Annotated in this window: 57 protein-coding genes, 1 rRNA gene and 2 pseudogenes; 31 read left to right on the top strand and 29 right to left on the bottom strand. The window is 45.0% G+C overall.

Annotated elements, in window-relative coordinates:
* Positions 1 to 81: 81 nt before the first annotated feature.
* Together QUB63_RS33115 and QUB63_RS35255 are read left to right on the top strand one after the other, a co-directional pair.
* Complete coding sequence (locus QUB63_RS33115; protein WP_332949627.1) at positions 82 to 1,338, top strand: reverse transcriptase domain-containing protein; 1,257 nt, start codon at positions 82 to 84, stop codon at positions 1,336 to 1,338.
* Between the two features lie 1,225 nt (positions 1,339 to 2,563).
* Complete coding sequence (locus QUB63_RS35255) at positions 2,564 to 2,845, top strand: transposase (RefSeq protein WP_442921885.1); 282 nt, start codon at positions 2,564 to 2,566, stop codon at positions 2,843 to 2,845.
* Positions 2,846 to 3,065: 220 nt separating this feature from the next.
* On the opposite strand, the gene QUB63_RS33105 is transcribed toward QUB63_RS35255, so the two are convergent.
* The 7 genes and pseudogenes from QUB63_RS33105 to QUB63_RS35250 all read right to left on the bottom strand — a co-directional run.
* Positions 3,066 to 3,224 (bottom strand): hypothetical protein, encoded by a 159-nt coding sequence (locus QUB63_RS33105; RefSeq protein ID WP_332949628.1) that lies wholly within the window; start codon positions 3,222 to 3,224, stop codon positions 3,066 to 3,068.
* A 450-nt stretch (positions 3,225 to 3,674) separates the two neighbouring features.
* A complete protein-coding gene (locus QUB63_RS33100) occupies positions 3,675 to 3,824 on the bottom strand; it encodes a hypothetical protein (protein ID WP_332949626.1) in 150 nt (49 codons plus the stop codon).
* Positions 3,825 to 4,323: 499 nt separating this feature from the next.
* Positions 4,324 to 4,686 (bottom strand): transposase, encoded by a 363-nt coding sequence (locus QUB63_RS33095; protein ID WP_442922323.1) that lies wholly within the window; start codon positions 4,684 to 4,686, stop codon positions 4,324 to 4,326.
* A gap of 14 nt (positions 4,687 to 4,700) precedes the next feature.
* The gene (locus QUB63_RS33090; RefSeq protein ID WP_332949624.1) at positions 4,701 to 4,871 is read right to left on the bottom strand and encodes a hypothetical protein; all 171 of its coding nucleotides are present in this window, start codon (positions 4,869 to 4,871) and stop codon (positions 4,701 to 4,703) included.
* 211 nt (positions 4,872 to 5,082) lie between these two features.
* Entirely contained in the window at positions 5,083 to 5,370 is a 288-nt protein-coding gene (locus QUB63_RS33085; RefSeq protein ID WP_332949623.1) for a hypothetical protein, read from the bottom strand.
* 200 nt (positions 5,371 to 5,570) lie between these two features.
* The gene (locus QUB63_RS33080) at positions 5,571 to 5,837 is read right to left on the bottom strand and encodes a hypothetical protein (RefSeq protein ID WP_332949622.1); all 267 of its coding nucleotides are present in this window, start codon (positions 5,835 to 5,837) and stop codon (positions 5,571 to 5,573) included.
* A 567-nt stretch (positions 5,838 to 6,404) separates the two neighbouring features.
* A pseudogene (locus QUB63_RS35250) lies at positions 6,405 to 7,617 on the bottom strand (IS4 family transposase); the annotation flags it as partial.
* Positions 7,618 to 7,926: 309 nt separating this feature from the next.
* Between QUB63_RS35250 and QUB63_RS33065 the strand changes: the two are divergent.
* Together QUB63_RS33065 and QUB63_RS33060 are read left to right on the top strand one after the other, a co-directional pair.
* Positions 7,927 to 8,115 (top strand): hypothetical protein, encoded by a 189-nt coding sequence (locus QUB63_RS33065; RefSeq protein ID WP_332949621.1) that lies wholly within the window; start codon positions 7,927 to 7,929, stop codon positions 8,113 to 8,115.
* Between the two features lie 10 nt (positions 8,116 to 8,125).
* Entirely contained in the window at positions 8,126 to 8,491 is a 366-nt protein-coding gene (locus QUB63_RS33060; protein ID WP_332949620.1) for a transposase, read from the top strand.
* A 108-nt stretch (positions 8,492 to 8,599) separates the two neighbouring features.
* On the opposite strand, the gene QUB63_RS33055 is transcribed toward QUB63_RS33060, so the two are convergent.
* From QUB63_RS33055 to QUB63_RS33035, 5 genes are all read right to left on the bottom strand, one after another.
* On the bottom strand, positions 8,600 to 9,427 hold the full coding sequence (locus QUB63_RS33055; RefSeq protein WP_332949619.1) for an ATP-grasp domain-containing protein: 828 nt from the start codon (positions 9,425 to 9,427) through the stop codon (positions 8,600 to 8,602).
* 341 nt (positions 9,428 to 9,768) lie between these two features.
* Complete coding sequence (locus QUB63_RS33050; protein ID WP_332949618.1) at positions 9,769 to 10,209, bottom strand: DUF4279 domain-containing protein; 441 nt, start codon at positions 10,207 to 10,209, stop codon at positions 9,769 to 9,771.
* A 23-nt stretch (positions 10,210 to 10,232) separates the two neighbouring features.
* On the bottom strand, positions 10,233 to 10,472 hold the full coding sequence (locus QUB63_RS33045) for a polymorphic toxin type 33 domain-containing protein (RefSeq protein WP_332949617.1): 240 nt from the start codon (positions 10,470 to 10,472) through the stop codon (positions 10,233 to 10,235).
* 62 nt (positions 10,473 to 10,534) lie between these two features.
* A complete protein-coding gene (locus tag QUB63_RS33040) occupies positions 10,535 to 11,224 on the bottom strand; it encodes an ImmA/IrrE family metallo-endopeptidase (protein ID WP_332949616.1) in 690 nt (229 codons plus the stop codon).
* A 15-nt stretch (positions 11,225 to 11,239) separates the two neighbouring features.
* The gene (locus QUB63_RS33035; RefSeq protein WP_332949615.1) at positions 11,240 to 11,563 is read right to left on the bottom strand and encodes a helix-turn-helix domain-containing protein; all 324 of its coding nucleotides are present in this window, start codon (positions 11,561 to 11,563) and stop codon (positions 11,240 to 11,242) included.
* 253 nt (positions 11,564 to 11,816) lie between these two features.
* Here QUB63_RS33035 and QUB63_RS33030 point away from each other — a divergent pair, with 253 nt between their 5' ends.
* The 6 genes from QUB63_RS33030 (at position 11,817) to QUB63_RS33005 (ending at position 16,161) form a co-directional block, all read left to right on the top strand.
* Positions 11,817 to 12,083: a hypothetical protein gene (locus QUB63_RS33030; RefSeq protein WP_332949614.1), complete on the top strand. Its 267-nt coding sequence runs from the start codon at positions 11,817 to 11,819 to the stop codon at positions 12,081 to 12,083.
* Between the two features lie 159 nt (positions 12,084 to 12,242).
* Positions 12,243 to 12,944: a hypothetical protein gene (locus tag QUB63_RS33025; protein ID WP_332949613.1), complete on the top strand. Its 702-nt coding sequence runs from the start codon at positions 12,243 to 12,245 to the stop codon at positions 12,942 to 12,944.
* 64 nt (positions 12,945 to 13,008) lie between these two features.
* Positions 13,009 to 13,377, top strand: a complete 369-nt coding sequence (locus QUB63_RS33020) for a hypothetical protein (RefSeq protein WP_332949612.1) — start codon at positions 13,009 to 13,011, stop codon at positions 13,375 to 13,377.
* Between the two features lie 57 nt (positions 13,378 to 13,434).
* Positions 13,435 to 14,412, top strand: coding sequence for a hypothetical protein (locus tag QUB63_RS33015; protein ID WP_332949611.1), 978 nt, complete (start codon positions 13,435 to 13,437; stop codon positions 14,410 to 14,412).
* Positions 14,413 to 14,485: 73 nt separating this feature from the next.
* Complete coding sequence (locus QUB63_RS33010; protein ID WP_332949610.1) at positions 14,486 to 15,571, top strand: hypothetical protein; 1,086 nt, start codon at positions 14,486 to 14,488, stop codon at positions 15,569 to 15,571.
* A gap of 308 nt (positions 15,572 to 15,879) precedes the next feature.
* Positions 15,880 to 16,161, top strand: coding sequence for a YiaA/YiaB family inner membrane protein (locus tag QUB63_RS33005; RefSeq protein WP_332949608.1), 282 nt, complete (start codon positions 15,880 to 15,882; stop codon positions 16,159 to 16,161).
* Between the two features lie 77 nt (positions 16,162 to 16,238).
* On the opposite strand, the gene QUB63_RS33000 is transcribed toward QUB63_RS33005, so the two are convergent.
* The 4 genes from QUB63_RS33000 to QUB63_RS32985 all read right to left on the bottom strand — a co-directional run bounded on the left by QUB63_RS33000 (position 16,239) and on the right by QUB63_RS32985 (position 18,757).
* A complete protein-coding gene (locus QUB63_RS33000) occupies positions 16,239 to 16,706 on the bottom strand; it encodes a ferredoxin (RefSeq protein WP_332949607.1) in 468 nt (155 codons plus the stop codon).
* 78 nt (positions 16,707 to 16,784) lie between these two features.
* Entirely contained in the window at positions 16,785 to 17,171 is a 387-nt protein-coding gene (locus QUB63_RS32995) for a DUF1257 domain-containing protein (protein ID WP_332949606.1), read from the bottom strand.
* Between the two features lie 40 nt (positions 17,172 to 17,211).
* Positions 17,212 to 17,421, bottom strand: coding sequence for a DUF2997 domain-containing protein (locus tag QUB63_RS32990; RefSeq protein ID WP_332949605.1), 210 nt, complete (start codon positions 17,419 to 17,421; stop codon positions 17,212 to 17,214).
* 556 nt (positions 17,422 to 17,977) lie between these two features.
* The gene (locus QUB63_RS32985; RefSeq protein ID WP_332949604.1) at positions 17,978 to 18,757 is read right to left on the bottom strand and encodes a class I SAM-dependent methyltransferase; all 780 of its coding nucleotides are present in this window, start codon (positions 18,755 to 18,757) and stop codon (positions 17,978 to 17,980) included.
* 4 nt (positions 18,758 to 18,761) lie between these two features.
* Between QUB63_RS32985 and QUB63_RS32980 the strand changes: the two are divergent.
* Together QUB63_RS32980 and QUB63_RS32975 are read left to right on the top strand one after the other, a co-directional pair.
* Positions 18,762 to 19,034, top strand: a pseudogene (locus QUB63_RS32980) (DUF1348 family protein).
* Between the two features lie 319 nt (positions 19,035 to 19,353).
* The gene (locus QUB63_RS32975; protein ID WP_332949603.1) at positions 19,354 to 19,476 is read left to right on the top strand and encodes a hypothetical protein; all 123 of its coding nucleotides are present in this window, start codon (positions 19,354 to 19,356) and stop codon (positions 19,474 to 19,476) included.
* An 87-nt stretch (positions 19,477 to 19,563) separates the two neighbouring features.
* Here the strand turns inward: QUB63_RS32975 and QUB63_RS32970 are convergent, their stop codons facing one another.
* Positions 19,564 to 20,451, bottom strand: a complete 888-nt coding sequence (locus QUB63_RS32970; RefSeq protein WP_332949602.1) for an ABC transporter permease — start codon at positions 20,449 to 20,451, stop codon at positions 19,564 to 19,566.
* A 132-nt stretch (positions 20,452 to 20,583) separates the two neighbouring features.
* Here QUB63_RS32970 and QUB63_RS32965 point away from each other — a divergent pair, with 132 nt between their 5' ends.
* Together QUB63_RS32965 and QUB63_RS32960 are read left to right on the top strand one after the other, a co-directional pair.
* Positions 20,584 to 21,912 (top strand): M16 family metallopeptidase, encoded by a 1,329-nt coding sequence (locus tag QUB63_RS32965; RefSeq protein WP_332949601.1) that lies wholly within the window; start codon positions 20,584 to 20,586, stop codon positions 21,910 to 21,912.
* A gap of 245 nt (positions 21,913 to 22,157) precedes the next feature.
* Positions 22,158 to 23,186, top strand: coding sequence for a C39 family peptidase (locus QUB63_RS32960; RefSeq protein ID WP_332949599.1), 1,029 nt, complete (start codon positions 22,158 to 22,160; stop codon positions 23,184 to 23,186).
* Between the two features lie 301 nt (positions 23,187 to 23,487).
* Here QUB63_RS32960 and nadC read toward each other — a convergent pair whose 3' ends face one another.
* Positions 23,488 to 24,345, bottom strand: a complete 858-nt coding sequence (gene nadC / locus QUB63_RS32955) for a carboxylating nicotinate-nucleotide diphosphorylase (protein ID WP_332949598.1) — start codon at positions 24,343 to 24,345, stop codon at positions 23,488 to 23,490.
* A gap of 209 nt (positions 24,346 to 24,554) precedes the next feature.
* On the opposite strand from nadC, the gene vapB (QUB63_RS32950) reads away from it, so the two are divergent.
* The 6 genes from vapB (QUB63_RS32950) to QUB63_RS32925 all read left to right on the top strand — a co-directional run bounded on the left by vapB (QUB63_RS32950) (position 24,555) and on the right by QUB63_RS32925 (position 26,724).
* A complete protein-coding gene (vapB, locus tag QUB63_RS32950; RefSeq protein WP_332949597.1) occupies positions 24,555 to 24,782 on the top strand; it encodes a type II toxin-antitoxin system VapB family antitoxin in 228 nt (75 codons plus the stop codon).
* A gap of 64 nt (positions 24,783 to 24,846) precedes the next feature.
* Positions 24,847 to 25,068, top strand: coding sequence for a type II toxin-antitoxin system VapB family antitoxin (gene vapB / locus QUB63_RS32945; protein WP_332949596.1), 222 nt, complete (start codon positions 24,847 to 24,849; stop codon positions 25,066 to 25,068).
* Positions 25,069 to 25,070: 2 nt separating this feature from the next.
* Positions 25,071 to 25,352: a type II toxin-antitoxin system VapC family toxin gene (locus QUB63_RS32940; RefSeq protein ID WP_332949595.1), complete on the top strand. Its 282-nt coding sequence runs from the start codon at positions 25,071 to 25,073 to the stop codon at positions 25,350 to 25,352.
* 385 nt (positions 25,353 to 25,737) lie between these two features.
* Positions 25,738 to 25,953 carry a hypothetical protein gene (locus QUB63_RS32935; protein ID WP_332949594.1) on the top strand — a complete coding sequence of 72 codons (216 nt, stop codon included), beginning with the start codon at positions 25,738 to 25,740 and terminating at the stop codon, positions 25,951 to 25,953.
* 110 nt (positions 25,954 to 26,063) lie between these two features.
* A complete protein-coding gene (locus QUB63_RS32930; protein WP_332949593.1) occupies positions 26,064 to 26,312 on the top strand; it encodes a hypothetical protein in 249 nt (82 codons plus the stop codon).
* 1 nt (position 26,313) lies between these two features.
* Positions 26,314 to 26,724: a putative toxin-antitoxin system toxin component, PIN family gene (locus tag QUB63_RS32925; RefSeq protein ID WP_332949592.1), complete on the top strand. Its 411-nt coding sequence runs from the start codon at positions 26,314 to 26,316 to the stop codon at positions 26,722 to 26,724.
* 32 nt (positions 26,725 to 26,756) lie between these two features.
* Here the strand turns inward: QUB63_RS32925 and QUB63_RS32920 are convergent, their stop codons facing one another.
* From QUB63_RS32920 to sufR, 5 genes are all read right to left on the bottom strand, one after another.
* A complete protein-coding gene (locus QUB63_RS32920) occupies positions 26,757 to 27,155 on the bottom strand; it encodes a helix-turn-helix domain-containing protein (RefSeq protein ID WP_332949591.1) in 399 nt (132 codons plus the stop codon).
* Positions 27,156 to 27,172: 17 nt separating this feature from the next.
* Positions 27,173 to 27,439 (bottom strand): type II toxin-antitoxin system HigB family toxin, encoded by a 267-nt coding sequence (locus QUB63_RS32915; protein WP_332949590.1) that lies wholly within the window; start codon positions 27,437 to 27,439, stop codon positions 27,173 to 27,175.
* 135 nt (positions 27,440 to 27,574) lie between these two features.
* Positions 27,575 to 27,691, bottom strand: a 5S ribosomal RNA gene (gene rrf / locus QUB63_RS32910).
* Between the two features lie 208 nt (positions 27,692 to 27,899).
* A complete protein-coding gene (locus QUB63_RS32905; protein ID WP_332949589.1) occupies positions 27,900 to 28,307 on the bottom strand; it encodes a hypothetical protein in 408 nt (135 codons plus the stop codon).
* 116 nt (positions 28,308 to 28,423) lie between these two features.
* A complete protein-coding gene (gene sufR / locus QUB63_RS32900; RefSeq protein WP_332949588.1) occupies positions 28,424 to 29,122 on the bottom strand; it encodes an iron-sulfur cluster biosynthesis transcriptional regulator SufR in 699 nt (232 codons plus the stop codon).
* Between the two features lie 188 nt (positions 29,123 to 29,310).
* Here sufR and sufB point away from each other — a divergent pair, with 188 nt between their 5' ends.
* The 7 genes from sufB (at position 29,311) to QUB63_RS32865 (ending at position 36,754) form a co-directional block, all read left to right on the top strand.
* The gene (gene sufB, locus QUB63_RS32895) at positions 29,311 to 30,753 is read left to right on the top strand and encodes a Fe-S cluster assembly protein SufB (protein ID WP_332949587.1); all 1,443 of its coding nucleotides are present in this window, start codon (positions 29,311 to 29,313) and stop codon (positions 30,751 to 30,753) included.
* 268 nt (positions 30,754 to 31,021) lie between these two features.
* Positions 31,022 to 31,813: a Fe-S cluster assembly ATPase SufC gene (sufC, locus tag QUB63_RS32890; RefSeq protein WP_332949586.1), complete on the top strand. Its 792-nt coding sequence runs from the start codon at positions 31,022 to 31,024 to the stop codon at positions 31,811 to 31,813.
* The gene (sufD, locus tag QUB63_RS32885) at positions 31,810 to 33,153 is read left to right on the top strand and encodes a Fe-S cluster assembly protein SufD (RefSeq protein WP_332949585.1); all 1,344 of its coding nucleotides are present in this window, start codon (positions 31,810 to 31,812) and stop codon (positions 33,151 to 33,153) included. Before sufC ends, sufD begins: the two co-directional genes overlap by 4 nt.
* Positions 33,154 to 33,319: 166 nt before the next feature.
* A complete protein-coding gene (locus tag QUB63_RS32880; protein ID WP_332949584.1) occupies positions 33,320 to 34,582 on the top strand; it encodes a SufS family cysteine desulfurase in 1,263 nt (420 codons plus the stop codon).
* A gap of 64 nt (positions 34,583 to 34,646) precedes the next feature.
* A complete protein-coding gene (locus QUB63_RS32875; RefSeq protein ID WP_332949583.1) occupies positions 34,647 to 35,411 on the top strand; it encodes a DUF4184 family protein in 765 nt (254 codons plus the stop codon).
* A 98-nt stretch (positions 35,412 to 35,509) separates the two neighbouring features.
* Complete coding sequence (locus QUB63_RS32870; RefSeq protein WP_332949582.1) at positions 35,510 to 35,938, top strand: Imm1 family immunity protein; 429 nt, start codon at positions 35,510 to 35,512, stop codon at positions 35,936 to 35,938.
* 183 nt (positions 35,939 to 36,121) lie between these two features.
* Positions 36,122 to 36,754 carry a Uma2 family endonuclease gene (locus QUB63_RS32865; RefSeq protein ID WP_332949581.1) on the top strand — a complete coding sequence of 211 codons (633 nt, stop codon included), beginning with the start codon at positions 36,122 to 36,124 and terminating at the stop codon, positions 36,752 to 36,754.
* Between the two features lie 60 nt (positions 36,755 to 36,814).
* Here the strand turns inward: QUB63_RS32865 and QUB63_RS32860 are convergent, their stop codons facing one another.
* Positions 36,815 to 37,639, bottom strand: coding sequence for an NAD-dependent epimerase/dehydratase family protein (locus tag QUB63_RS32860; protein ID WP_332949580.1), 825 nt, complete (start codon positions 37,637 to 37,639; stop codon positions 36,815 to 36,817).
* A gap of 15 nt (positions 37,640 to 37,654) precedes the next feature.
* Here QUB63_RS32860 and QUB63_RS32855 point away from each other — a divergent pair, with 15 nt between their 5' ends.
* The gene (locus tag QUB63_RS32855) at positions 37,655 to 38,605 is read left to right on the top strand and encodes a YkvA family protein (RefSeq protein ID WP_332949579.1); all 951 of its coding nucleotides are present in this window, start codon (positions 37,655 to 37,657) and stop codon (positions 38,603 to 38,605) included.
* A 229-nt stretch (positions 38,606 to 38,834) separates the two neighbouring features.
* On the opposite strand, the gene QUB63_RS32850 is transcribed toward QUB63_RS32855, so the two are convergent.
* Positions 38,835 to 39,143 (bottom strand): zinc ribbon domain-containing protein, encoded by a 309-nt coding sequence (locus QUB63_RS32850; RefSeq protein WP_332949578.1) that lies wholly within the window; start codon positions 39,141 to 39,143, stop codon positions 38,835 to 38,837.
* Between the two features lie 353 nt (positions 39,144 to 39,496).
* On the opposite strand from QUB63_RS32850, the gene QUB63_RS32845 reads away from it, so the two are divergent.
* On the top strand, positions 39,497 to 40,078 hold the full coding sequence (locus QUB63_RS32845) for a hypothetical protein (protein WP_332949576.1): 582 nt from the start codon (positions 39,497 to 39,499) through the stop codon (positions 40,076 to 40,078).
* A 233-nt stretch (positions 40,079 to 40,311) separates the two neighbouring features.
* Positions 40,312 to 40,785 carry a TspO/MBR family protein gene (locus tag QUB63_RS32840; RefSeq protein ID WP_332949575.1) on the top strand — a complete coding sequence of 158 codons (474 nt, stop codon included), beginning with the start codon at positions 40,312 to 40,314 and terminating at the stop codon, positions 40,783 to 40,785.
* Positions 40,786 to 40,922: 137 nt separating this feature from the next.
* Here QUB63_RS32840 and QUB63_RS32835 read toward each other — a convergent pair whose 3' ends face one another.
* The 3 genes from QUB63_RS32835 to hslO all read right to left on the bottom strand — a co-directional run bounded on the left by QUB63_RS32835 (position 40,923) and on the right by hslO (position 44,800).
* Positions 40,923 to 41,333 (bottom strand): ester cyclase, encoded by a 411-nt coding sequence (locus QUB63_RS32835; RefSeq protein WP_332949574.1) that lies wholly within the window; start codon positions 41,331 to 41,333, stop codon positions 40,923 to 40,925.
* Positions 41,334 to 41,392: 59 nt separating this feature from the next.
* Positions 41,393 to 43,462 (bottom strand): hypothetical protein, encoded by a 2,070-nt coding sequence (locus QUB63_RS32830; RefSeq protein WP_332949573.1) that lies wholly within the window; start codon positions 43,460 to 43,462, stop codon positions 41,393 to 41,395.
* 438 nt (positions 43,463 to 43,900) lie between these two features.
* Complete coding sequence (gene hslO / locus QUB63_RS32825) at positions 43,901 to 44,800, bottom strand: Hsp33 family molecular chaperone HslO (RefSeq protein ID WP_332949572.1); 900 nt, start codon at positions 44,798 to 44,800, stop codon at positions 43,901 to 43,903.
* Here hslO and QUB63_RS32820 point away from each other — a divergent pair.
* Positions 44,799 to 45,020 (top strand): hypothetical protein, encoded by a 222-nt coding sequence (locus tag QUB63_RS32820; protein WP_332949571.1) that lies wholly within the window; start codon positions 44,799 to 44,801, stop codon positions 45,018 to 45,020. The two genes, hslO and QUB63_RS32820, sit on opposite strands and share 2 nt — an antisense overlap.
* Positions 45,021 to 45,022: 2 nt before the next feature.
* Here QUB63_RS32820 and QUB63_RS32815 read toward each other — a convergent pair.
* Positions 45,023 to 49,129: beta strand repeat-containing protein (locus QUB63_RS32815; protein ID WP_332949570.1), on the bottom strand; the 4,107-nt coding region annotated here is incomplete at its 5' end.

The following is a 49,129-nucleotide window of genomic DNA, read 5'->3' as shown; positions in this document are numbered from 1 at the left end:
TCGCAAGCACGGTTCGGAGGGGGCTAGTCGGAAAAGGAACCTTCTGGAAACCTCGCTGGCTAGCTACCCACTTTTGACCGTATCAATCACAACACTCTTATCAGCAAAATCGGAACATTTCCAACGCTCAGACGCCAGATAAAATCATGGCTCAAAGCAGGAACGCTGGATGGAGAAACCCTATTTTCAACCAATGAAGGTACACCTCAAGGAGGAGTAATCTCGCCACTATTGGCAAACATCGCCTTACATGGTTTGGAAAAGTTAATCACAAAAGCATTTCCGAGAAGGGTGCATTACAAATACGGTAGGGAAAACGGGGTAAAAACCCAAACCTACATGGGGTATACACCCCAAGCGTATGTAGTTAGGTATGCCGACGATTTCGTGGTAATGCACGAAAGTCTTGAGGTTATCCAAAAATGCAAAGACCTGATAAGTGAATGGTTGAAAGAAATGGGGTTAGAGCTAAAAGACACCAAAACAAGAATATGCCACACCTTGAACAAAGTCGATGCAAATAATCCAGGATTCGATTTTCTGGGATTTAACATCCGACAATATGAAGCTGGAAAATATAAGACAGCTCATGACAGGTACGGCAATAAGCTGGGGTTCAAAACTTTTATTACCCCTAGCAAAAAAAAGGTAAAAGAACACTACGATGACATCGCCAGAGTAATCGATACCCACAAAGCAGCATCTGCTGATAGTTTGATTCATCATCTGAATCCAATAATCACAGGATGGGCAAACTATTACTCAGGCGTGGTAAGTTCAAAAACCTTAAATAACCTCGATCATCTGGTGTTCTGGAAGCTAGTAGCATGGTCACATAGGAGACACTCTGATAAATCCAAATCATGGACAAAGAGTAAATACTGGCGGAGAATCGAAGGGACTAATAAATTCGCAAGTTCACAGGATGGAAAAATAAATGCGGTTCTCAAACTGCATAAAGAAACACCCATCGTTAGACACGTAAAAGTCAAAGGCGAAGCAAGTCCATTTGATGGAAACCTAAAATACTGGAGTTCAAGATTAGGCGGAGTACCAGGCGTTCCAAAAGTCATAGCAACATTGCTAAAACAACAAAGGAACAAATGCCCAGAATGTGGGTACTACTTCTGGGAAAGCGACGTATTAGAAGTGCATCACAAAGACAGAAACAGAAGCAACAATAGGTATTCCAATTTGGAATTACTTCACGGACACTGCCACGACAAAACTCATGCAACCAGTACCAATGACAATGGCTGTTTCACTGAGGAGCCGTGTGATGGGAAACTATCACGCACGGTTCTGGAGACGAGTAATCTCGGTGACGGGATTGCTTAGTTTAATCTTGAGTTCGGGACTATGAGCTGGTTGACACAGAGCAATCAAGTTGTCGGGCCCGGAGCAGAGCGCTGGTCACATGAGCTCGGGCCAGGGGAGAGTTGAATCAGCGCGATGTCATCTTGCCTGTTGAGCTGAGAGGGCATCAATAAACTGCTGAAATTTTTCAGTATTCAGTCGATCGTATTCTTGACAAAAATGCCAGCCGCTCAATGGTTCGACCACACCGGGTAGTCCTGCATAGTAAGTGTAATCAAGAGTTTTAGTTAAGAGATGCAACTGGCGTTATACTCATGAATAAAATACGAAATAGCCCCCATATGATTGGATAGTTTTTTAGATAATGAAAGAGTTTTTATTACCGCTAAATATATTTTTCATGGTATTATTAAATATTTCTAGAGAGTTACTTTTGCCAGTATCGTTTCCTACTGCTTTGTGTGTTTTGAAAGGAAAAAATGTTCCACAAGCATTCCCTAAGTCTGTATAACTCACAGCACATTGGCGATAAACTGGTCGCACAAGAATCCCATAATCCGAGCGCACCAGCTTTATCTCTTTTGCCAATATATAGCCTTTCTCAAAAAGATGAGGTATCATATTACTGACTAAACGAGTGAGGGTAAAACATAGAACACAATATAAAATGAACTATAATTACATTGCTGAGTAAAGCCTCACCGGCTTGGACACGCCTCATAGCCTTTGCTTTGACTCATAGCACGCGAGGCTTGACTCAGAACACGTTTACTTGTACAAAATATCATACATTGTTAACAATGAAAACTTATTCTCTTGATTTTCGGCCCAAAATTATTGATAGTTATCATACTGAACCCATCTCACAAAAAGCAATAGCTAAGCATTTTTGTGTAGCTCTGAGATTTGTACAAAAATTGCTTAAACAGTATCGTGAAACCCTTGCATATTGCTCCTCGAACTTACCGATGCGGAGTAAAATGCAAACTGAATGCGGAGCAACTACTCATATTAGCGGAATTGATTGAAGCTTCGGATGATGCAACTCTTGAAGAACTCCGTTATTTACTTTATGGAAAAATTGGCATTTCCCTCAGAGCCGAGCAACAATGGGAAAAATGACAAAACTCTTAAACATGACTTTCCCAAAAAAACTCTCTTCCCTTGAGGCAAAGGCACTAACAGAGTTCAAAACCTGCAATATGAGTTGGGGAAAACAATCCAAAAAATTAGTTTTAAAGACTTAATGTTTATTGATGAATCAGGAGTAAACTTGGCAATGGTTAGGTTATATGCTCGGTATTTAAAAGGTGAAAGAGCTAGGGGCGAGCCACCCACTCAAAGTCGAAAAAATCTCTCAATAATTGGAGCAATGTCAGTCCCTAAAATCTTGATATCGGTTAATTATTTAATAGGGGGAAGAGATGCAATTACATTTGAAGCTTTTATTATCATAAAACTCGTACCCAAACTCTGGAAATGTTATCGTATATTGATGGACACTTGTCCCATTCACCTGGGAGAATAAGTAAAAAAACCAATCGAAAATAAAGGGCAAAATTACTATACTTATCACCTTATTTACGGAATTTTCACCCATTTAAAATCTCCGCTCACAACTTAAATTTATTCTCCGTTCTATCAAGACCACTAATTATCAAAAATTAGGAAAAACCCTAGAGTTGGCGTTCGGCTTCGTTACATCGTCAAATATTTTCAACTGGTTTACACACTGCTGTTATTGTAGCTCATCTGTCGCTGGAAAGGCTATATACTCCTACAATTTCTTTTGTTAATACATCAATGGCTAATCCCTTCCACTGCTTGTTATCCTTGTTGCCAACAAATGACCACATTTCATCACATTGAATTGTTAGCTTCCCTTTCTTTTTTGACTTCACTTCCATTTCTTTTTTTACGGTACCTAACTTTTTATTAAGATAATATTGTTACCACCGTTCCGAAACCCCCGTCGCCGTCGCAATTCCAGCCCGAGATATCTTTTCTTTCTAAAGCCGATCGACTCTCTTGTTGCTTCATCTATCGGCTGGTGTCGGGGAGCCATGACAAATTGTCTTCCACAATCCCCACATTTAAATTTTGGGAGAGCCGGAATGAGTGTGACGATTTTTTAAAATGTATTGAGAGTTGCACTGGGGATAGTTCATGAGTTAAAATTTAAGATAAATTGAACAAGTAAAATTATAACAAATTTTCCTGACTGTGCAGGACTACCCAAACGCCATAATTACTTTCCCTGTTTCGGTTTTGAGTCAAGAGCCGGTCTCGTCTTGACACAAATAACGCAACCTTTGTCCCTTACCTTTCCAAGCGTTGATAGGTCAATAGGGCTCTTGCTATGTTTTTTTAAAACGCCGATCGGCATTGGGTTCTTGCTTGGCGCTCGCTCGGGGTACTTTCAATTTAGCTTTGAGCCGATAGTGTACCCAATTATACACTGTGGGATATGTCAGGTTGAGTTGATAAGTCTGATTCAGCCACTCCACAATCTCCCCATAACTTTTGAATCAGGCGTGGCTGTTGCAATCTTGCTGGCAATCCGGCGAGAGCTTCTGAACTCAAGTGAGGCGATTTTCACTCTTGCACTTTTGACTGCCAACAATTCGGACAATCCTCAAGGAGGATACTTTTGCAGCCACGCCCGTTACCGTTGAACCATCGCATCCGAGACGTTCGGCGAGGGTTTTATGCGCTCGTGATTTGTCCTGTTTCGCAGCCCCCACAACATTTGCAACCGTTCTTTCTGACTGGCGGTGCGGCTATTTTTTAGTTGTTGCTCGCCTTCTTTCTGCACTTTCTGCGATCGCCAGAATCAGTTGGCGTGCCATAACTAATGACCTCTCAACAGTATCTTTATTCTATGCAACTTCATGTAAAATTGGTATAAAGTAGTTAATAAAATTGAGGAGGCGAGTTTTCAAATCACCCTGACTGGTGAAACTTCCTCTTATTAGTAAATTGCGCACCAAAATGCTGAACCAAATCTCAAGCCAGATTAAGCCACGAAGAATGTTTTGGTGTGTAATGGAAAACAATTTGATGTGTTGGGTCACTTAAAAAAGCAGCGCGGGATTTCATGGATTTGAGTAGGCCGCTTGGACCCTTAATACCGAGGTCGATATCCAAGCCTTCTTTTTCTGCGACCAAACTCACCAGTGATTCAGATTGGTGAGTATTCAGACAATCCATAATCGGATGCCATTTTTGGGCAGGGGGGTTAGTTTCAATGATTTGACGAATATTGAGAACGAAATCGGATTCTGTTCGATAATTTCCACAATTTGGCTCGATAATCTTACCCCTAGCAATATCGAAATTGGCTATCAACGTCTGGGGACCATGACGAATATATTCAAACTCTCTTATTTCAACTTTACTACGGTAAGCATTGGTAGATATTTTTCGAGACGCTCAGTAGCTTGAATCCCTGTCATTTCATCCACCGATATTGTGCGATCTCCGTTTTGAACGCGTTCAATCGCAGTAAGATATAAGCCTGTAATATCTTTAACTTTTGCAAATTCTTCATCCACAGGGGGGGGTTAACCAGTAGCGCGAGGCGTGTGGTTTAAGTTCTGCTTCTTCTAATAATCTTCCAACATGGCGGACGGATATACTTTCAATAATGCCTTGTTTCATGATTTCCGAAGCCAGTTCTCGCTTAGGTTCAGTGACTTATTGGTCGTCCGTAGTCGGACGGTGGGGAACACAAAGAGTGCAAACAACTCGGTTACTTGTTCCATGCTAAATTTTACTGGTGCGCCCACACGCTGTCGATATTGTAATCTTTGAAAAATCGATAAATCTTTTGGGTCGCTCTCCAACCATCGGTTTCGCCCCTTCACGAGCCATCTGCCGATCGATCTCTAAGCTTCGGGCTATTTCACGATGGTTTTGACCATCAGATGCCATGAGAATTATTTTGGCTCGTAGCACGATCTGTTGTGGCGTGTTGTGTCTCTCGATCAATTGCTGAAGTTGATGACGCTGGCCATCACTTAAATTTAATATTTTAGGAATTAATCTAGCCACATCTGACTCGTTGATACCCCGCCGAAACGGGCTTAACTATATTATACCACTAATATAGTCTGTTTATTTGCGCCGACCTATACTAGGGGGTCGGTTCAGTAAAAAGAGTTGACAAAAAAGGAGAGTGTATGTAGTTAGCTTGTCAACAAATTCTACTCTGCACCGAGTTCAGGAGAGCAGAACCTTACCCATTCGAGCAATTACATGAAGGTGATGGACAACAGCCACTGGGCCCAGAGAAAAGAGATTTTTACGCAGTCCAATATAACGGGCACGGTTCCCCTCTGCCAATGACCAATATGAGCCAGAGCCTGTTCAACTGTAGTGCGTTGTCTGAGTCGATCGCGACCAATAGCAGTGGATTGACGTGCGCGTAACTCTTGGATTAACGATTCATAGCAGATGAATCGATAAACTCCGTCGTTTTTGACTGTTAGTGCAGCTTTCTCTCTTTGGACAAATTGCACATTCATTCTGAGGAAAATGAACAACTTTTCCTGGTTCAAAGGGGATACTTACCTGCGGACGGGCAGCTAATTAAATGATTATCCCAATCAAAAACAAAAGCATTTTTATCAAAACGGCGAAAATTTATGACCGGCCACGCCTTACAAAATATCTTTAAGTTTTCAGAGCGCGAGCGTGACCCAGTGACTGGATAAGTAAGCGGGCGTCAATGTGTAACTCAGATAGCTGAGTATTTGCTAATTTTAAGTCTTTTGAAATGTCAACTGTAGCAGCAGATTCAGGAGTATTCGCCCAGGGAAAACGCCACAGCCAGAACTACAGCTATATCTAAATCTTTGAGGACGTGGCGTTTATATCCATTTATTTTCTGATAGTGGCTTTTGGGTCCATGTCGCAGATCGGGGTCTTCAATAGAAATGCGCCGGTATGCAAGCCACTTCTTTGGCAGTCGTAACGAGTTAAGCTAAAAGCACTGTTGTCAATGAGTAAGATTACTCATTTTATCTTGGTATCAAATTAGAATATGGCTCCTGCGGGTTGAAAAAAAATTGTTCGGGACTTCGTTAAATTTCAGGAAAAGGGGAAACAATCAGCCTGACGTGAGGTTTTCGCGATCGCTTAATAATTCCTAAATCTCGATTTTTGGGGTCAACAAAATACTTTACTAGGTCAGAAGCTAATCCTTTTTGATAGACCAGAGAAAAATGATACATACCCCGATAAATCATTTTTAAGGAAATGCGTTCAAGCGGTCTTCCTAATTCTGAAGCAATAGTATCTCCTAAACCTACTAAAATTGCATAGAATATCCAAGGACCCCAGATTTGTAGCTTGATTGCATTTAATGAGCCTGTCCATAAATAACTTAAATTTAGTAAGGCTTATAGTACACACAACGCATCTTCACTAGCCCCAGCTATTTGAGAGAATTATGCTACTACATAGGCTGGTAAAATCTCATATTTTCGGAACATTTTTTAGATAAAAACGCCCGGATATTTAAGCATTTATTTACTATTGTTAGGGGATAGTTGGAGTTTTTTTTGTGACTGCACTATCTTATTTGTTGGGTTTTTAATCACAAAAATCGATCGAAATTCGTTGTAGTTTACAATATACACCGTTCTTTATTCCTGATCGTAATAAAAGCAATATATTGTTTAATTAATTTCTGCCAAAATGCGAAGTTATAGAAGCCTCTATCCAATAATAGTATGGTGTTTGGCTTGACTATTTTCAGTAAATTTTCCTCGAACATGAGTGTCTGCTTGTTTAGGATTTGTCCACAACCAAATTTCTTCGGGAAGATGAGTCACTAAATCTATGATTCCCATTTTTCCGGCTAATTGACAACCATGGTACATCTGATTAAATTTTTAATTTACGAAATAATGCTTCTAATGTTGAGCCATCGGCTATCCATATATTTTCAAAATTTATTAAAGCAAATTGTACACTTTCAGGTAAGGGCCTTGATTTTATGGCCAACCATGAAGTGCGAAAATGAGGCAGTAATTGTTTGAAAAATTTTTCAAATAAAATTACGGGAAAGGTGAGAAATCTCTGCGATAATGCTTGTTGAGTATGCGATAATGCTTGTTGAGTAATTTCTTGCAGTTGACACCATAAAAATCTCTCTCTCTTTAATAATCTGGTTAATTCTGTTACTCCTGCTACGTCTCGCCATAATAAAGTTAATAGGAATGCCATCATTAATGGTAGGGTGATAATCCTATCTCTTAGATTAAGTTGGCGAGAAAAAGTTTTTTGAGCAGCCATCGCTGGAATTAATAGAGTTTCGAGGTGGCTGGCTATCACTGCATTTTCCACTCTTAGACGATTTTTCTTCGCTTGCTGCGTCTCGGTTGAGCCTTTTTGTGCTACTCATTACTGATTCAATGGGCTAGACTGCTTTGCCGATCAATGTTTCAGCCTATTTTACCTTTCTTTTGCATACCCCAAGAGACAATTTGCACTTTTTCTTAACTTGTCACGAATGGGCAAAGATTGCTAAAAACTCGGCCAAAAAGCCTAACTGCACATTATGAAATGAGAGTGCTAGGGGATAGCGCATTTGGCAGTAGAGAAATGGTCAAATGGGTCAAAAAACAACCACGTACAAGTGGTATTTTTGGCATGAGGAGCGCTCGGAGGTCGGATGATGGGCGGCGCGTCAGCCAAGGACTGCAAAGGGGTCAGCAAGTAGTGCTGCAAGGATTAAACTTTCCAGTCACCCTATCTTGGTATTGGCTTGAGCGGGATGATGGCAGCCCTTGAAACACGCTTTGTGATTTCTACAAAACCTCGAACTGCTGTCTACATAATTCTGTTAGGTAGAAGGCGTTGGCAGATTGAAGGATTTTTGAAAGTTGTGAAGCATCGCTTTGGCTTACATCCGTTTGGTCAAAGCACTTTATTGGGGGTTTATCGGTGGTTAGTATTATCTTTCATTGCCTACTTTCTCGCCGAATGCGCATATGTAGCAGTGGGGAAAACTACCTTACCAGATTGGGCAGCTTCGGCGCAATTAGCGAGAGAAACTTTGTTGCTATCTCGGGTGTTTGTGGGGCTATTGATTAATATCAACCGTAGCCAGAGTTTAGCTCGTCAGCAAGGTTTTGACATCACCGTAAATGGCTGGCAGTATGGCTAGTTGAGAATGGTGCAAGATTTCAGGTTTTATAGATATCAGGTAGGGAAACGGCACTGCCGTGTCCTCTATTTCATGCGATCGCAAACCGCTTAATTTAAGTTAAACGCATCATTTCCAGCTTTCTAGGATGTCTTTAAACATCTTTACAGCAATCTGGCGATGATTATCTCTCACAAAAATCTCAAAATTAGGACTTGAATTAATTTCAATTAACCAATATTCCCCATTGCGATCTATCGCTATATCAAACCCGCCGTAATTAATCGTAATCTCTTCAAAAACAGGGCGAACAAATTTTTCGATTTCCGAGATCGTCTCTGAGTCGGTAATATGCTTGGCTTTTGCACCCTCCCAGTGCAGCGGGCTTAAATTACCCGCAAATTTAGCCTCTGATTTATCTTTTTCATATAGCAAAACAAGTTTATGATTGAAGAAAACCGCCCGATATTCGTGTTGGATATCAATGTATTCTTGAGCTAGGCAAACATAGTCATAATTTTTGCTGTTGATATTAAATACAGTTTCTATCGCTGCTTTGATTTGTTCCTTCGTTTCACAAAGCAATACGTTGTTTCCAGCCGAACCGCGATTTCTTTTCACAATCACGGGTAGGGAAAATTTTTGGCTCACCTCGGCTGCAATTTCTTCGCAATCTTTAAATACCAAATATTTGTGATACTTTTCCTCGCAGAAAGGCGAGAGAAATCCTAGAGTTTGAGGGGTTTTAATTTGACCTTTCAGCAAGTGATAGGTATATTCTTTGTCTTTAAATATGTGTACGATTTGCTCGTTGTTAAACGGCATACTGAAATTAACAAAGTAATAGTCTTTACCGTTCAGTTTGATTCTAATTAAGTTTTGGTTGGGCGCGAGGATTTCATAACTGATATTTAACTCTTGACAAGCTTCGAGAATCAGACTGATATTTGTCTGCATAATTTGCACAGTATATTTGTTTATGACTTGCGCGCGCTGACTTATAAAACCCGGTTTCTTTGTCTATTTCTCGTCACTCAACGCAAAACTCGTAGAAACCGGGTTTCTTCGTCTATTTCTCGTTACTCAACGTAAAAATCGTAGAAACCAGGTTTCTAGCCACCATGCGTAATTCATGATTTTTTTCATTCATACTGTACCACAGTAGGAAGCAAGGAGCCCAGAAGGGCGATCGCCTTATTTACTTTAGGACTCACGCACGGGTGGTCAGAAACCGGGTTTTTTACTAAAATTATTCGTTTTAACCCACAGATTAGGTAAAAAACCCGGTTTCTTTGGTCTTAAGTAAGTCCTGTACTTACTACTGTGTCAGATGCACTTTCTTCTGGCAAGACATAAAAATCCACATCAATTGCCGCATTCAATTGATGTACCTTTTCAACAATATATTTATCAAAATGAATCGCTGGGATGCTGCCACTTCTGTAATAAATGACGCAAGAAATCTCGGCTTTACAATGCTTACACAACTCTACCAAAGATAGCCATCCCGGTTGAAGTTGTTCCATCACAGATTTAATTTGAGATTCTAAGTCGTCCGACTTGCTAAGTTGAGAATCTACTCTCCAGCCATTGTACTTTTTGCGGATAGTAGCCTTTGAGTGAATTAAGTCGCCAATTTTCCAAGTTTTACTTGGTTTTATGCCGACTTTTTCTGTTACCTCTTCTGGAGATAAGTCAGTTCCAATTAAGGCAAAATAAGCGTAAATCTCTGATTCCATCCTCAGACTCCTGTTTAATATGATTAGAAATCATGAATGTTTAGATCTGTTGGTTCGCCCGGACTCATACCGCCTTTAGGTTTGACATATATGTTTCCATCTCTGTCTTTGTAAAGGTCTTTCTTAGAAGCATTTTCTTCATTTTTGATTTCGTGGATGTCAATTCCTGCTATTTTCAATCTCTCAACCTCCTGCTGGGTAAGCAGCTTGTCTTGTCTCCAGTTTCTTTCTTCTTCACTATTCCCTGATATTATTTCCGCCATTCCTTACACCACAAAAAGCTGAGATTCGAGAATCTCTCTCAAACCTCAAATTCTATCAAATTCTATCCAAATAACCGCTGCTGCCCGTTTGCCACATCTTTCCCGGCATAAATCTCGCGCGTTCCCTTGGGGATGTAAATCCAGCCAAACTCTTGCAAGCGGTTTGTCAAATTGGAAATGCTCACTCCCAATTCATCTCTCATTTTGTATAAATGCGACCACTTTGTTAAATCGCGCCCCTGTCTTTTTTCCTCCAAAATACATCGAGGCATCAACAAACAGCTTGCAAAATATTGCGCTTGCCATTCGATCGACAAAACCTTATTATCGGCACCCGCACCCCGACAAACAAACGGTTCCTCGACATCCTGGGCGGTTTTTCCTCGATCGCCCAAGTTGAGTTCCAACTGTTCCACAGTCCCGTCTGCTTCGTCTTGATTGACGTGCAGCACCCAGTGCCCGATTTCGTGCGCGATCGTCGATTCGATGAACCCCGGCGGTTTTTCGAGAATCAATTCGTTGATTTCGATTAACCGCTGCTGGGGCAGAATCCTCGCCGCGATCGCACCTTCGGAGTCCGGCTCTATGCAGTCCCAGACTACGCCCAAGTCCAGAAAATCAGCAACGGTTGTCGCATCAATTGGCCATCTCGGAGCAAAATTTTGCGTTTTCTGCATCTGCATTAAGATGTCATTTGCCAAACGCTCGATCGATTCTTTGGGATAGAAGCAATACGGTTTAAAGATACTCACTTTGAGGGCCCTCTCTTACGGTTGCAAAGAATTTTTCAGCCATTCGGGATTTTCTTGCATCCGGCGGAAAAGAGCCTGCATTTCCTTCGGATTCTGCTTCAGCAGCGCTTCGTACTGCTGTGGCAGTCTCCCCGCCAGAAAAATCAATTCCTCTTCGTTGATGTCTAGATTCCGCGCTAATGCTCGGATTACGTCCTCTTTTGGCGCATAATCCGCTCGATCGTTCTCCAACTTCGACAAATAAGTAAAATCCACACTTAACATACCAGCTAGCTCACGTTGTGAGTAAGCTTTGTCCTTGCGAGCTTGACGGATCAGTCTTCCAAATGTTTGTTCCACGGTTTTTCGCCTCCTGACAAGCATTCTAGCCTGTTTTGATGAAAAGTTCAACAAATACTTGACGGGAAAATCAACACACGTTAGTATGAATTTAGTTGACGGTTTAGTCAACGAGTTTAACCGCAGTGGTATGGTTGAGGGTGCAACTTATCCCAGCCAAAACACTACATATAGCGCCATTAACTTTAGAGGAGCGATCGGCGCTGGGCGTCAAAACGCTTGTACGCAGCAAATAAGGAGGAACAGATAGCAAATGCTGAGAACCTGGACAGATACGCATTACAAGCTCGAAGACGATGACTGGCTATACATCGCCACCCACGAAGAACAAAGCTCGGCCTCACTGGTTTGTCCGGGCTACGCGCGGGATGGCGAAGGCTTCAGCATCCACTTCACCCCAGCGCACTTAGAAACGTTAGAGCACTTGCTCGCCGCGCTGCGGATTATGAAAGCTCAACAAGAGGCGATGCTTGAGTACACATATCCAGAACCAAAAGCGACAACACATCTCATTCGGTAATCGAAGGAAGAAGGAAGAAGGAAGATGGAAGTCGGAAGAAGGAAGAGGAAAGAGGGAAGAGAAATAATTAGATTTTTGTGACTTACCCATTACCAATTCCCCATTACCAATTACCCATTACCAATTACCAGCAAATCAAGAACCCAGGAAAAATGAACCATGACTAAAACACAAGAAAGACCTACATTTTCAGTATTTGGCGCTAAACCGAGCAATGCTTTGTTAGTACCAGAAATCCCGATCGCCGTTCGCAACAATTGCCAAAGCGGCCAGTGGGCGATCGGCGATACAGATTACGGTTCCAAGTGTTCGATCACAATCCTCAAATTTGCAAAATTTTTCGGTTCCCTCGGTCAAACTTCCCACACACTTTGGGGTCAACTCTGGTTCGTCGCAGAAACAGGCGAACTCCCCCAAGGAGTTGTGATGGTGACGTACATCAAAAACCGCAGCTTGAACGATTTTAACCGTTTAGTCGCATCAGTTCAATCCCGCGGCGTAGAGCCTGCAACCGGGATTTTTATTCCCGAATTTGTCAAGCATTCTGGCCAAAAACCCGACGATAGCGGAGTAGTAAAACCGATCAATTACTACAGTTTAAAATGGTCGTGGATGGAGCGGAAAGACTGGGGAGTTATCGATCAAGCAGCAGCAGTTTTGTCCGATCCGAGCAATCAATCGCGGATGATTGACTTGGAAGGAACCAGGGCTATGATCTGTTTAGATAACCTGCCGGCGCCACAAGTTGCGTCCTTGATGGCCGCTCACGCCAACGGTGAAAGCGATGCTATTGCTTTGAATTCCAACGGCGGTATGTCGCTGCCATCAGCCGAAGACAGAGCGACTGCTGACTTGTTCTAATTTTGTGGTGGAAAAGGCGCGATTAGATCGCGCCTTTTTCGTAACTGTGACAGCGAAGAGTAAAATGAAGAAATTAACGAAAATTAAAACCAAACCAAACTTGCAAGAAAGCCGTTTGCGAGAAAATTGCGAGCTACTAGACCAAATTAGGGCAGATACAGTTAACGACATAGCAAGTCTCACTGAAGACTTCCAGCACATGACAGTAGTTGCCGAATCTATCCGGCGAAATTACCAAGCTTTGCTCTCGGAAAATCAACTGCTTAAAGACACACTTGTAAGTATAGTTTACGATTGCGAGTGCTGGCAAACCAATCGGTGCGGCCGCTGTAAAAAAATTCTCAAATCTCTAGAGAGCAATCATCCAGACTTCCCACCAAATGCAGCCAGAAAATACCGAGCTATTCTCAGCCAACTCCGGAACTTAGGATAGCTCAACACGTCTTAGTAACAAGGTCTCAAAAAGTTAAAATCAGGAGCAAAAAGCATTATGACACTAGCAACTGCCAAAGATAGCAAAGCCCAAATTTTGCAAAGCTTTCAGCAGATTTTAGCAGAGAAGAAAAAGATTGAATCAAAAGTTGAAACTAAAGAACAGTCAGCCGAAAAAGCTAAAAAGAAACAACTCCTCGAAGTCGCCTCTACCTACACAATTGACAGCATTGTCAAAGGCTTGGCCGACTTGCAATTAGATTTCGGCAGCATCACCAGCGGACTTTCCGAAAAACTGAAGGCGGAATCTGCAAAATTAGACGAATTAAAACGGGCGATCGAAATTGAAGCCGAACAATTGCAAGAGTTGCAGCAAATCCGAGTCGTAGCAGATGCCCTCCACATCTTAACTCAAGAGCACCAAGAAAAATTGACTGTACTAGAACAAAATGCTGCCAACCAGCGCGAAATTATCGAAAAAGACACGACCCAAAAACGCAAAATTTGGGGGAAAGAACAGCAAGAGTTTGACACCGTAGTTGCAGAAAAAACTGCACTCACAACCAAACAGCGCCAGCAGGAAGCCGCAGATTATCAATACGAATTGCAGCGCGATCGCCAAATCGAAACCGACGAATACCAAGAAACGAAGCGCAAACTAGAACGGCAATTGCAAGAATCTACTCGCGAAAAAGATAAAAACTGGGCAGAAAGAGAAAAAGCCCTCAGCGACAATCAAGCGGAGTTTGAAGAGAATCAAAGGAAAGCCGCCGGCTTTGAAGAAGAACTCAAACAGGCTTATGTTAAAGCCAAAGAAGAAGCAATTCAAGAAGTTTCCCGCGAAGCTAAAGTTAAGGCTGATTTAGCGGATAAAGAATGGGAAGGAACCAAGCAGGGATATGAGTTGAAAGTGCAATCTTTACAGCAGACAATGCAGCGCCAAACCGAACAAATTGCCGAAATTTCCGCGCAACTGCAAGCCACGATGAAGCAAGCGCAAGATTTGGCAATGAAAGCTTTTGCGAGCAAAGCTTAAAACCCCGTTCGATCGTTCGGACTAAAGTCCGAACGATCGAACCTAATTCACAAGTATTAACAAATGAAAAGCCATGAACAAAAAACTTACCGACAAAAGCACTAAGGCTGAAATCTTAGAAGCGTACAAGGAAGCAGCGCAAGAAAAAGCTGCGTTAGAATTGCAAATCAAACAGCTAAATGCTTCTCCAAAGCAACCACCAGCACCAGCACCAGAAAAACCTATTGTGGAGGCAAAAAAACCAATGGCTTTAACTCAAACTCAACAAAAAATGCAGTCCACTATCGATAATTTGATTTTGCTGCAATTTGGCTTTGGTGGTGCTGTCAGCGAGTTGTCGGAAAAATTAACTTCGGAAGCTGCTAAACTGGAAGAGTTGCGGCGCACTGTGGGCGAGGAAATTCAACAACTGCAAGAGTTGCACAGTTTAGAAGATGTTGCGGAAGATACGCTGGATAATTTAATTCAGCAGTACGAAGAAAGTGCGAAAACTTTTACTAACGAACTCAGCGAACAGCGCGATACTGTTGAACAGGAATTGCTGGAACAGCGTCTAGCTTGGGAAAAAGAGCAGGAGTTGCAAAAGTTGGCTGTTAAAGAACGCAATGAGAATCAGCAAAAAGCTGGCGCTCGGGATGAAGAGTTGTATAATTATGATTTGAATCTTCAGCGAAATCTGGATATCGAAGATTACGAACAGCGCCAGCAAAGGCTGTATCAAGAAATTGAAGAGTTTCGCCAGGAACAGGAGAAACAGTGGGCGGAACGCGAAAAATCTATTTCGGAACGGGAAAAACTATCTGCGGAAGTTAAAGCTAAGGTAGAAGCTTTCCCTAAAGAACTGGAAGCTAATATCAAGAACGGGAAAGATAACGGTCGCAATATTGGCAATTATCAAGCTAAAGTTAAGGCTGATTTGTTTGCTAAAGATATCGAAGGACAAAAGCAAAATTATGAGCTGCAAATTCAAGGGATGTTGCAGACCATTCAAAATCAAGATGCGCGGATTGCTAGTTTGTCGAAGCAGCTTGATTCTGCTTTGAAACAGGTGCAAGATTTGGCGGTGAAGGCGATTGAAGGTGCGTCGAATTTGAGTTCTTTTCAAGCTGTGAGGGAAATTGCGATCGAACAAGCGAAGACTCAGCAGAAAAATAAGTAGTCCGCAGTTGTTCGAGTTGTTGTAGGGTGCGCGCGGCGCACCTTACACCAGGCCCTCGGGGTGCTTGTGGGCGCACCTTACCTTATTTTGAGGAAAAAGTAGCTTTCTTTAGTGGAGTTTGCAAAGTGTCCACTCCCACCCAGTCTTCGTTGAGCCTCAAACCCTATCTAAAGCGTTCTAGTTTTTAGTAAAAAGCCCGATCGCCCTGTTCACTTATAGAAACTGTCCCTTGCTCTCCTGAGCGCTTCACTCACGCTATTTATTCTTTAAGTTAATCAACCAAAAGATATATTTGACTTAGAGGCACTATGCAGAAACAAATCATACGTCAAAAAGATACTAATGCTTGGATACTTCAGTGCTGGGTTTCTTTTATTGTTGCCATTTCCGCAACTACTGTAGGTGTCATTTATTTACAGGTAGATCCCTGGCAAAAAGCTTTTATGGGCATGGGTCTAACTTTTTCGGTCGGCTCGTCTTTTACTTTAGCAAAAACCATTCGCGATAACAACGAGGCAACAACCTTAACTGCCAGAATCGACGAAGCCAGAGTTGAGAAAATTCTCGCGGAACACCATCCTCTCAAATAAATCTAATTATACAGTGTATATAAAAACAGCCCGGGCGGGCTGTTTTTTGTTGAGCTTGAGGTGAAAGCCTGCGGATTTTAATGACTGCTTTTGAACTTTCGATCGCCCTTACTCTTTTGCCGCTGGCGAACACCGGCCCGAATCGTCGCATACTCCACCGGAAAGCCAACGACAGGAATCACCTGATCCTTGCGTTCTTCTTCCAGATTCTTGAGTTCGGTGTAGTCAACCCAGTGAATGCAATTCACCGGACAAGTGTCGATCGCCTCCGCAATCAACTCTTCAGAATCCCCGTCTTGTCGGACTACGCGCGATCGCCCGTAATCCGGTTCAATGTAGAAAGTATTGCGAGCAACATGAGCGCAGTGCTTGCAGCCAATGCAGGTAATCTCGTCAACATAGACGCCTTTTTGGCGCAAGACGCCGCCCAACTCCGGTTCTAAACCAGTGCGATCGGGCGCATCCCGCAAAAATCCTCCCAACTCCGGCTCTAAACCAGAGCGATCGATTGCTGTATCTATTCCGAGTCCAGAAAGCTCAGACATTTAGATCCCTCACAATAATAAATAAGTCCGCCGGGGCGGACTTGAATGAGAAAAGATTGCAAAAATCTCGAAAAATTATTAAGCGCACCAGCGCTGAACCACCAAGCGAATAGAACCGTCTTGATTTTGCTTTTGCTCAGAAACTTGGAAACCCTGCTTAGCGCTTTCATTAACCACAGTATGGTAAGCATAGCGCTGAGTCACCTTATTCAGAAAACGGTCTACAGACCAAGCTTGCTGCCAAAACTGCAAGTCAGCCACCAATTCATACTCAGTCCCGTTCCAGCTAAAACCTACGTCGTAGCCGTTTTTTTGCTCAATCACCACCTCAGCGGTGCTGGTGAGGCCGCGATAGCCGCGCACCTCAGTCGGGCCCGACTTCCAGTCGATACCCAAGTCAGTTAAAGCAGATTCCAAAGAATTCAAATTGCGGATCTGGGTCTTAATTTGGCTAAAGTGTGACATGGTGATTCCAAAATAATTTAAGTGAACTCAACAAAAAAAATTACCAATCGCTAAAAGCCACTTGGGCCGTCGCTTCGGCTGACTGATGCAGCGCTGGCGCGAAATATTCAGATGTTGACTCTTGATGAAGCACCACGCCGAGCTGAGCTTCGATCGCAGCCGTTACCTCAGCGCAGGAAGCACCGACAATGCCGGTGACTGTTTCCTGTACGCGGCCATCTGGATAAATCACAAACTCTAGTGTTTCCATAATCCGGGCTGACTGAATAGGAATAGTGAGACCAGACACCGACACCAGCAAGCCGGGGACGATGCCTCCTGAAGTCGCTTCTTGAGAGTTGGCTGACTGGCAAACCGCTATATCAATTTTGACGAATTGATAGGTTTTGAGTCACAACTTAACAAAACTTATTAATAGGTAGGAGCAATACATCAGTTGTATGTAAAGTTTCGCGTATATCTGCCGATCAGTCAAGTCATACATAAGTGGTGAATATTCGCAAGGGCTATTTGGGAGGGATCGTCCGGGAAGAGCGCTCGGGGAGAGTGGGTATGTAAGTTAAGTGCGATGGGAACCGACGTACTTAACTTACATAAAGCTAAGGTGATTGACATTTGTCTGCATGATTGTGGGGATCGCCCAACAGCGAGAGGCAAATGTGGCTCAAATCAAGTCTTTGACAGAAGCATTGCGATCGCGCTAACATCAGAAGTTTATCAGAAGCACCTTCAGTAACTTCTGGTCATGGTGAAGCATCTTCAGTTGACTTTTTAACCTGAAGTTCCCCGAAGGAGGGAACTTCAGGTTAAAATTTCTTGGCAATGATACAAACCATTCCATTAATCATCTCGTTCTGAAGTACCTGTAAACCTATTTCAGATAGCCGATCGCACAACCACTTTTTATTGAGTCGCAGTTTTTGGTAAGAACTGGCACTGAATGACCACCGATCGCCCTGTTTTTGATAGAGTAAGTCATGGACTGCTACGCTGTTTTCCTGATACTCCAAGAAACAAGTGAGGATTGTAAATTCATCACTTTGTACAGGAATAAAACGCTGAGTTCCATAAAGCTCTGCTGAAACATAATCGCGGAAAGTTAAAATCAACATCCCATTCTGAATCAGCCAGCGCTCAATGTCCAAAAGTAATGAATCGACAGCACTCAATGATTCTAGGTGTGTAAGTGTGTCGCCCATGCAAACAATGAGCTGCGCCTGTTCCTGAATATGTTGCGAGAAATTAAGCAGATCGTCGTGAATGGTACGGATGGAAAGATGTGTAGCGCGATCGCGTAACTCTGAAAGTAGGGCATCACAGAAATCTATAGCTACTACCGAAAAGCCTAATTTCGCTAAAGGAATAGATTGAAATCCTGAGCCTGCACCTAAATCAATGGCTAATCCTCGCGGTGCTGAGTCGAGACCCAATTGACAAAAAAGAGCGTGATTTCGTTCGATCGCTGCTTCAGGATTTCCTGACATCCAACTGTAAACGGCAGCAAGTTGCTGGTTATAGTGGTCTTGTGCTGTGTTCATTATTATGCTAAGTTCGATGACTCGTTGAAAAGGAGCAAAATCATTCAACCCGATGGAAACTCAACCACCACTACCGCCTTTTACGCGGGAAACTGCTAAAACTAAAGTTCAAATCGCAGAAGATGACTGGAATAGTCGCGATCCAAAACGAGTAGCTTTAGCTTACACCGAAGATTCACCGTGGCGTAACCGTGCCTAATTTTTCAGTGGAAAGTAACAAATCAAGGCTTTGTTAAAACGAAAGTGGGCAAAAGAACTATACTACTGTTTGAAAAATGAACTGTGGAGTTTTACAAAGAAGCTGATTTCTGTGCACTTTGAATAGCAGTGGCACGATGGTCAGAGTGCGGATTTGTTCCTTGAAATAATCCCAGAATATCGAAGGAAGAGGGAAAAGGGAAGAAGAGAAATCCTCCCACTCTCCCACTCTCCCGGCTTGCTTTCGATAGCGAGCAGGAGGCTCGCACTTGTATATCATTCAGATCTAACCGGATTTGATATAATTCATGCTTTGCGATCGCTTTCAATAACTTTTGTGACTCGCTGTTCTGGCTTGCCTATTTGTTGATTCTAGCAACTGTAACAATATCTGCTTAAAACCTGTCGTAAACTGATGAGTTGCTGAAAAAATACAATTGATTATTATGCAAAACTCTAACTGGAAAAAGCTGCAAAATGGTTCAGACATTCGCGGTATCGCCCTCGAAGGCGTTCCAGACGAACAGGTTAACCGATGCAACCGGAAACGATATGAGTTACAGATGTGACTAAAAGTTTGAGCATACCTGAACAATTTTTAGAGGAGGCACAGTATCGCTCAAATACTGTGCCCGCTGCGTAAGTCCTGAAGATTGCTATTTCCTTGCCTCCGCATTGGATCTGGGGTCTAAAACGTCTCGCAGCCCGTCGCCCAAAAGATTGAAACCCAGAACAGTCAAGGTAATCAGCAAACCGGGAAACAAAATAGTCCAAGGAGACGAAAGAGCGTATCCGCCCTTAAAAGCATCCGAAAGCATCGTCCCCAACTCCGGGGCGGGCGGCTGCGCGCCCAAACCGAGAAAACCTAAGCCGGCGGCTTCTAGCGTCGCTGTACCAGTCGAAAGAGTTGCTTGTACGACTAGCGGCGCGAGACTTCCCGGCAAAATGTGGCGAAAAATAATCCGCAAGTCGCTGGCGCCCAAGGCCTTGACAGCTAACACAAATTCTTGTTCTCGCAGAGACAGCACCATACTGCGAGTTAAACGGATGTAAATCGGAATTTGGACGACGCTGACGGCGATAATTACGCTTTGCAGGCTGGGCCCGGTGACGGTAACAACGGCGATCGCCAGTAAGATCGAAGGGAAAGCTAGCAAAATATCCGCCAAAGTGCCGATCGCCACCTCAGCCCACCCCCGAAAATACCCGGCGAAGAGCCCCAACAGCGCTCCTGCAATTAAACCCCCACCCACAGAAACCAAGCTGACAATCAAAGATATCCCCAATCCGTGCCACACCCGCACTAACAAATCTCGCCCCAAACCGTCGGTGCCCAACCAATGTTTGGCGCTAGGAGCCACTAATCTGGACAAATAATCTCGATCGACCGCAGCATCGTAAGGGGAAAGTACGGGGGCTAACAGTGCCGAAAAAATCAGCCCTACTGTCAAAATTAAGCCGATTTTCCCAGAGGTCGATCGGCAAAATCGCTGCCAAGCAGGCTGTGGAAATATTAAATTTTTATGCAATGTTCGATTTTCCATCGTTTGCTGTCACCAAAAAAACTAACAGTTTTGCACGGCGGCAGTTTTTATGCCAATGGCAGAGACCGAATGACCGATCCCTTCGTTAAAGGCCCTTTAAGATATAGAGAACAAGATAAATTTAAAAGCGCAATGACATCAACCCTACTCAAAGCCTCCTCCAGATCGCCCCTCAACGCCCCAACAGTGCGCCACTTCCCCAACGGCCTCACAGTTATAGCGGAACATTTGCCGGTCGATGCGGTTAACCTCAGCGTGTGGATGAATTTAGGCTCAGCCGTCGAATCCGACGAAATCAACGGTATGGCGCACTTTTTAGAACATATGATTTTTAAGGGAACACCCAGCATTAAGAGCGGAGAATTTGAGCGCGCGATCGAACAGCGCGGCGCTGTCACCAATGCAGCTACCAGCCAAGATTACACTAACTACTACATCACCACAGCCCCCAAGGATTTTGCCGAACTAGCTCCCCTGCAAGTCGATGTCTTGCTCAATGCGAGCATTCCCGACGACGCCTTCGATCGCGAACGGCTGGTAGTATTGGAAGAAATTAGACGATCGGAAGACAATCCGCGCCGCCGCACCTATCAGCGATCGATGCAATTAGCCTTTGAAGTTCTGCCCTACAAGCGACCGGTACTCGGCCCGGCTTCCGTCATCGAAAATCTTACCGCCCAACAAATGCGCGATTTCCACAGCAGCAGATATCAGCCAGGAGCCATGACAGCAGTCGCTGTAGGTAATTTGCCGGTCGATCGGCTAATTGAAATTGTCGCAGACAGTTTTGCAGCAAAAAGCACAGCACAAAACAGCACCATCAATCTGCCCGCTGTCGGCAAATTTCACCCTGAATCCGAAATTCTCAACTACGGCCAAGAATCGCCGTTTACAGAAACAGTCCGCCGCGAATTTGTAGACTCAGCCCTTCAGCAAGCTCGACTGATCGTGATGTGGCGGGTGCCCGGTTTCGTGGAAATGTCCGAAACCTATGCCCTCGACGTTTTGGCGACAATATTGGGTCACGGTCGCACAACTCGCTTGGTTAAGGATTTGCGCGAAGACAGAGGGCTAGTCTCGTCAATTTCGGTCAGCAACATGACTCAGCGACTCGGCGGTGTATTCTCGATTTCTGCTCAACTAGCGACAGAAAACATAGAAGCAGTCGAAGCAGCCATCGTCGGACACATCCGCACTCTGCAAACCGAACTGGTGACAGATGCCGAAATTTCCCGCATCCGCACCCAAGTAGCAAATCGGTTTATCTTCGGTAACGAAACTCCCAGCGATCGAGCAAGTTTGTACGGTTACTATCAGTCGATGGTAGGAGATATCGCTCCCGCGCTCAACTATGCCGCCTGCATCCAAGCTCAGACTGCGGAGGATCTTCGGGAAGCCGCCGTCAAATATCTGTCTCCCGACGCGATGGGTGTGGTGATAATTCGTCCCGACGAAGCATAAAATACACTCCCTCCTAAGCAGCGCAATCGTTTGATTCCTAAGCTCGGGAGACTTGCAACGGCACAAAGAAGGTAAATCATCGCAATCTTTGATTTTAGAATACTGCGTGAAGTTCGATCGGCTACTCGCCTTGAAGGCTTTGTATCGAATCATTAATACAAAACCTTTAAGGTACGGACGATCGGTAGAATGGCCGTAAATTTCTGAGAGTATAAACTTGGACTCGTTGAAGCGCGCAGGGAAGCATGAAATTACAAAACTTTCTAAACTCAAAAATTAGGTACGATGCTAAGGCGATCGCGGCTGACGGCGAACTGGGCCGCCAAATTCAAAGCCGCCTCATTGACCTAGGTTTACTGAAACCTCCCGTAGACGGCGTATTTGGCCCCCTCTCTACAGCAGCCCTCCACCGGTTTCAAACCCTGATGAAGTGCGGCGAACCGGGTTTTTTGGGAGCAATCACAGCCAAAAAGCTGATCGAAGCCAAACCGGGGGACATTCCCACACCTCGCCCGATCCTGAAAACGCTCAAAGACACCATTTTTAAATCAAAACCGCTGGCGTCTTCTCAACTTCAGGACTCGGAAAAACAAGCAATCCCAGCGGGAAAAGAGTTTGAACTCCTGGCTTTTGCTCCGATTCGCGGTCACATTAGAGTGGCTCTCCGCAACGAGTCTTTCAAAGGTTCAGGGATTTGGTATGTTTACGGCCCCCACGCTCAAATTACTCTAGACGGCGTTTTGCTTTATCCCAAACCGAATCCGCCTACTGTCAGACTGGGCGTTCCTTATCGATCGCAAATGGATAACTTGTACAATCCTACAGGTTCTTGCAATGTCACTTCCATAGCGATGTGTCTGGACTTTTTGAGAGTTCCCAGACGCCAAAAAACCGGACAATATGAAGATGAACTCTACCAATATGCGATCGACAAAGGTTACAGTCGCTGGGAACCCAAAGATTTAGCCAAGATTGTTAGAGATTACGGAGCTCAAGATTACTTTACCGAGAATGCAACTATTGATGATGTTCAAGATTGGCTCGCCAGCGGAAATCCCGCTGTCATCCACGGATACTTCACATCATTCGGTCACATTATAGTTGCTGCCGGTTATGACAGCGAAGGATTCTTCGTTCACGATCCCTATGGCGAGTGGTTCCCCACCGGTTACGACACAACAGTCAGCGGTTCTTACTTGCACTATTCCTATCGCTTAATCCGCAGCGTTTGTATGGCTGATGGGAATTTTTGGGTGCATTTTATTTCCAAGTAATTGTCGTTAGTCAGTTGACAGTTGACAACTGTAAACGGGAGCATCTCATTTTTATAAAAAGCCTTTTTTTTATTAGAGTGCGAGCGTCCCCGCTCGCGTATTGTATAAGTAGTAGCTCCGAATTAATTACACGAGATTTCGACTGAAACCCTTACCTAGCAAGGAGTCTTTATGTAATTAATTTTGTGTGGTTACTTAATACGCGAGCGGGGACAGCACTATACAAAACTGAGATGCTCCAACTGACAACTGACAACTGACAACTGTCAACTGTCAACTGTCAACTGTCAACTGTCAACTGTCAACTGATTTTCATACTCAAATCCAGCCAAGTCGATCGCGTAATCGGAGCGCTAGTTGAAATATAATCAACTCCCGTTTCCGCAACACTTCTAATAGTTTCTAAAGTCACATTGCCGGAAGCTTCAATTTTTACCCGATCGCTCTTTTCCCGAATTATTTCTACAGCCTGCCGCATTAAATCACAAGACATATTATCCAACATAATAATATCAGCTTTGTGCTGCAATGCCGTTTGTACTTCAGCAAGGGTTTCCGTTTCGACTTCAATTGTCAGCGGATAGGGAATCGAATTGCGGATTTGGGCGATCGCCTCTGCAATTCCTCCAGCCGCGGCAATGTGATTGTCTTTAATCATTACCGCGTCGTCTAATCCCATCCGGTGATTGCAAGCACCGCCGACTTGAGTCGCGTATTTTTCCAACAATCTCAACCCCGGCGTTGTCTTGCGCGTATCCACCAATTGCACGGGTAAATCGGCAATTTTGTCAACATATTTCTGAGTCAAAGTAGCGATGCCGCTCAAACGCATTGCCAAGTTTAATGCTACTCTTTCTCCGGTTAGCAGCGCATCGAAATTGCCAGAAATCTCGGCAATTACTTCTCCTTTTTCGCACAGTTTCCCTTCGGGTACTTGCGGGATGAAGTTGAGGCGGCTGTCTAAAAGTTTAAATGTGCGATCGGCAATTGGCAATCCGGCTATGACTCCAGCTTCTTTGACAATCCATTTAGCAGTACCCTGGATGCTGGCTGCGGGGAATAAGGCCGATGTCGTGCGATCGCCCCTACCGATATCTTCTAGCAGCCAGTTGTGCAATAGCGAGTCTAAAACTATCCAAGGCGGTAATATTGCTGTCATGTTTTTGTTGGTTGTTATATCAAGATCATATCTACTAGGAAGAATAGTCGATCGGGCGATTTTAGGCAAGTTGCACAATTATGATGGTGTTAGTGCGATCGGGATTTGGGTAGAGTGAGGGCGATCGGGCTAGATCATGGGGTATTCTGTTGCTGACATTGGGTGTTGGTGCTTTAATGGAATAGATAGGGCGATCGCGAGAAGAAACCATGATACAGCCAGTCATTTTAGAAAAATTAGCAGAACTCCCTGAGTCTCTTCAGACAGAAGTGCTTCATTATATTGAGTTTTTGATCGAAAAGCAGGCTAAAAACTCAACTCAAGAAAAGCCGACACAGAAGCGTCGAGTTGCCGGAACAATGAAAGGAATGTTTGTTCTACCGCTACCTGATGACTTTGATGAGCCGCTTGAGGATATGAAGGAATACAGGTCATGAAGAGATTACTATTAGATACTCATGCTTTGATCTGGTTTGTCTCGAATTTAAAGGAGAGTAAAAAATGATGATAGAAACCGCCATCTTAAAAAATCTCGAAAAATTGCCTGAATCTGTCAAACAGGCAGTCCTTGACTATATAGAATTTCTGGTAAACCGATATGCTGAGGAGGCTCCTAAAACGGAAAAAGCTGCCAAGCGAGGCGGACTTGGCATTTGGAAAGGTAAAATCTGGATGTCTGATGATTTTGATGAACCTCTAGAAGATTTAAAGGATTATATGTAAACATGAATATTCTACTGGATACCCATACTTTTCTCGGGTACTTGGAAGACAGTAAACAATTAAGTTCTAAAGCAGCAGAACTTCTTGAAGATCCAAGTAACACTCTCAGGTTGAGTATCGCTAGCTTATGGGAAATTTCCATTAAGCTTGGTTTAGGAAAACTAAGCTTGCAAAACTCATTCTCTGAGTTAGAGGAAGTGTTACAACAACTAAAAATAGAGGTTTTGCCCATCACATTCTCTGATACAGAGTGCTATCTTAACTTGCCGCTGCATCACCCTTGATCCTTTCGATCGCATTCTGGTGGCACAGGCGATTAATCATTCCCTGGTTTTGATTAGTTGCGATGTGGTTTTTGATGCCTATGACATTGAGCGAGTATGGTCATAATGAATGCAAAAATATTCTTGCGCGTTCTTTGGTGGTTGCTGGGCGTATTCTGTTGATGAGGTTGGGTGCCGATGATTTTGATATTATGGGTGGGCTTGTTTTGGTTTCAAGGCGGGTTTACTGTGGGTGAGTAGTGGTGAGGGGAAGTGTGATTGGGATTTTATCAGGTATGGCAAAAACCCGGTTTCTGACTTTCGAGTTAAACCCATTACTATCCTACTAAAATCCTGTGTTACCCTAGTTCACAATAGATATAAAACTCTAAGGGAGGACTTTCCTATGTTGGATGCTTTTTTACATGGTTTTGTCTCAGGAGCTTCTCGCAAACTTGGAGAGAAAGCTGGCGAGAAAGCTGTGGATATAGTTATTGAGGGTTTTGGAAACTTTGGTCAATCTCGCAATAAGGTGGTGGGCCAGATAGAACAAGCACCAAAAAATAGCCCATTACCAAAAAATCGCTGTAAAGCTAAAGTTCTGCGGCTCAATCTGGATTAGAGTAGCAGGGTGGGCAATGCTCACCCTACTTTAGCTGAGTTCGAGACCTGATTTCTATTTGATTTTGCCACACCTTTTCCTGGCAATTCTAGCTTATTTGAAAACAGTCATTGAAACATCACATAACCATCATGCAAACCAAAACGATCGCAATTCGCGTTAATGCTGAAGTTGCTAAGATATTTGAGGCTGCTTCTGAAGAACAGCGTCGTAAATTAGAGGCATTACTTAGCCTGAAACTTAGTGATGCAATTCGACGCAAAAGACCGCTAGAGGAGTTAATGAGTGAGATTAGTCGGAATGCTCAAGCGCGAGGATTGACCCCAGAAATTTTGGATTCAATTCTTTTAGAGGAGTGAGATGCGCTACGTTTTTGATACAAATGCAATTGTCAGTGCGATTCTGTTTGAGAACAGTAAACCCGATCGCGCCCTTCGATATGCTTTAGCAAACGGAGAGGTATTGCTATCTCTTGAACTGCTAGAAGAATTGAATGAGGTATTGGGTCGCGAAAAATTTAATCGGTATGTCACAAGTGAAGAAAGGGAGGAATTTTTAGCAGCCTTGGTGGACAGGGCAGTTCTAGTAGAGATAATTGAGAAGGTGCAAGAGTGTCGCGATCCAAAAGATGACAAAGTTTTGGAGTTGGCATTAAATGGAGAAGCGAACTATATCATCACTGGTGACAGGGATTTGCTCGTATTGCACCCATTTCGTGGTGTGGTAGTAATCACAGCAGACGAGTTTTTGAAGACGATCGAATCTGAGTAGTTTTGATTTGGAATACGAGTTACCGATCGCCCTTAGAGAAACAAACTAATATCCACGTGGAAAAAATCGGCTAATTTCCTGGCTTCATCTATTTCGATCGCCCTTCCACTAACAAAAACTTTCTCAACCTCTGTTTCCGTTCCCAAAACAGGAATCAAATCGGATTTGTCCAAATCTCTCGCATCCATTAAATGTTGCAACATTGAAGCAGCATTTCCTGCGGGAATTGGATAATTTTCAGCTTCAAATTTTTCAATCAGCGTTATCAAAAGCTCCAGAAATAGCTCTTCCTCCAGCGATCGCATCGGGCGGTGTTCTAGTTCGCAAGCGAGAGCGATCGCGGCCTCGTTTTCTGCTTCATTTGCGATCGGTTTTGGTTGATACCGAACAAGTAAATCTGTATAAGATTTGGCATCAAAAGTACGGATCATTTTTCCACTCATCCTTATCATACGAGCGCGTGAGTCAGAACATATTTGATGTAGATTCTTTGAGAAACGTAAACCAAATCAACAATCAGCCGATATCGATTTCCCTTAATATTAAATACGGTAAAATTTCCGACTGACTCAGCTTTTGGATAAATCTGCTGAACATCAATTAGGTTCTGCCATTGGGCTTTACTTGAAACTCTATACCAGTCATAAAGTGCATCGCAGGAATCGGCATGGCTTTCACAGAAATCTCGCAGGATTTTTCGGCTGATAACACGCATTTCACCCTTGTTTTCCAAACTACACCAGATTTTGTTCTGGACTTACGCACTTGTCATATTATAAACATCTGTAACTCACCAAAAAACTAAAGCCCTTTTCCGTTGTTGCGGGAAAAGAGCTTTAATTTATTATTAACCTGGCACTGAGCTATTTTACCGGGCAGTGACCCGCCGAGTATCTTCGCCATAGCAACGTTTAACAACCGAGTTCGGGATGGATCGGAGTGGTTCCATTACATCATAAGCACCAGGAAAGCTTTTAAAACTTTTAATCCTGTGTCTGCGTTCTGCTTAATTCTAAGCTTGATGCGTTGCATCTGTTTCGCTCGACTTAATTACCTTATCAAGTTTTCCTTTGTCTGTCAACCCCAAAGTCAAAACTTTTTTTAGCTCGCCCGAAACCGCCCCTAATAGCCGAGTTTGACGTATTATTTGCCAGATGGGCCGATCGACCTTTAACTCACAAATCCAAAAACGCCGCCTCGGTTCCCTGTTCTCTGCGAATCTTCCCGTCTTTTACAAACCACGCCACGACCTGCTTAACTGTTAATTGTTCGATCGCCCCTCCCGATTCTGCCGCAATTTGCCTCAAAGGCCGCAAAGACGCAACCACCAAATTCGTAAAAAAGTTTTCAAAACTAGCATCAAGATCGATCGACCCTTTAATGCTCTCATCATTCTTAACCCAATCCATCACCTGCTGATTGCTTACCTGGACCACCGGCAAACCAGTCTCCCCAGCAATTTGCTTCAACACCCTCAAAGCATAAATAGCCAGCCGCGCCGAAAACTTTTCCTTCGACGACAGCAGCGCCATATCAACTTCCGCACACTCTTCCGGCTTTAAAAAATCAGCTAGCGGTTCCATATATTAAAAATTGGTAATTAGTAATTGGTAATCGGTAATTGGTAATCCCTGACATCCGTGACATCCGTTACACTCATCCGTTGTCGAACTTCCATGCGTGACATCCGTTAAATCCGTTACAAAATCCGTTGCCGAACTTCTTCCTTCTTCCTTGCAATCAAATAACCGCAGCGGTGTTCCCCATTAATAATCCAGTGAGTCCGCTCCACAATACAATCCGGCAAAACCGCTGCAAACATTTCCAACTCATTACCGCAGACACTCGGAAAAGTTTCAGCAACATTAGAAATCGCGCAGTTGTGTTCCATCAACACAAATCGATCGCCCAAACCAGTGCGATCGCACATCCCCACCTCTACAGATTCTACAGGATAACACTCAGCCATATAACCTTCAGCCCTGCGGAGTTCCACCAACTTAGCCACCCGCTCTTGCAGCGAACCCGTACCCACTAGCCGCCGGTAGTCCGTAGCCTTGCGCTGCCACTGTTTTCGCAGGATAGTAATCACTTGCTCGCGGCCGACGGTTTCCGCCAAAGTATCCAAGAAAGAGACAGCAAAATCGCCGTAACGATTCGGGAATCGATCGCGCCCCAGACTGGTAAGCTCATAAATATGCTGGGGCCGCCCCATACCAGCCTGAACCGACTGATACTCAATCAGCCCCTCCGCCTCCAAATCCTTCAAGTGACGGCGAATCGCCTGCGGGCTGATATCCAAAGACTCCGCCAACTCAAGAGCCGTCCCCTGCCCCCCCTTGAGCAAATATTCCAGGATGTCTTGTTTCGTGGAAGTCTGCTGAGTAGTCTCCATCATCTTCACAAAAAATTATTAATTTGACTTTGACAATATCACTATTGTTAATGTAGCTTAAAATATAGTAAAGCAACAAAATTGTTGTTTAACTTCCCAGAGCAGTCCAGCAGAACTCGCTCAAGCCCAGACAGGCATTGCCCCGTCTGCCATCCAGAGAGCATTATCTAGAACACTGAACACGCAAAATAATGAGTTCTACCACAGTCAAAACCTTAGTCAACCAGCCCTACAAATACGGTTTCGTCACCGACATCGAGTCAGACACCATCCCCCGCGGCTTGAGCGAAGATGTAGTCCGCTTGATATCCTCCAAGAAAAACGAACCGGAATTCATGCTGGAATTCCGCCTCAAAGCATACCGCAAGTGGCTGACAATGACCGAGCCCACCTGGCCCCACGTCAACTATCCGGCGATCGACTACCAACAAATTATCTACTATTCCGCCCCCAAACAAAAGCCCAAAAAGCTCAACAGTTTGGAAGAAGTAGACCCGACACTGCTCGAAACCTTCGAGAAACTCGGCATTCCCCTCTCCGAACAAAAACGGCTCGGAAATGTCGCCGTCGATGCCGTTTTCGACAGCGTTTCAATTGCCACAACATTTAGAGAAAAGTTAGCCAAAGATGGCGTTATTTTCTGTTCCATCTCAGAAGCCGTCAAAGATTATCCCGAACTCATAGAAAAATATCTCGGCAGCGTCGTACCAGTCGGCGACAACTTTTTCGCAGCCCTCAACTCCGCCGTATTCAGCGACGGTTCCTTTGTGTACATTCCCAAAGGCGTAAAATGCCCGATGGAACTGTCAACCTATTTCCGCATCAACAACGGAGATTCCGGCCAGTTCGAGCGCACACTAATTGTCGCAGAAGAAAACAGCTCAGTGTCTTACCTAGAAGGCTGCACCGCGCCGATGTTTGACACCAATCAACTGCACGCCGCCGTAGTGGAATTGGTAACAATGGACAATGCCGACATCAAATACTCCACAGTGCAAAACTGGTACGCTGGCGACGCCAACGGCAAAGGTGGCATTTACAACTTCGTGACTAAGCGCGGTTTGTGTCAGGGAGTCAATTCTAAGATTTCTTGGACGCAAGTAGAAACAGGTTCGGCGATTACTTGGAAATATCCCAGTTGCGTGTTAGTCGGCGACAATTCGGTAGGCGAATTCTACTCGGTAGCGCTGACAAATAACAAGCAGCAAGCTGACACCGGCACTAAAATGATCCACGTCGGTAAAAATACTCGCAGCACGATTATTTCCAAGGGAATTTCGGCGGGAAATTCAGCCAACAGCTATCGCGGCTTGGTGAAAATGGGGCCGAATGCTAAGGGCGCTCGCAATTATTCTCAGTGCGATTCGATGCTGATAGGGGATAACGCTCAAGCGAATACTTTCCCTTATATTCAAGTGCAGAACCATACTGCTAAAGTGGAACACGAAGCTTCTACTTCTAAGATTGGGGAGGAGCAATTGTTCTTCTTCGCTCAGCGGGGAATTTCTGCGGAAAATGCTATTTCGATGATGATTAGCGGTTTCTGCAAAGATGTTTTCAATCAGTTACCGATGGAATTTGCTGCGGAAGCTGATAAGTTGTTGAGTTTGAAACTGGAAGGAAGTGTCGGGTAGAAGGAAGTTCGGCAACGGATTATGTAACGGATGTAACGGATGTCAGGAAGAAGGAAGAAGGAAGAAGGAAGAAAATATTTGGGCGGGCGAGAAACCCTCGTTACCAGGCTCTGCCTGGTAACGCATATAAGCGAGGCTCTGCCTCACATTTCTCTCTCCCATTTATAACGAGGCAGAGCCTCGCGACACGCATTCCTAGGCTGAGCCTAGGAACGAGAAAAACGAGAAAAAAAACTGTAAAGTGCATAGAGGAAAAGGACAAAAATAGATGATTGTAGAAAATAGTCAAGTGGTGCTATCCGTCCGCGATTTAACGGCAAATGTGGAAGATACCCAAATCCTTAAGGGTTTGAATCTGGAAATTAAATCGGGTGAAATTCACGCGATTATGGGCCCGAACGGTTCGGGTAAAAGCACTTTATCCAAGATATTAGCCGGCCATCCTGCTTATACGGTAACGGGCGGAGAAGTTACTTTTCTGGGTCAAAATCTGCTGGAATTAGCGCCGGAAGAACGTTCTTTAGCGGGGATATTTTTGGCTTTCCAATATCCTTTAGAAATTCCCGGCGTTAGCAATCTGGATTTCTTGCGCGTGGCTTACAATTCTCACCGCAAACATCGCGGCTTGGAAGAATTGGATGCTTTTGATTTCCAAGATTTAATCGAGGAAAAGCTGGATATTGTCAAGATGAATGATTCTTTTTTATGCCGCAGCGTTAATGAGGGTTTTTCCGGTGGCGAGAAAAAGCGGAATGAAATTTTGCAAATGGCGCTGTTGGAACCGAAGTTAGCTATTTTGGACGAGACTGATTCGGGTTTGGATATCGATGCTCTCAAGATTGTCGCCGGCGGTGTGAATCAGTTGTCAAATGCTGAAAATTCGATGTTGGTGATTACTCACTATCAGCGGTTGCTGAATTACATTATTCCTGATTTTATTCACGTCATGGAAGCTGGCAGAATTATCTTGACTGGCCCGAAAGAGTTGGCGCTGGAATTGGAAGAGCGCGGTTATGACTGGGTTTTGGAAGAGGAAACAGCAGGAGTGGGCGCGCGATGATAAATACGCAAGTTGCTACTAGGGAAATGTTTTTGGCTGATTTGGTAAATCAGTGCGCTAAGTTGGAGGCTGTTAATAGCAAAACTTCGGCTTACGGGTTGCAGGATTTGCGGGATGCGGCGACTGAGTACGTGCTTGCTGCAAGTTTTCCGACGGTGAGGGATGAGGAATGGCGCTTTACTGATTTGTCGCCGGTTTTGCAAGTTCCTTTTCATGTACCGCAGAGCAATCAGTCAACTGTTAAGCTGACTGATATTATTATGCCTGTGAAAAATCGGGATGATTTACCGTTGAGATTGGTATTTGTCAACGGTTTTTATGCGCCGGATTTGTCAACGGTGGATTCGGGGGTTGTTCCGAATTTGCCGATCGACCTTTATGCAGGTAATCTATCTAACGTACCGGAAAAATATCGATCGCGCATCACCGATGTTTTGAGCAAGCACAAACAGCAAACTGAAGTGTTTACAGCCCTGAATACTGCGGGTTTGGCGGATTCTGCGGTGGTGTTCGTGCCGGCCAATATGTCGATCGACCTTCCAATTCACTTGCTGTTCCTGACAGCGCCTGGTGCATCTGGCACGATGTGCCAGCCGCACTGCTTAGTCATAGCTGAGCCTGGAAGCAATGTCACGCTGGTTGAGGATTACGCAACTATCGGTAATGTCCCTGCATTTACTAATGCTGTAACGGATGTTATTGTCGGCGAAAACGCCACTGTGAATCACGTTCGGCTTCAGCGGGAAGGTGGGGAGGTTGTTCATATCGGCAAAAGTGCGATCGAGCAATCTCGTAATAGCCATTACACTTGCCATGCTATCAGCTTGGGAGGCAAAATATCGCGGCACAATTTAGAAGTTTTTCAGCGGGGCGAAGCCACGGAAACAACTTTAAACGGCTTAAGCGTAGCCTTTGGGGAACAGTTGGCGGACACTCACAGTTTAATCGATTTTAATCACCCTCACGGTACAAGTCGCCAATTGCACAAGTGCATTGTCGGCAACAAAGCTCGCGCTGTATTTAACGGCAAAGTTTTCGTTCGCAAAGCCGCACAATTGACAGATGCCGGACAACTGAGCCGGAATTTGTTGCTGTCGCCGAGAGCTCGCGTAGATACCAAACCGCAGTTGGAAATTGTCGCCGACAACGTTAAATGTTCCCACGGTGCAACAGTCAGTCAATTAGAAGACGATGAACTTTTCTACTTGCAAAGTCGCGGTTTGGATTTAGAAAGAAGCCGCTATTTGCTAATCGATGCTTTTGCAGCCGAAATTCTCAATCAGTTGCCAATTATTGGCGTGGCGAAAAAGCTTTCTACCTGCGTGGCTATCCAAGGATAACTCATAAAGATGAGGACACAGAGGACACAGCAGTGCTGTGTCCCTACCACATCTTGCACCATTTTTAACAGCCTGTAGGGGCGGGTTTCACGAATAATAATTGCCTAAAACCAACAATCTCGTAAACCCGCCCCCACCCAACGACAAATCACTAACTTCAAAAAATATGACACTTATTCAAGAAAAAACACTTGCATCAAAAGTTCGCGGCGACTTCCCAATTTTGAATGAAAAAGTAAATGGCAAACGGCTAGTTTATTTAGACAATGCAGCTACTTCTCAAAAACCGCTAGCGGTGCTCAACGCTTGGCGCGATTACTACGGACAATACAATGCAAACGTGCACCGCGGCGCTCACACTCTCAGCGCCAAAGCGACTGATGCTTACGAAGGTGCGAGAGACAAAGTTGCGGCGTTTGTAAATGCGGCGTCGCGGCAAGAAATTGTTTACACTCGCAACGCTACCGAAGCGATTAATTTGGTTGCTTATTCTTGGGGCTTGAGCAATCTGCAAGCCGGAGATGAAATTATCCTGTCGGTGATGGAACACCACAGCAATCTCGTTCCGTGGCAAATGATGGCTCAAAGAACCGGTGCGGTGCTGAAGTTTGTCGAGTTAACGGAAACTAACGAGTTTGATTTGGAACAGTTTAAAACCCTGATTTCCCATAAAACTAAATTGGTGTCAACCGTTCACGTTTCTAATACTTTGGGCTGCATCAGTCCAGTCAAAGAAATCTGCAAAATTGCCCACAGTTTCGGCGCAAGAGTTTTAATAGATGCTTGCCAAAGCGTGCCGCACATGATAGTAGATGTGCAAGCAATAGATTGCGATTGGCTGGTTGCTTCCGGTCACAAAATGTGCGCTCCGACTGGCATCGGTTTTCTGTACGGTAAACTGGACTTGCTGAGAGAAATGCCTCCGTTTTTCGGCGGCGGCGAGATGATTGCTGACGTGTTTCTCGATTATTCCACCTATGCCGATTTGCCGCACAAATTTGAGGCCGGCACGCCTGCAATCGGTGAGGCGATCGCCCTTGGTGCAGCAATCGATTATCTTAGTAACATTGGCATGGATAAGATTCACGCTGCCGAAGCAGAATTGACTGCTTATATGTTCCAACAATTGCGGCAAATTCCAGAGATCAAAATTTACGGGCCACAACCAGACAGCAACGGCGAAGGTAGGGCAGCTTTGGCGGCATTTACAGCCGGAGAAATTCACTCTCAAGACTTGTCTACCATGTTAGATCAGGAGGGAGTCGCGATTCGTTCCGGGCATCACTGCACGCAAGCTTTGCACCGCTATTTGAACGTTTCATCTACGGCGCGGGCGAGTTTGTATTTTTACAATACTCGTGAGGAGATTGATGTGTTTGTGAAAGCGTTGAAAGAGACGATCGACTTTTTTGGTGGGATTATGGGATAAGTTTGTGGGGTGGGTATTTGCCCACCTCAGTTACCGAATTTTTTTCACCGTTAAGTTTAGCAGAATGCCTTTTACACTCGCACATCCGATCGCAGCAGCACCAATTTGGTTGCTATCTAAACGAAAATTGGATCTGTTAGCTCTCGCGATTGGGACAATGATACCCGATTTGCAATATTTTATCACCCTGAAACCAGTCAGAGCGATCGGTCACAGTTTGCCAGGAGTATTCATCGAAGGTTTGCCCTGTTCGCTAGTTCTTTTGCTAGTGTTTCACTGGGTTTTCAAGTATCCGCTACTGGCACTTGCTCCCTCGCAAATAGCCGATCGACTGCCACCAATAAGGCGATACTCGCTCTTCCCATTATCGCAATTTTTAATAATTATACTATCGATCGCGAGCGGCGGAATCAGTCATATTATTTGGGATGATTTTACTCATTCAACAGGGTGGTTTGTCGTCAGATTTCCACTGCTGCAATCTAAGATCTTCTCTCTGTCAGTTTACAAATTACTTCAATATGGTAGCGGCATATTGGGACTTTGTGGTTTGTCAATTTGGTTATTGGTGTGGCTGCTCAAAACTCAGCCTCGCCAACAAAGTAAAGAAATGCTGCCCGTTCGCTGGAAACTATTAGCAAAGAGCTGCATTTTTATGACATCTTGTATCTTCGCATTAATTGCTGTCAATTTGCACTTAGCTGAGGATGGAAGTTTTTCTGGCATCTTTGTGAGAGCAGTTATTGGCTCTATTTCTGGGTTATTTATCGGTTGTTTGTTGTACTCGGCTGTATTCTGGAAGCTCAAAGGTTTTCAGCAATTGAATTAGAACTTGCATCCGAGGAAAAATATAGAGTAATTGAAAATTATTACTCCCAGTGGAAGTAAGACAATAACCGTTCAACCGCCAAATAGAAGGAGGCAATAATGTTTGTATTAAACCTATCAGCAGAAAATTGGGTTGGCAACCAGGAGGAAGGTGATTTAATAGAAAGTCCTACTTGGAGTCAAATAGAACAAGCCATTCGCGATTTAGATGGGAAAAGTAAAACTTTAGTTACCTTGGGTGCAGATGACGAGTGTTATATGAGCATTGGTGGCGGCGAATCCGGCAAATATGTTGTTAACATAACTTTTGATAACGTTAGCTTCCATAATTTAGTAGATCCCTCAAAACCAGATGCAATAGAAAAGCTAGTTGTCGGCGGACAAGAAGGTAATTATTCTGCCAGGATGTGTGTAAATTTAGAGACGGCTTTGTTGGCAGCTCAAACATTTACAGTATCAGGACAACTTCAAATATCACTGTCTTGGGAAGAAGAGAAAGAATTAGCGGTGTCATCAAATAAGATTTAACACAACCTAAGTGAAGTGCGATCGCCCTTTCTTCATCCGCATTCATCCGCGTCAATCCGCCTGCATCTGCGGTAAAAAAAAGAGCGTGAAGCGCAGCTATCCCGTAGGGAATCACCCTTTTGATAGTATCTGGGCCTGTGGTAAAATAAAACTAGAGTTTTCTCAGCTCAAGGAGATTTTGAGATGATTGCTACTACTTCAAGTTTAGCCGAACAGAGAACACTGCTAGAAAACATTAGCTGGCAGACCTTTGAAACGTTGCTCAAAGAAATAGGCGATAAGCGAGGTTATCGCATAGCTTACGATGAAGGGAGACTGGAAATTATGGCGCCACTATTTGAACATGAGAACTACAAGAGCAATTTCGGTAATTTCATCCTTGCTTTAGCAGAAGAACTCGACATTGAAATTAAAAGTGCTGGCTCAACTACTCTCAAACTCAAAAATGCCAAAAAAGGCATAGAACCAGATAACTGTTATTATATCCAAAATGAAGCAGCAGTTAGAGGCAGGCAAGAACTAGATTTAGAAACTGCCCCACCGCCCGACTTAGCAATTGAAATAGATATTACCAGCAGTTCAGTTGATAAGTTTGCCATTTACTCCGCACTTCGCGTCCCGGAACTCTGGCTATATAACGGGCGAGTTTTGAAATTTTATCAGTTGGTAGAAACTGAATATATTGAGCGCGACTTTAGTATTGCTTTTCCCTTTGTATCGGTAGCAGAAATGGCTGGGTTTTTCACTCGCACTCAAACGATAGGAGAAATTGCTTTGCTGAAATCCTTTAGAACTTGGGTTAAAGGGAAAATATAGTATTCTCTAGCAAGGTGCGCAGTGCGCACCCTACATAATTAGGTGCTGCGCCCAAGACTATTAAAACTCCCTAATTTCAGGATGGATAAACTGATAACCAGCCGCCTTAATCTTTTGATTCGACACCCTCGCATTATAAGGCCGCACGCTAGGACTTCCATCCCAAGAAACTTTAGGCAGATTGTGAGTTTCAAAAATGCGATCGAGCAATTCACCACTCGATAGCGACACATCCCCGACTAAATTGTAAATTCCCTGCAATCGATTTTCCAAAGCAAAGGTTAACCCCCCAACAACATCATCCCGATGCACCCAATTAGTAGCATCTTCCCCCCTACCGGGACGAGTGCTCCCAGCCCAGCCTCCAAAGATTTTAACTAATTCTCGCCCAGGCCCATAAATTCCTCCCAAACGGAGAATGCAGACTTGAAGATTGGGACTCGATGCTGCTAATAAAACCCGTTCTGTTTCTGCGAGAATTTCACCGTTGGGATTGGCTGGGGCGACGGGCGATTCTTCATTTACCAGTTTACCTTGACAGTCGCCGTACACTGAATAAGTACCCGTATAAATCACCTGCTTGACTGTCGGTATCTGCTGTAAAACTGATACCAAAGTTGTCGCTGTCTCTAAGTAACTTTCCCGATAAGCCTGAGCATTTGGAGCACCGACGCACAGCATAACAGCATCTTGGTCTTGCAGTAAACTCGCGATCGCACCTGCATCATTTCCCTTGAGCACAACTACCCGCTGGGCGACACCCTCCAATTCACCAACTCGGCTCGCCGTCGTAGTTGTCGCCGTCACGGTACAATCAGATTTACCTTGTAAATGTCGGGCTGTCGCAGTACCCACATAACCGCAGCCGACGATCGCAACTTTCATAAAAAAATCTCCATTTTGTCATACCCTCTAAAATTATTGCCGATTTGTGCGATGATTCGAGGTGAGTTTTATGGTACGATCCAAAGCGTCGTTATCGATCCCAGTTGCATCGTGTCCGAGAGAGATATTTTTGCCACATCGTCAGAAAGCGAACTTTTAGCTTTTTATGGATCTTTATTTGCGATCGCAGCCTCCGACGGTTCCATTGATATTGACGAACTAAATTTGCTGTTTAAAACCATAAATTTAGACAAGTTTTCTGACTCAGCCAAGACTCAAATCCAATCCTACACAGCGACTCCCCCATCTCTGGGCGACTGTTTGCAAACAATCAGCCAGTCAGCCGAACCGCTGCGTTTGGGAGTCATGTATTTTTTAATCAGCATTGCTTGGGCAAATAATACGCTGCATCCCGGAGAAAGCGAGGCGATTCAATCCGCCCAAAAACTTCTGGCGGTTTCCGACTTGCAAATCCAAGCCATGCAAGAATTCATCGCAGACATCCAACAAATACGGGAAGCGGAACCCAATAAAAATCAGGCTTCAACATCCTTGAATGCTGGTGTTTCCCAGCTCAAAAAGAAGGGCATTCCTCTGGATTTAATCGACCCAAAAAGAACCACAACAAACCTCATTAATGCCAAAATCAATTACTCAGATGAGAGTTTTTGGGCTAAACTTAAAAACTTTGCTTTAAGCGCTGGCAGAGAAGTCGTTGAAAAAGCTTTGACCCTTTATTATACTGCTCAAAATCCCAACGTGCCGGCTTGGGCAAAAACCGTTGTTGTTGGAGCTTTGACCTATTTTATATCTCCTGTCGATGCGATTCCCGATGTATTGGTCGGCATCGGATTTACCGATGATTTGGGAGTGTTGCTGGCGGCGATTGCTACCGTTTCAGTGTACATTAATGCTGAAACTAAAGCACAAGCACAGCAAAAAATGAATGATTGGTTTGGTAAATAAGATTGTGTGCGGTTAATTACCCACAATCTAATAGGTTTGAGCGTTCGGACTAAAGTCCTGATTAACTTAAAACTTCAGCAAAAACTGAAGTTCTCAAACGTTTTATCGTTCGGACTAAAGTCCTGATTTGCTTAAAAATTAAGAAAGGAGTGAAGTCCGAACGATCGAACCTGTCTAAGAAAAAACTGAAGTCCGAACGATGAAACTGGATGAGTCTGGAGTCTCACCCTTAAATCGGCTTGCCATCTCGATTGACAATGCGGCTTTCACCATCCTTAGCCGTGACATTTTCATAAACCCCTTCATCCCGCTTCACGTACTTGCTGAAACCAGAATTTTTATAATCGGTGTCGGATGTCGGCTTCATCAACCTCGGAGCGCTCAGCAAACGGCGTACCGGAGCATCAGTAGGAGTGTCTCCGGGTTCGCACTTAGCCAACTCGCACAGTTGGCCCCAAGTCGAAACTTCCAGGTTCATGCTGTGCGAAACTTCTAACTGCTGGTTGTTTTTGGGACAAAAATAGTCGTATACAGGCATACTAAGAATCTCGCTTGCAACTACTAAAATTACTAAGTGCACAGTTGTTGAGAGTATTATAGCTCAACATTACTAACAATTCAAGCCAAAAAATCAAACTTTACTATTTTTAACGGTTGTTGAAACACTAAATCAGCTATATTATTAACCCTGTCTACTCGCTTCCGGACGCGATCGAGACCAACCCCAAAAGTACGCTACCCTGAAATCCTCTGAGTCGCTCGACGGCTAGCAAATGCCTGCAAGACTTCGGTGAATGCCGTCAAAGGATCGATCGTCATTTTCAGACTGCACCCAAATCACAAATTCTAAGTTTCAATTTTATTCATCTACTCACCAGCGAGGATTTACCGATGAGCGATTTCAAAGTTACGCCAGAAGTAGAGCTGAACACGGCTCAAATGTTGGAGCGATACCAACTGCAAGACGAGACAAATCTGCGGCGTTGGGCAAAACTGCACGGCATCAACAGCACTCGCGGTTTCTTCTATCCCAGTGAAGTAGATTTGATGGATCACGCTCACCACCACCTTTACAATTTGGGCATGAGCATTGCGGACTACCAAAGTCTTTTAGACCGGCGCCGCAGCCATTCCCAGACACCGGGCGACCAAAATAAAACAGTAGCAAGTCAAGTTGCTGACGAAGCATACGATGCCATAGAAACGCTGACCGATCAGTATTCTGAAGCTATTGATTTAATGGGAGAACGTATAGCCGACCATTTCATCGACGAACTCGATTTATCTGTGATGCGACACCTTTCTCAAAAAGTGAAAGACCGCCGCACTCTCAACGGTCAAACTAAAAAACCCAACCGTTTTCTCCAAGTGATTAAAGCCGTGTTGCAACCGAGCAGCGAAAATACGCTTCTCGTTCCCAGAAAAGAGGATGAGTCTAGTTTAGAATTAGAACAGCATCACCGGCTCGGCTAGCCGATTTAATTGCAAGGCTAAGCGCTACTTATAGAGGTAAGGTGCGCCCGGTCGCACCCTACATAATCGCGGTTCTGCCCCAGGAGTATCAACGGCAATAAATTTGCTATTTTCAATCAGTCTAAGTTTACCTGTGCATTATAAATTTCAGACTGGATGCAGATGTATTTTGCTCCCGAATTACCTAAAATATATATTTAATCTAAGCGGTCAATCTAACCCAAGGTAGAGAAATGATTAAATCGTGGATGGTAATTGGAGGTGTCGCCTTTGTAGTAGCACTCTTCGCTAACTTGCTCTCGCCCAGCGACATCCAATGGTTCAACCGATTGCAGCGTCCGAGATGGCTAGTATTTGAAAAAGCAATTCCCATAATTTGGACAGTAATTTTTATTTGTGCAGCTTGGTCAGCAGTGATTGTTTGGGAAAAAGAACCGGGAACTCAGGAAACTTGGCTGAGAATGGGCTTGTACCTGCTTTTAGAAATAGTAACCATATCTTACACCCCCGTGATGTGCAAACTTAAGAGTCTAAAAGTCGGCACAATCATCGGCGGAACGGGGGCTATTTTAAGCGTGGTGCTAGCTTTAAGCGTGTTGCAAGTTTCTGAATCAGCGACCTTGTTATTGCTGCCTTACATACTCTGGAGTCCGATCGGCACTTACACCACTTGGGCAATGATGCACCTCAATCCGGCGGATGTTTAGGCTCTGGAATTAGTCATTTTAATGGGATTGCAAGCATCGGGAAAAAGCACCTTTTTTCGGTAGTATCTACCTGCAACGCAGGTTTTAGTGAGCAAAGACTTGATGCGAAATAATTGTACAGTTGCACAACTGGAAGCTTATGATATCGGTAACCCAAGCTGCATGAACCAAGTGTGCTTGTCTATGTAACCGCGTTGAAAATGGATTTTGCCATCAACAACATGAAAGAAGCCACAGCCTTGCAGCGTAAAACTTTTGCCAGTTGGTAGGTTGCCACCAAACTCACCTAGAAATGTGCCGCCACCAGTCCACTCGACGATCGCCCACTCGCCATCCTCAAACAAATTCTCCACGTGCGTGTAATTGTCTGGAAAAGCTTGGAAGAAGGTAACAAAACTCTCAAGCAATGCCTCACGCCCGTTTAGAGGAGCGCCAAAGGCAACTTGATGGTTCTCTGCATCGTCGTGATAAAGCTCGATAAGGGCGTGAGGGTCACGAGTGTTATAAGCAGAAACCCAGTCTTGGAGAACTTGCTTGGGCGTTTTCATTTTTGGTTCCCTAATACAGATAAGTAAAGATATTAGTTAGCACCTTCTCAGCCTCAAATTTACCGACTCCTAGAGCTACTAGGTGGCTCAGTTTCCGGCGGTTCGGGAGCCGGAGACGGTGACTCAGCAGCCGGAGGATTCAGCGATTCCTCCCAAATTTTGATTTGCGATCGAGCTTGCTCAAAAGCCCGAGTGCCCGAGGGAATCTTCTTCAAAGTCGCGATCGCCCCAGCCACATCCGACGACGACTGTTCCACACCCATCGCCAAAATCCGCTGGCTCCACTCATCAATCGCCTCGCTCGCCTGCGAGGAGAGCGAACTCGAATCGGGTACCTGAAGGGCCAGCGTAATTGCCATTTGCAAGGCGTCAGCAGTCCCCGCTCGGGCTGCTAAGCGAGCGCTCTGCAAACCTTGCTCGCCCTGAAATTGAGCTTCCCAAGTCCGAATGTTCGATCGAGCTTCCTCATAAAGCACCCGTCCCGATCGAATCCGGCGCGCCATCTCAATTGCCTCAGCCAAATTGCCCCTAGCCGCTAGTTGCTGAGCTCTCTCCAAAAACGGCTGGTCAACAAGCCGCTGTCTTCTCTCGATCCAAGCTTGAATTTTGGTTTGAGCTTCCCCGTAAAGCGCCCTACCTTGACCGATCCGAGAAGCTTGAGCAACGGCGGCCTCCAGAGAATTCGGATCGCCCGTACTCGCCAAATCGTTAGCTCTTTGCAAATACGGACTGTCTTCGAGCAGCTCGATTTGACGGCTCAAGCTGCTAATTTGACGGAGAGCTTCCTCAGAGCGGGGATTTGATTGGGGGACTGTTTGCAATTGGGCGATCGCAGCCCTCAAATCATTTACCCCTCCCGGCGCCGCCAGCCTGCTTGCCAAATCCAAAACTTTCACATCAGCCATTTCTTGCTGCCAGCGGCCGGCTAAATCTTGAGCTTGTTTGTACAAAGGGCGGCCGGAGTTCAACTTTTGAGCAATCTCGATCGCCTTCGACAAACCCTCAACAGAGCCTGTCATTGCCTGAGCAGTAGCGTTCGCCAACTCGTTAAAATCCTGTACTTGTTCCTTTAAATTTGCCGACTCCGGAATCTTGTTAGCGATCGCGATCGCCTGCTGCCAATCGCCTGAGAGCAAGCGTTTTTGGGCGATACCCATAATTTTCTTGCTAAATTGGGCGATCAGCTTATTGGCCGCTTGATACAAATAACTGTTTTGACCAATTCCCTGAGCCAGCTTAATCCCCGTCACCAGATTGTCGAGCCCTCCCTCCGAGGCTGTATTCCGGGCTTTTACCAACTTATTGCCCTCAGCTTTGGTCGCCTGAATTACCTTAGTCAGTTCCTCATACTTCGTCGATTCCCAGAAAGTATTTCCCGAATCCAACAGCAGAGTAGCTTGGCGGAAAGCCAGCCCCCACTCTTCCTGACGCAAGTGGTCTTCTGCCGTGCGGTAAAGTTTCTCTGCATCGCTCCATGTTGACTGCCACTTTTCAATCTGCTTTGCCACATCCGGGTAAGCGGGAACGTCTTGAGGAACCTTGCGGGCGATCGCGATCGCCTCCTGGAGCTTTCCTTCTTGGAAGCTAGCATTTCCCAACCTGAGAATATCCTGCGACCAGCGATCGATCAGACCGTTAATTCTCGGCCGCAGCGGGTGGTCTTGGGGCAAAGCATTCACTAATTCGATCGCGCCGAGCAAATCATCCGCCGTCCGCTTGCTAGCTGCTTCTTGAGCGCAAAAAAAGCGATCGTTAGCAGAAGCCGTCGGCCAAAAAATCTTCGAGCAATTCGACTGCGCAGTCAAGTTGAGCAAAGACGAAATTGCCACAAACCCCATACCAACCGACAGCATCAAACTCACCGCCAGCCAAAACTGCCACTTATTCGACCAGCTCCGCCACAGCCGATAGGGGTCACGTGGCGACTGCGAATTTTCCCCAGACTCTTTCGGCGACTGTTCCAGATGCCCTCCCCGCAGTTTTCCCGAAGTAACCAGATCTCGGATCTCTTTAAGTCGCTCAGCGCGATTTTTCCTGGCTGGAATTGGCACTAGCGAGGAAGTATCCTTTTTTGACTCCAAGGATTCTGATGCAGACCAACGGCCTGGTGTTTTGCGATCTTGACTCATATCGTGCTTACCACAAACAGCAACCAGCCAGTGTTAGTTATTTCAAAACTGCGATCGCTGATATCAACTACTCTTCTATAAGATGTATTCATCACTTTTACCAGAAAGAATTGGTTTCAAGCCTATCCCTTATGGGGATAATTTAAAAGAAGACTATTCATTACTCCAATCCTCTTCCTTCTAGGTAGAGGTCATTGTCAACTGTCAACCTGGAAAGCTGTCAACCTGTCAACCTGTCAACTGTCACAGGTCAACTGTCACAGGTCAACTGTCAACTGAATGAAATACTCCCGCCGGCTCAAGACTGCTCCCTGGCCGATCGCCGGAGCCGCCAAAATCTAAATTTCGTGATTAGGTAATTGATAATGCGTAATTGGCAATTGGTCAAGGCCGTCATCCCCAACTCGCAGTCAATAGAGCCAATTACACATTATCGTCTCAAGAACCGGAGTTCGATCGCAAATCCCCGATCAGTTCGGCAAGTTCGTCGCTGTTAGCCTTGTAAACCTCGTTGCAAAAATGGCACGTAGCCTCAGCCCCGCCATCTTTTTCGATCATGTCTTGGAGTTCCGCTTCGCCCAACATTTTGAGAGCTCCCAAAACTCGATCGAACGAACAGCCGCAGTGAAAGCGCACCATCTGAGTTTCCGGGAAAATTTCCAGGCCCATATCGCCCAGCAACTCTTCCAGAATCTGGTGCAGCGTTTTCCCCGACTGTAGCAGCGGCGTAAAGCCCGACAGTGCAGCCACCCTAGATTCTAGAGTTTGCACGAGTTCTTCATCCGCAGCAGCCTTCGGCATAACCTGCAACAGCACGCCCCCAGACGCTTGCACCCCCGCAGCCCCCACAAACACCCCCAAAACCAGAGCAGAAGGCGTCTGTTCCGAGGTTGCCAAATAGTTAGTCAGATCGTCGCCTATTTCGCCGGAAACCAATTCTACCGTACTTGAGTAAGGGAAGCCGTATCCTGCGTCCCGCACCACGTACAAATAGCCGTCACCGATGGCCCCGCCGACATCTAGTTTGCCTCTAGCATTGGGCGGCAATTCCACTGCGGGATTGTTCACATAACCTCGAACCGTGCCATCAAGTCCCGCATCAACCAGAAGTCCGCCCAGGGGCCCATCTCCTTTGATGCGAATGTTGACTCTCGATTCGGGCCGCTTCATGCTGGAGGCGAGTAACAGCCCCGCCGACATCGTGCGTCCGAGGGCGGCTGTAGCGACGTAGGAGAGCTTGTGGCGCCCTCTTGCTTCTTCGGTGAGGCGGGTGGTAATGACAGCTACAGCGCGAATTCCGCCATCTGCTGCTGTAGCGCGAATTAATTGATCGGCCATGAAAAACCTTACTTTTGTCTTTGATACTTCCTTAAACTATTTTAGAAGGTTGCCACAGCAGGTAGCAGCAGTTGACTCGGCGGGCCTGGGCGATCGAGCTTCACGACTCCCGTCAGGGCGGGCACTCTTGGCTTCGACGCGAGTGCTCGGCCGAAGAGCACCGCCCTACAAAAACCAGTTTATTTGTACTTCATTTACCAGCAAAAGTGCTGTATTTTAGGCTCAAACTGTTCGGAAATCGCTAACACCAATAGAGGTGGCGTTGACTCCAGTTAGCGAAGCAAATACTTCTCCACTTCCCTTAAATTTAATCAGCGCATTGTTATTATTCTGAGTTATTTCTAACTGGTCGAAACTCAAACCTCCCGACAATCCGATGAAATCTTGACCTGTCACAAAATCAGAGACAATATCAAATCCTTGACTGAATCCGATGACAAAAGTATCATTACCCAAACCGCCACTCAAGCTGTTATTGCCTAAACCTCCAAACAAAATATCATTACCTTCGCAACCGAGAAGCGTGTCATTTCCTAAGTCTCCATAAATCGAATCATTGCCCTTGCTGCCGTCAATTAAATCATTACCTTGACCGCCATAAGCTAGGTCATCTCCTGCACCGCCGCACAAAGTATCGTCCCCGAGTTGTCCGAAAAGAGTATCATTGCCTTCGCTGCCGAGAATTACATCGTTTGCTTTACCGCCGAATAAAGAATCGTTTCCTTTGCCGCCGTCGATAAAATCATTGCCTTCATTGCCAAAGATTAAGTCATCATCTTCTTGACCGTTAATTGAATCATTGCCCTGATTTCCGAAAAGAGTATCTTCACCAAAATTGCCAAAAATGATATCGTTTCCTTTGCCGCCAAACAGGAGGTCGTCTCCTTTGTTGCCGTCAATGAAATCGTTGCCTTCATTGCCCTTGAAAATATCATTAAATTCGCCACCAAATAAGTTGTCATTGCCTTCTTTGGCATCGAAGATATTAGGGTTGTTGCTGCCCAAATATGCGTCGTTTTTGGGAGTACCAATTAGCAGACCACCACCATTGATAATATTATCAATTTGTTGGTTTGGTTGGTTGAGATTGGGATACTCAATTTTGTCGCAAATGCAGTCTGTATCTGGAGTGTTAACAGGCGTTGGCGTCGGTACGGGTGCAGGCGTTGGCGTCGGTACGGGTGCAGGCGTTGGCGTCGGTACGGGTGCAGGCGTTGGAGTCGGTACGGGTGCAGGCGTTGGCGTGGGTACGGGTGCTGGTGTTGGAGTCGGTACGGGCGAGATAGGCGTGGGTGTCGGCGTGGGTGCAGGTGCATTCACCAGAATGATGTCATTGGGAGACAAGGTAGAAACGTTATTCAGTAAGATTTGCCCGCCACCGCTTAAGTTTAAGACTAAACCCGCAGGAGTCGTTTGTAGGGCGGCTAAGACTTGCGCCACAGAGGTGAAACCGAGGGCAGCATCAAGTTGCAGTTTATCTTGCCCTGTCGTGAAGTCAGGAATTAAGTTTAGCCCTAATGTGGCACCGGAGACGGGGACAAAACTGAAGATATCGCTACCGGTACCACCTGTCAGGGTATTGTTTCCGGTACCGCCTGTGATGGTGTCGTTGCCACTACCGCCTGTAATTACGTCATTCCCGGCACCGCCATCCATCAAGTTATTGCCGCTACCAGTATTGATGGTGTCGTTACCATCACCGCCGCTGAGCTGGTTATTGCCATCACCGCCTGTGAGGATGTCATTGCCATCACCGCCGCTGAGCGTGTCTGCACCGCTAGTGCCTGTGAAGTTATCGTTAAAGGGGCTGCCAGTAACGGTTACAGCTTGGGGGAAGGTGTCGAAGTTTTGGGTGACACCGACGGGGGAGGTGGAGTAGTTGAAGACGTTGGTGGGCGTTGGCGTGGGTACCGGTGCTGGCGTCGGTGCAGCAGTTGCTGTGACTGATGCTGAAATCGGGAAATCAAAGGGATTTTCATCGCTGTCGTTATTGGCAAATTGCAGCGTCCCTGTTTTATTTCCGGCGGTGGTTGTATCTACTTGAACTTGCACATTTGCACTCGCGCCGGCGGCGACAGTTGCAGGTAAATTTCCGACAATGCTAAATCCGGTTGGTAGGGTAGGATTACTGAGATTTAAAGCTGCTGTACCGAGATTTTTCACGGTAAAGGTTTTGTTGAGAGTGCCGCCAATTAATGCACTACCAAAGTTAATCGCACTTATCGTACCATCAGCAATATCTGTTGTACCGTCTAATACTTGAATTTCTGGAGTTGCTGTGGCTGTGACTGATGCTGAAATCGGGAAATTGAAGGGATTTTCATCGCTGTCGTTATTGGCAAATTGCAGCGTACCTGTTTTATTTCCGGCGGTAGTTGTATCGACTTGAACTTGCAAAGTCGCACTACCGGAGGCGGCGACAGTCGCAGGTAAATTTCCGACTAAGCTAAATCCTGTGGATAAAGTCAGGTTGCTGAGGTTTAAAGCTGCTGTACCGAGATTTTTCACGGTAAAGGTTTTGTTGAGAGTGCCGCCAATTAATGCACTACCAAAGTTAATCGCACTTGTTGTACCATCAGCTATGTCTGTTGTCCCGTCTAATACTTGGATTTCTGGTGCAGCAGTTGCTGTGACTGATGCTGAAATCGGGAAGTTGAAGGGAGTTTCATCGCTATCATCATTGACAAATTGCAGCGTACCTGTTTTATTTCCGGCGGTGGCTGTATCGACTTGAACTTGCAAATTAGCACTACCTCCTCCCGCCACAGTTGCAGGCAATGTTCCGACTAAGTTAAATCCTGTCGGTAAAGTCAGGTTGCTGAGGTTTAAAACTGCTGTACCGAGATTTTTCACGGTAAAGGTTTTGTTGAGAGTGCCACCAATTGTTGCACTGCCAAAGTTAATCGCACTTGTTGTACCATCAGCTATGTCTGTTGTCCCGTCTAATACTTGGATTTCTGGTGCAGCAGTTGCTGTGACTGATGCTGAAATCGGGAAGTTGAAGGGATTTTCATCGCTATCATCATTGACAAATTGCAGCGTACCTGTTTTATTTCCGGCGGTGGCTGTATCTACTTGAACTTGCAGGTTAGCACTACTTCCTCCCGCCACAGTTGCAGGTAAATTTCCGACAATGCTAAATCCGGTTGGTAAAGTCAGGTTGCTGAGGTTTAAAGCTGCTGTACCGAGATTTTTCACGGTAAAGGTTTTGTTGAGAGTGCCACCAATTGTTGCACTGCCAAAATCAATTGTACTTGCAGTACCATCAGCAATATCTGTTGTTCCGTCTAATACTTGGATTTCTGGTGCAGCAGTTGCTGTGACTGATGCTGAAATCGGGAAGTTGAAGGGATTTTCATCCGTATCATCATTGACAAATTGCAGCGTACCTGTTTTATTTCCGGCAGTGGCTGTATCTACTTGAACTTGCAAAGTCGCACTACCAGCGGCTGCAACTGTTGCAGGTAAATTTCCAACTAAGCTAAATCCTGTCGGTAAAGTCAGGTTGCTGAGGTTTAAAGCTGCTGTACCGAGATTTTTCACGGTAAAGGTTTTGTTGAGAGTGCCACCAATAGTTGCACTACCAAAGTTAATCGCACTTGCAGTACCATCAGCAATATCCGTTGTCCCGTCTAATACTTGAATTTCTGGTACTGGTGTTATATCGTTGTCGGTAATGGCGACGGAACCCGTTGTCGTAGTTCCGAGTGTGATACCGCTAGAAGGAGCCGAGATTGTGAAAGTACCTGTTTCGCTTCCTTCTATCAGCGCATCATCGTTGACATTAACGGTAAAGGAACCTGTGGTTTGACCGTTGGGAATGGTAATGCTAGTGGGAATTGTGCCTGTGAAGTCGGCAGCAGTTGCTGTTCCTGACAGTGCTACATTTACAGTTTGATTCCCGACAACTGCTTGAGATGCTGTGGCGGTGACGGTAATAACTGGACTTCCGGTTTCTGTACTTGTGACTGGGGAAACTGAGAGGTTGACTGTGGGGAAGTCGTTATCAGTAATGGCGACGGAACCAGTTGTCGTAGTTCCGAGTGTGATACCGCTAGAAGGAGTGGAGATTGTGAAAGTACCTGTTTCGCTTCCTTCTATCAGCGCATCATCATTAACATTGACGGTAAATGAACCTGTGGTTTGACCGTTGGGAATGGTAATGCTGGTGGGAATTGTACCAGTAAAGTCGGCAGCAGTGGCCGTTCCTGAAAGTGCTACATTTACTGTTTGAGCTCCGACAACTGCTTGAGATGCTGTGGCGGTGACGGTAATAACTGGACTTCCGGTTTCTGTACTTGTGACTGGGGAAACTGAGAGGTTGACTGT

The organism is Microcoleus sp. ARI1-B5 (assembly GCF_036705795.1).
In the GTDB taxonomy this organism is placed as follows: Bacteria; Cyanobacteriota; Cyanobacteriia; order Cyanobacteriales; family Microcoleaceae; genus Microcoleus.
The sequence above is the reverse complement of the archived record's forward strand: the minus strand, read 5'-3'. Positions and strand labels throughout refer to the sequence as shown.

Bases quoted from the DNA above. Each gene is read 5' to 3' on its own strand.
- QUB63_RS35255 (WP_442921885.1), top strand. From the start codon at position 2,564: ATGTTTATTGATGAATCAGGAGTAAACTTGGCAATGGTTAGGTTATAT.
- QUB63_RS33105 (WP_332949628.1), bottom strand. From the start codon at position 3,224: ATGGAAGTGAAGTCAAAAAAGAAAGGGAAGCTAACAATTCAATGTGAT.
- QUB63_RS33065 (WP_332949621.1), top strand. From the start codon at position 7,927: ATGGTCAAATGGGTCAAAAAACAACCACGTACAAGTGGTATTTTTGGC.
- QUB63_RS33055 (WP_332949619.1), bottom strand. From the start codon at position 9,427: ATGCAGACAAATATCAGTCTGATTCTCGAAGCTTGTCAAGAGTTAAAT.
- QUB63_RS33050 (WP_332949618.1), bottom strand. From the start codon at position 10,209: ATGGAATCAGAGATTTACGCTTATTTTGCCTTAATTGGAACTGACTTA.
- QUB63_RS33045 (WP_332949617.1), bottom strand. From the start codon at position 10,472: ATGGCGGAAATAATATCAGGGAATAGTGAAGAAGAAAGAAACTGGAGA.
- QUB63_RS33030 (WP_332949614.1), top strand. From the start codon at position 11,817: ATGCTGAGAACCTGGACAGATACGCATTACAAGCTCGAAGACGATGAC.
- QUB63_RS33025 (WP_332949613.1), top strand. From the start codon at position 12,243: ATGACTAAAACACAAGAAAGACCTACATTTTCAGTATTTGGCGCTAAA.
- QUB63_RS33020 (WP_332949612.1), top strand. From the start codon at position 13,009: ATGAAGAAATTAACGAAAATTAAAACCAAACCAAACTTGCAAGAAAGC.
- QUB63_RS33015 (WP_332949611.1), top strand. From the start codon at position 13,435: ATGACACTAGCAACTGCCAAAGATAGCAAAGCCCAAATTTTGCAAAGC.
- QUB63_RS33010 (WP_332949610.1), top strand. From the start codon at position 14,486: ATGAACAAAAAACTTACCGACAAAAGCACTAAGGCTGAAATCTTAGAA.
- QUB63_RS33005 (WP_332949608.1), top strand. From the start codon at position 15,880: ATGCAGAAACAAATCATACGTCAAAAAGATACTAATGCTTGGATACTT.
- QUB63_RS33000 (WP_332949607.1), bottom strand. From the start codon at position 16,706: ATGTCTGAGCTTTCTGGACTCGGAATAGATACAGCAATCGATCGCTCT.
- QUB63_RS32995 (WP_332949606.1), bottom strand. From the start codon at position 17,171: ATGTCACACTTTAGCCAAATTAAGACCCAGATCCGCAATTTGAATTCT.
- QUB63_RS32990 (WP_332949605.1), bottom strand. From the start codon at position 17,421: ATGGAAACACTAGAGTTTGTGATTTATCCAGATGGCCGCGTACAGGAA.
- QUB63_RS32975 (WP_332949603.1), top strand. From the start codon at position 19,354: ATGCAAAACTCTAACTGGAAAAAGCTGCAAAATGGTTCAGACATTCGC.
- QUB63_RS32970 (WP_332949602.1), bottom strand. From the start codon at position 20,451: ATGGAAAATCGAACATTGCATAAAAATTTAATATTTCCACAGCCTGCT.
- QUB63_RS32965 (WP_332949601.1), top strand. From the start codon at position 20,584: ATGACATCAACCCTACTCAAAGCCTCCTCCAGATCGCCCCTCAACGCC.
- QUB63_RS32960 (WP_332949599.1), top strand. From the start codon at position 22,158: ATGAAATTACAAAACTTTCTAAACTCAAAAATTAGGTACGATGCTAAG.
- nadC (WP_332949598.1), bottom strand. From the start codon at position 24,345: ATGACAGCAATATTACCGCCTTGGATAGTTTTAGACTCGCTATTGCAC.
- vapB (WP_332949597.1), top strand. From the start codon at position 24,555: ATGATACAGCCAGTCATTTTAGAAAAATTAGCAGAACTCCCTGAGTCT.
- vapB (WP_332949596.1), top strand. From the start codon at position 24,847: ATGATGATAGAAACCGCCATCTTAAAAAATCTCGAAAAATTGCCTGAA.
- QUB63_RS32940 (WP_332949595.1), top strand. From the start codon at position 25,071: ATGAATATTCTACTGGATACCCATACTTTTCTCGGGTACTTGGAAGAC.
- QUB63_RS32935 (WP_332949594.1), top strand. From the start codon at position 25,738: ATGTTGGATGCTTTTTTACATGGTTTTGTCTCAGGAGCTTCTCGCAAA.
- QUB63_RS32925 (WP_332949592.1), top strand. From the start codon at position 26,314: ATGCGCTACGTTTTTGATACAAATGCAATTGTCAGTGCGATTCTGTTT.
- QUB63_RS32920 (WP_332949591.1), bottom strand. From the start codon at position 27,155: ATGATCCGTACTTTTGATGCCAAATCTTATACAGATTTACTTGTTCGG.
- QUB63_RS32915 (WP_332949590.1), bottom strand. From the start codon at position 27,439: ATGCGTGTTATCAGCCGAAAAATCCTGCGAGATTTCTGTGAAAGCCAT.
- QUB63_RS32905 (WP_332949589.1), bottom strand. From the start codon at position 28,307: ATGGAACCGCTAGCTGATTTTTTAAAGCCGGAAGAGTGTGCGGAAGTT.
- sufR (WP_332949588.1), bottom strand. From the start codon at position 29,122: ATGATGGAGACTACTCAGCAGACTTCCACGAAACAAGACATCCTGGAA.
- sufB (WP_332949587.1), top strand. From the start codon at position 29,311: ATGAGTTCTACCACAGTCAAAACCTTAGTCAACCAGCCCTACAAATAC.
- sufC (WP_332949586.1), top strand. From the start codon at position 31,022: ATGATTGTAGAAAATAGTCAAGTGGTGCTATCCGTCCGCGATTTAACG.
- sufD (WP_332949585.1), top strand. From the start codon at position 31,810: ATGATAAATACGCAAGTTGCTACTAGGGAAATGTTTTTGGCTGATTTG.
- QUB63_RS32880 (WP_332949584.1), top strand. From the start codon at position 33,320: ATGACACTTATTCAAGAAAAAACACTTGCATCAAAAGTTCGCGGCGAC.
- QUB63_RS32875 (WP_332949583.1), top strand. From the start codon at position 34,647: ATGCCTTTTACACTCGCACATCCGATCGCAGCAGCACCAATTTGGTTG.
- QUB63_RS32870 (WP_332949582.1), top strand. From the start codon at position 35,510: ATGTTTGTATTAAACCTATCAGCAGAAAATTGGGTTGGCAACCAGGAG.
- QUB63_RS32865 (WP_332949581.1), top strand. From the start codon at position 36,122: ATGATTGCTACTACTTCAAGTTTAGCCGAACAGAGAACACTGCTAGAA.
- QUB63_RS32860 (WP_332949580.1), bottom strand. From the start codon at position 37,639: ATGAAAGTTGCGATCGTCGGCTGCGGTTATGTGGGTACTGCGACAGCC.
- QUB63_RS32850 (WP_332949578.1), bottom strand. From the start codon at position 39,143: ATGCCTGTATACGACTATTTTTGTCCCAAAAACAACCAGCAGTTAGAA.
- QUB63_RS32845 (WP_332949576.1), top strand. From the start codon at position 39,497: ATGAGCGATTTCAAAGTTACGCCAGAAGTAGAGCTGAACACGGCTCAA.
- QUB63_RS32840 (WP_332949575.1), top strand. From the start codon at position 40,312: ATGATTAAATCGTGGATGGTAATTGGAGGTGTCGCCTTTGTAGTAGCA.
- QUB63_RS32835 (WP_332949574.1), bottom strand. From the start codon at position 41,333: ATGAAAACGCCCAAGCAAGTTCTCCAAGACTGGGTTTCTGCTTATAAC.
- QUB63_RS32830 (WP_332949573.1), bottom strand. From the start codon at position 43,462: ATGAGTCAAGATCGCAAAACACCAGGCCGTTGGTCTGCATCAGAATCC.
- QUB63_RS32820 (WP_332949571.1), top strand. From the start codon at position 44,799: ATGAAAAACCTTACTTTTGTCTTTGATACTTCCTTAAACTATTTTAGA.
- hslO (WP_332949572.1), bottom strand. From the start codon at position 44,800: ATGGCCGATCAATTAATTCGCGCTACAGCAGCAGATGGCGGAATTCGC.